The sequence below is a fragment of the Crateriforma conspicua genome (assembly GCF_007752935.1).
GTDB classification, from domain to species: Bacteria; Planctomycetota; Planctomycetia; order Pirellulales; family Pirellulaceae; genus Crateriforma; species Crateriforma conspicua.
Genome location: NZ_CP036319.1, coordinates 6,018,947 through 6,076,617, shown reverse-complemented (window position 1 = coordinate 6,076,617; position 57,671 = coordinate 6,018,947). Strand labels below are relative to the sequence as shown.

The following is a 57,671-nucleotide window of genomic DNA, read 5'->3' as shown; positions in this document are numbered from 1 at the left end:
TTCGCGGACAAAATGTTCAGCGCGTCGGCATCGAACACGCGGGGGACCTTGGTGGTTTGATTCCACAGCAAATCGACGATCCGCTGTGACCCTAAACTGGTCGACATTCCAGGTCCGCACCCGATCGCATCAAACTTGATGTCTCCGCCGGTGGCGTCGTCTTGCAGGAAATCCGCCAACTGCTGGGCCGCTTGAGCGCCGAATTGGCCGCCCTGGTCGTCCAGCGGCACCGTCATCGCGCACGGGTGAAACGCTGCCACTGTTTCCAGGCAACCGTCGGGAACCGCGGCGGTGACCAGACCGGAACCGGTGCGCAGCGTCGCCAAGGTGCTCAGTGCGATCGATCCGGCCATGCCACGCGAACCACCCACCAACAGGCATTTTCCGAAATCGCCTTTGTGAGCGTCAGTTTTGCGGGTCGGACGGGCTGGAAGCGGCGGGGCAGGGTGGTTCATCGGGTTTCAATGTGCCGAAAAAGTGCGAAAGGCCGGGCGCCGATGGGACGCAGGCGTACCTGGATCGTTCGCGATGGCGTCGCTCGATGGGTCAGCCAGACGCTTGCGTCGTGGCGTGTTGGATTCGCGAAACCACCAGCCCGGCCAAGTAGCCGCCCTTGAATCCGGCATCGACGTTCACCACGGCCACGTTCGCCGTGCAGCTGCTAAGCATGCCCATCAGCGGAGTCAGGCCGCCCAGGTTGGCACCGTATCCGACGCTGGTCGGCACCGCGAACACGGGAACCGCGACGTGCCCGGAAACGACCGACGGCAGTGCACCTTCCATGCCGGCGACCACCACCAAGGCATCCGCCTTTTGCAGCTGAGGCACCGACGCCATCAACCGGGCAGGGCCTGCGACGCCGATGTCGTCGAAACGACGAAACGGGATGCCCATCCAAAACAGTGTCTCGATGGCTTCCTCGGCGACGTGCTGATCGGTGCTGCCTGCGGTGATTACCCCGACGTGCGGGATTTGGTCGACCTGTTCGATGTCCAGCTGCTGCGCCGCAGGGCATTCCAGCTGGCCGACGCGCAACGTATGGGCCAGGGGATTGTAAAACGCATGCTCGAAACAGCGGCGAACCTGGGCCGCCGTGGTGTTATCCAATCGGGTGACCAAGGCGTGCTGCTGGGCATCCAGTTGGGTTTGGATGATCCGCGTGATCAGTTCCGCCGACTTGCCTTCGCCGAAAATCACCTCGCCGAAACCACACCGGTCACGGCGTCCCAGGTCCACGGTCGCTCCATCGATCGAACGCAAATTGTCCGCGGGGCTGGCCAAGCATTCGGGGCCGCCGGCGGCTCGAATCCAATCGGTCACTTCGTCGACGCTGGCGTTTCCCGCGGCCAATTGTTCCAGCTGGCGGATCAGATCGGCGGGCAGTGGGGTCGAATCAGACATAATCACGGTCGCTTTGGCGATGAAACGAGGGCAGGGCAGGGTGCGGGGCCGACCCGTGGCACCGATCGGATACCAGGAGGCGGGTGACGGGTGGACGCGGAAATGGAAACCGTGGCCGGTCGCAAGACCGGTCATCGATCGACATCGGCACGGACCGACGCGGTATCGAATCTATCGGTCGACAAAGGCCGCCGGAGGGGCGGTTGCCAGCGGAACGATTCGATTTTCCAATATCGTCAAATTCGTCACAAATTTTCTCAACAGAATAACGATCCATGAAAAGCTGCGTCCTCGCCTATTCCGGCGGCCTCGACACTTCGGTCATTCTCGGTTGGTTGCAAGACCAGGGCTATGAAGTGCATGCGGTCTATGTCGACCTGGGCCAACCCTGCGAGGACCGCGACGCGATCATGCAGAAGGCTCGCGATTGTGGTGCGAAATCTTCGCGGCTGATCGACGTTCGCGAAGAACTGTGTCGCGACTTCGCTTTCCCCGTGCTGGCATGGCAGGCCAAGTACGAACAGATCTATCTGCTGGGCACTTCCATCGCCCGTCCGCTGATCAGCAAGGTGTGTTTGGAAGTCGCTCGCGAAGTCGGGGCGACGGCGTTTGCCCACGGTGCCACCGGCAAGGGCAATGACCAATGTCGGTTCCAATTGGCCGCCGAAGCATTGGACCCGACGGTCAAGATCATCGCGCCATGGCGGATCAAGGAGTTCCGTGAACTGTTCCCCGGACGTACCGAATTGATCGACTACTGTGACGCGAAGAAGATTCCCGTCAAAGCGTCCGCCGCAAAGCCCTACAGCAGCGACGAAAACGTGCTGCACATCAGTTACGAAGCGGGCCAGTTGGAAGAATTGGATGTCAACGGTGTGGAGCTTGTCGATTTCGGCATGGGCGTCAGTCCACAAGAAGCACCGGATCAACCCGAGGAAGTCACGATCGGTTTCGAAGCCGGAGTCCCCACGACGCTCAACGGCAAACAAGTCAATGCACTGGAGATGGTCGAGTCGCTGAATACGATCGCCGGTCGCAACGGAGTCGGGCGGATCGACATGGTGGAAAACCGTTTCGTGGGCATGAAGAGTCGCGGCGTCTATGAATCGCCCGGCATGACCGTGCTGTACGACGCATTGATGTACATCGAGCAATTGACGATGGATCGCGATCTGATGCACCTGCGTGATCGCATGGCGCCCGAAGTCGCCGAAATGGTGTACTACGGGTTTTGGTACACACAAAAGATGGATGCATTGTTTGCGTTCATCCGTGACGCCCAAAAACACACGACCGGCGAAGTCACGTTGCAGTTGTACAAAGGCAACGTCATGGTGGCTTCGCGAACCAGCCCCAACAGCTTGTACGACGCGGAAATCGCGACCATGGAAGGCGGCGGATCTTACAACCAAGACGACGCCGAAGGCTTCTTGAACATTCAAGGACTGCCCAGTCGCGTTCAAGGCACGGTGACACCGCGAAAGTATTGATCGTGTTCGCGTTCAACGGAGGCCCCAGGCAGCGGACCGGGGCCCCGTTGAACGCTTCGTCGTCTTTGAACCGGGAAAAGTTTGTGCGCGTACTGCACGTCATCACGCGAATGATCATCGGCGGCGCGCAAGAAAACACGTTGCTGAACTGTTTGGACTTGGTTCAGCTGTATGGGGATGACGTGTTGCTGGTGACCGGACCCGCGCTGGGCCCCGAAGGCGATTTGATCAGTCAGGGACGAACCGGCGATTTGCCGGTGCGGATGATTGATTCGCTGCGACGAAACATTCATCCGTTGCGTGACGCCACCGCCGCCCGTCAATTGCGACAAGTGATTCGGCAATACAAACCGGATGTCGTTCACACCCACAGTGCCAAGGGCGGCATGCTGGGACGATGGGCGGGGTGGGCGGAAAAGGTGCCCGCCGTTGTGCACACCGTTCACGGTGCGCCATTTCACCCTTATCAGCCTGCCGCGTCGCGACGATTCTTCGCCGCGTGTGAACGCTGGGCGGCGAAGCGTTGCCACCGGTTGATCTCGGTGGCCGATGCGATGACCGATTTGATGGTCGACGCATGCGTCGCGCCACGTGAAAAGTTCATCACCATTCACAGCGGAATGAATGTGCAGCCGTTTTACGACGCTGATCAGCATCGCACGGAAATGCGGCGTCACTACGGCTTTGTCGATGAAGACATCGTCATCGGCAAGATCGCTCGACTGTTTCATTTGAAGGGCCATGCCGACCTGATCGAATCGGCCAAGGACGTTGTCGCCGCCAATGCACGGGTGAAATTCCTGTTGGTCGGAGATGGCATCTTGAAAGATTCCCTGCAGCGTCGCGTGGACGAACTCGGGCTGACGAAGCACTTTGTGTTCGCCGGATTGGTTCCACCGACCGACGTCCCACGTCAATTGAGCGCGATGGACGGCCTGGCACACACGTCGTACCGCGAAGGCCTGGCTCGAGCTTTGCCTCAAGCTTTGATCGCGGGCCGCCCGGTGGTTTCTTATGACGTCGATGGGGCCCGCGAAGTTTGCATCAGTGGCGAGACCGGATTTCTTGTTCCCCCCGGAGATATCGAAGCATTGACCCGCGCATTGATCGATTTAGCCGCCGACCCGCAGCAGCGACAAACGATGGGAAATGCCGGACGAAGCCGGTTCACCGATCAGTTCAAGCACGAAACCATGACCCGGCGGATCCGCGATCTGTACGAAGAATTACTGGCCGAATCGGGGGCCCACACCGGTTCCTGAAAGGGCAGGGCGGTGCGTCATCGACCAGGTGATTGGCGGCCAGCTTCGCGCGATCCGCAGCGTTGCCGCCATCGGCAGGGGTTCCCAGGCCGTCGAGGCCTCAGCGACAACCGCACGCCGTGCGGTTCGTGACGATTGAGGCCACCTTTCGGTCTACACCAATCTGCCGGTCGTCTACTATGATGAGAGCCCGCAAAACTTCTCTAACCCTCATCGGCCGCAAAGATTACGAATGTCAAAAACTCGCGACTTCCTGGGCCCCTATCGCCTGGCACGACTGATCCGGGCGGGCAGTACCAGCGAAGTTTGGGAAGCCATCGAGGAGCATGACCACAAGCGGTATGCGTTGAAAATTTTGAAACGCAGCATGCGGGAGAACAAAGGGGAGATCGCCGCGCTGAAGCACGAATTCAACGTCGCCAAAGATCTCAGCAGCGATCGCATCGTCAAAATGTACGAACACCGTGTCGAAAACGGGGTGCCGTTTCTGGTCATGGAATTGTTCAGCGAATTGAACATGAAGCAGGCTCTGCGACGCGGGCCAGAGTCTCTGGCGTTCATGTTGGACAAGATCATCATGCAGGCCGCCGAAGGCCTGTATTACATGCACACCAAGAATTGGATTCATCGCGATATCAAGCCGGACAATTATCTGGTCAGTCGCGAAGGCGTCACCAAGCTGATCGACTTCACGATCGCCGAGCAAAAGAAGTCCGGCATCGGCAAGTTGTTTCATCGCAGCGGCGGGACAGTGCAGGGCACTCGCAGTTACATGTCGCCGGAACAGATCCGCGGCAAGATCTGTGACGAACGCAGCGACGTCTATTCCTTCGGCTGTGTGTTGTACGAAGCGGTAACGGGAAAGCCGCCGTACACCGGCCAGACGCCGAACGACTTGCTCAGCAAACACCTCAACGCGTCCATCCCGAGTGCCGTCGCGCAGAACAACAACGTGACCAAAGAGTTTGCGGAGTTGGTCAAGAAGATGATGGCCAAGAAACCCGATCTACGACCCGAATCCATGTGGGAGTTCTTGAAGATCTTTCGATCACTGCAGATCTTCAAGAAACGTCCCAAGCCACCTGAAATCAGCGTCTTTGACGACATGCCGGGAATCCGCGGCAGCGAAGACTTGTTGATCAAAGGCAAGCCAAAGAACGAAGGTGATGAAGAATGAGCGCCGGCCCCGGTTTGGAATTTGAACAAGAGATCAACGATCTGGAAGAACGGATCGCTGCGATCGAACGCGCCACCGATCGGACCGGTGCCGATGATGACCAGTTGCGTCAATTGCGATTGGAATTGGTCCATCGCTTGAAGGAAGTCTACGGTTCGCTGGATGCATGGCAGACCGTCCAGATCGCACGGCACAAGAACCGTCCTTACACACGCGACTATTTGACCCTGGCGTTCGACGAGTTCGTTGAATTGCACGGCGACAAACACTTCGGTGATGACCGTGCGATGTTAAGCGGATTCGCGAAGCTGGATCGATTCAAGGTCATGGTCCTCGGTCACCAGAAAGGCCGCACGTACAAGGAACGTGCCGCCTGTCATTTCGGATGTGCCCACCCCGAAGGCTATCGAAAAGCCATGGTCAAAATGCGGCTGGCCGAAAAGTACCGCTTGCCGCTGATCTGTTTCATCGACACGCCCGGTGCCTATCCCGGCGTCGGTGCCGAAGAACGTGGGCAAGCTCAAGTGATTGCCGAAAGCATGTTCATGATGAGTCGGTTGAAAACGCCGGTCATCTGCATCGTCATCGGCGAAGGCGGCAGTGGCGGCGCCCTGGGGATCGGCGTCGGTGACCGTGTCGCCGTTTTGCAGCATGCTTACTACAGCGTGATCAGCCCCGAGGGTTGTGCGGGCATTTTGTGGAAAAGTCACGAACACGCGCCCAAAGCCGCCAACGCGCTGCGGTTCACCAGCAGCGATTTGGTTCGCCTGGGCGTCGTCGACGATGTCATCGAAGAACCGCTTGGCGGTGCCCATCGTGACCACCACCAAATGGCGTCGCGGCTGAAGACCTATCTGTCTCGCAAGTTGTCGGAATTGGAATCCGTTCCGGTCGATCAGTTGATCGAACAGCGGTACGAGAAGTTCCGCGCGATGGGCATCTTTGATGAGATTGCGGCGACCGCTTGATGGTCTGCGTTGTCGTTGTCTTGGGCGTGCATGGCCAGCCATCAGTCGGCTGGTCGATCCCAGGCGTTGACGCTGATGCGGCCTGAAAGCGGGGCGAATTTTAACCGCTCCGCAACGTCCGATAATGCCCCTTATGTTGTATTCGAGGTGCGGTTTTCCCCGTGTTTCAGGCGATTCGCCGATCCGCGGGTTCCTCACACTGGACCCTCGGCGATGCATGCCCCGCTAGCGTTGCCACGGCGGCACGGCGTTGTTCGGTCCCCCGTCATTCCATCCGCCGTTTTGCGGCGATGATGCGCCGCCGGGATTCGATCCGCCATGCGAAGAACCGTTCGTTCCGTAAGCCGAACCGTTGCCGGTTTGGCCTTGGTTGAACGAAGAAGACGGCTGAAAATTTTGGTACGCACGCTGTGCGTTTTGATACGTCTGCGATGCCGATTGGCGGACGTCTTGATACGCGTTTCCGGCTTGTCGATAGGCGTCTTGTGATTGGTCAATTTGGCGTCCCCAAGCGTCGACTTGCTGACGTGCCTGATCGAATCCTTGTTGAATGAACTGGTTGATCGGCGTCGCATTGGATTGGCCACCGGACCACGATGATGCCGATGCGGGGATCGCCGGTACGCCGCCGGGCGAAGATCCCGAACCCGATGCGAATCCGGAATTCCAGTTCTGCGTCGCGGGATTGTTTTCTGCCGAGTTACTCGACCACGGTGCCGACCATGGTTGGGATGGATTGGGTTGTGCCTGTTGGAACTGCTGGTCGAATTTGTCCAAAACCGGCTGAACGATTTCGTGCAATTCCGGTGGGATGATCGCTTGACTCTTGTCCAAGACGCGAGCGATGTAGCGACCGCTGTGGCTTGCGACGATGGACTCCCGGAGGCCCGGGCCCAACAGCGTGACCGCGAACAGCGTAATCAGCGTGCAGTACAAGGCACCTTTCAACAGACCGAACATGGCACCGATTTGCCGGTCAAATTCTTTCAGCCGCATGCGGTCGATCGTCCGGCTGATCATCCGGAACAACATCCAGATCACTAGCGACGTACCCACGTACAAAATCAGCATCGCAAGGAACCGATTCCACGGCGGATCGGCTTTGATGGATTCGCTAAAGGGTTCGCGAAACTGGTACGCGACGATGTAGCTGACGACGATCGATGCGATCGAAGCCAGCTGCCACGCAAAGCCTTTGATCGCGCCGAACAACGTGGCCCCGACCAAGACGACCAGCATCAGGATGTCGTAATTGTCCATTCCGCGAACGAGTTTGGGAGCAGGGCGTTTTGCTAGCAAAAAATGAAACACGACTTCGGTGTTCCATGACGCCGCGACGTTGGCCTCTGGCAAGCGACTTTCTTATACGCGATCGACCGGAGGCATCTGAAGACCAATCGCGGTGGCATTCGGCGGTGAATACTGGCTATGTAAGACGCGGGGAACTCCGCATGGCTGTTGTTGGTGATGGGAATCCAGCGATCGCCAAACTGACCGGCGTGTTGCCCGGGGCAAGGGCGACGCAATGATGCCCCGGTGCGACACACCGCGGACCGCCCTGCTCCGTCGATTCCAACCTTCACCCCTGCATTGAAACCCGACGCGTCGTGGCCGATTTCAAAACCCACATCACCGGAAGCACGCTGGTCGGCGTCGGCTATGGGTATTGGGGAATGGCGTCCCAGGGGATGTCGCTGGAATCGGCGATCATCGCAGGTGGTTTGTGCAGCGTCAGTGGGATGCTGCCCGATCTGGACAGTGATTCGGGAATCCCGCTGCGTGAAACAAGCATGTTCGCCGCGGCGATTGTGCCCGTCCTGATGATCGAACGCTTTCGCGACATGGGGTTGTCCAACGAAGCGATGGCATTGGGGGCGATGCTGGTTTACGTGACGATCCGATTCATCCTCGTGGAAGTCTTCAAACGCTACACGGTCCACCGCGGAATGTGGCATAGCATTCCGGCGGCTTTGGTTGCGGGACTTTCGGCTTATCTAGCGATGCCCTGCGCCAGCGAAGGGATCCGCGTTTACAAGTCGTTGGCCGTTTTCGTGGGCTTCATGGTGCACCTGATACTGGACGAAATTTGGAGCATCGATTTCCGACTCGGGCACTTCCGACTAAAAAAGTCGTTTGGAACCGCGCTCAAATTCTTCGGCAACAACTGGATCGCCAACGTGTCGGTGTACGCCAAGCTATTTCTGTTGGCTTATCTGGCGTGGGGCGACTACGGGATTTTGGATCGTCTGCGTCAACGCAATCGCATGCAAGAAACCGGGGCGGCCTATGAAACCTACATTGCCGATCCACAGCAGGAATTTCGGCAATGGGCCGATCGATTGCCTTGGCGATGATCCTGGCACCAATCGGAGAATCAACCTCGCTCCAAAATGAAAGTGACCGGTCCGTCATTGGTCAGTGCCACTTTCATGTCGGCCGCGAAGATGCCGGTCTCAGTCGGAACGCCCTGCCCGACCAACCGGTGAACGAAATGCTGGTACAGTTCATTCGCAATGGCGGGGTCTGCTGCGTCGGTAAATCCTGGGCGACGACCTTTTCGACAATCCCCCAGCAAGGTGAACTGACTGATCGCCAACGCCGATCCGCCGATATCCAGGATCGATTGATTCATCTTGCCGTCGCCATCATCAAAGATGCGAAGTTCGGCGCATTTTTTGGCCAGCCACTCGGCGTGTTCCGCTTGGTCCCCCTGCCCCACCCCGACAAGTATCATCAGGCCTGGGCCGCAGCGTCCCACGATCTTTCCGTCGACAGACACCGTCGCTTCGGTGACTCGCTGGATAACCAGACGCATGTTTCCGTTTCCAAATGACCAAAAAGGGCGATCACGTTCGTTGGGTTTGCGGCGACATTCATCGCGGACAAACCCCTCCAACCGTCTTCGACGACCCCGGGGAAAGATGACACTGGGGGACTGCGTCCGCAGCCAAAATGTCATCGATGGATTGCCGGGCTGAATCGCAGGCTGTTTGGGCCATGGATCTGATCCAGATGCCCCGCCTGTTTTACAATGGACCGTCGATACAAACTGACCGCAAGCCGCCTGATTCTTTGATCCGCATCGTCCATGGAATTCCTTTTCACCTGTCCGCACTGTGGGACGCGAACCGAAGTTGATCGGAAATTTAGCGGTGCGCAGGGGGCATGTGTGACATGTGGACGACCAATCACGATTCCCGATTTTGATAGCCCTGACGCATCGTCACTTCGATCAACTGCAAACGCCAACGACACGTTCCGGTGGCGAAGCACCATTGCCCGCAAGCCGCTTGCCATCTTTACCGCGGGGCTGGTCTTCCTGGGTTGCCTGGTCGCCATGCTGGTGGCGGTGGTGAGATTTGGTGGTGGAGCCGTTTCGACCATCCAGACGGCACAAAGCCGCGCGGTGTCGACTTCCAACCTAAAGCAGATTGCAAAAGCTTTGAATGCTTATGCCAATGACTATGGGCGTTATCCGCCGGCCTACACGGTCGGTCCGTCGGGGGCTCCACTGCATTCATGGAGAGTCTTGATATTGCCTTATCTCGGCGAAAATGAGCGATACGAATCCATACAGCTCGACCTGCCCTGGGACAACGCGGCCAACCGGCAGTGGACGAATGTGGTGCCCGACGTTTACAGCCATCCAAGGAATGAAGGGTTGCCGGGAACAACGCCCTATCAGGTTTTTCTAGGACCGCGAACGGTCTTTGCGCCCGGTCAGTCGATTTCGCCGAAAGATATCACCGATGGCCGTGCATCCACGTTGTTGGTCGCGGAGGTGCAGCCCGATGCTTTTACCAGAAGTTGGATGCAGCCGACCGACTTGGATTTTCGTCAGCAATGGAACCAGGGATACGGCGGCATGTCGGAAGAAATACGCGGTATGCATCCAGGTTCCATTCTGGTGACGACGGCAAACGGCCAGGTGCATCAATTGGATCTTCAGACTCCCGTTACAACCATTCAAGCGATGATCACACCTGACAGTGGTGATTCGGTGCCGGCGGGTACGCTGCGTCCGGTCGTCGCTCGATAAACCCGCTGGCGACCATTTCGGGATCGAGTGGCTTGGTGTGGCACACTGCGGCGATCGCTCGGGGTTCCAGTGGCAGTGTCGCCGATTTGCTGGTCCGAACGAGCCCTGGGGGACCGGTGACATGGGAGATGAACGCCCGCCCATCTTCAGCCGACAAAAGTTGACGCTGAATTGCCGTCGACATTTCGATCGGCGATCGTATTACAGTTAAGGTGTTCCTGCGGACGATCTGAAGCAGACAGTCCAGGACCGTCCTGGCCCGAGACATGCGGCCCCTACCCTACCCCGCCCCTTCGATCCGAGTTTCCGCCCGTGAATGGCATTTCCATTCTCTGCGGTACTCGGATCCGATCTCGACAACTGAGAAAACATGCCAAATCAAACGAGCATTGCGCGTCTATTCTTGATAGCGTTTTTCTGGATTTCTGGCGTCTGCTGGACTGGCACTGCGATGGGCAGTGAATCAGCCGACGCTGCCAAAAGGGAACCCAGCAACATCGTATTTGTGATTGCGGATGATTGTACGTTTCGAGATATCGGTTGTTATGGCGGGCAAGCGTTGACACCCAATATCGATGCGCTGGCGACGCAGGGCATGCGGATGACGCACTGCTTTCAAGCGGCCCCCATGTGTTCACCCACGCGTCACAACGTTTACACCGGTCTCTATCCGGTCAAAAGCGGGGCGTATCCGAACCATACGACGGTCGATCCGGGGACCAAGTCGGTCGTTCAGTACCTGGGCGACTTGGGGTATCGCGTCGCACAAAGCGGGAAGACACACGTAAATCCGAAGAGTGTCTTCACTTGGGAAAAGCTGAATTCAGATGCAAAGAAGAAGCGAGGCAAGAATCCCGATTTCAAACGCATCGACAATTTCTTTGTGGAGTGCAAACAGGCTGGTCAGCCGTTTTGTTTGCTCGCCTGTTCGAACGAACCCCACAGCCCGTGGGACAAGGGGGATGCGTCGCAATATCCCCCGTCGGATTTGGAACTGCCGCCCTACTTTGTCGACACGCCTGAAACACGTGACGCATTCTCGCGGTATCTTGCCGAGATTACATACTTCGATGGTCAAGTCGGCAAGTTGTTGGACCTGTTGGATAAACGGGGTTTGACCGACAATACTCTGGTCATGGTCGTCAGCGAGCAAGGCAATTCCTTCCCGTTCGCTAAATGGACCTGCTATGACACAGGGCTTCAGTCGGCTTGCGTGGTTCGTTGGCCTGGAAGAGTGAAGCCAGGTACGGTGAATCCGGCCATGATCGAGTATGTGGACTTTTTACCGACTTGGATTGAGGTCGCCGGCGGGATGCCTGACAACAATCTGGACGGCGCAAGCCTTGTGAATGTGTTTGCGGGCAAGCAGACACACAAAAATTATGTGTTTGGTGAAATGACCACGCGGGGGATTCACCATGGATCGGAATACTATGGAATCCGATCGGTTCGTTCCGGACGCTTTAAGTACATCTGGAACTTCAGTCCTGAAATGGAGTTCCAAAACGCATGCACTCGATCAAAAGAATTCAAAAGTTGGATTGAGGCTGCAGAAAACGGAAACGCACAAGCCGCCGAATTGGTTCGACGCTACACACGTCGCCCGGAATTTGAATTGTACGACATTCAAAGCGATCCGCTGGAGCAAGAAAACCTGGCACGAATGCCGCAGTACACGGCGGTGAAGGATCGATTGAAAGCGGAACTGGATCGTTGGATGGCCGCCTGTGGCGATGCCGGTCATCAGACGGAAATGAAGGCCTATGATCGCATGCCCGGTCATTCGCCCAAGGCAAATTAGTCATCCGATCGCTTTTTGGGTGTCGATTTCAAGGAAACGTATTTCATCTTGCCGAGGGATTCGTTGATGCGATTGGCTGTGATATGGATGGCTGCATTCACCGCGATTGGGGTGTCTGTGGCGGATGATGGTGGGACGCAGTTGCCACATTTGGTCGTCTATCTTTCGGATGACCACTCGCAGGCAGATTCCAGCCTTTATGGAAATTCAAATATTCCGACGCCACAGATGGAGCGTTTGGCTGATGAAGGTCTTGTGTTCACCCATGCATTTGTGGCTTCACCCGCCTGTGCGCCAAGTCGCGCCGCTCTACTGACCGGATTGATGCCTGCTCGCAACGGCGCGGAGGCCAACCATACGCAACCACGTCCCGAAATTGCGTCACTGGTCGGGAATTTGAAAGACGCCGGATACTATGTTGCTGCGTTTGGAAAAGTCGCACACGGCAAACAGGTGAAACGGTACGGGTTCGACCAAGTTCGATTGCAATCGTCCCTCCAACAGTTGAAGCCCAACGTCCGGAAATTTTTGCGGACATACGATTCGTCGAAACCGCTGTGTCTGTTTGTGGGGACGAGCAATCCTCATGTTCCTTGGACCAGCGAGACGACCTTTGACGTGGGCGATATAGAATTTCCACCGCATCATCTGGACACGCCGGCGACCCGCAAGCACCGCGCGGATTATTACCAGGAGATCAAAGAACTGGACCAGTACCTGGGCGAACTGCGATCGGATGTCGACCGGCATTTGGGATCCAATGTTTGCTTTGTGCATTCCAGTGATCATGGATCCCAATGGCCGTTTGGGAAATGGAACTTGTATGATTATGGCACCCGCGTTCCCTTGATCATGGCCTGGCCAGGCCACATTCCAAGCGGGAAGACGACCGGTGCCATGGTCAGTTGGATTGATCTGTTGCCGACGCTGATCGACCTGGTTGGTGGCCGTCTTGCGGATGATTTGGACGGACGTTCGTTTTCTAATGTCGCCTTGGGGGAAACGGATCAGCACCGAGATTGGATTTTTACCACGCACACCGGCGATGGCCGGATGAATGTCTATCCCATCCGCTCGGTGCGTTCGCGTCGTTGGAAGCTGATCCACAACCTGCATCCAGAATGGGCACATACCAATCACTCGGATCTGCTGCGCAAGCCCGGTGCAGGTGCCTACTGGAACGAATGGTCGGATCGGTTTCTGTCCGACGAACGTGCCAAAATGATCGTCAACAAATACTACATGCGGCCGGAGTGGGAGTTTTACGATTTGGAATCGGATCCCTGGGAACAGCGGAATTTGGTGAACGATCCAAGCCATGAAGCAATCATCGGTGATTTCAAACACAGACTGAACGATTGGATGCTACAACAGGGGGATCAATGCACCGTTCATGCTGATCCGCGGCCTTTGGAGAATTCTAATCAATGGCATCCACGCTCGTTTCCCGATATCGCCGACTGACGAAGGAATGGTTCTTGCCGTTCGTGGAAATGGATCGTCCTTCGTTGTGCTTTGGCGGATACCGATCGCTGTGCAGCGTCGCAAAGTTTCCGTTGGCCATCTTGGTTGGAACGCTGCTGGGCATTTGTGCGGCCACAGTGGATGCGGAAACGCCGAAATCGGTTCTGATGATTGCGGTCGACGATTTGGGCGCCGCCATTCGGTGCTACGGTGATCCGGTTGCGGTGACACCGAACATCGATCGGTTGGCGTCTCGCGGGGTCAAGTTTGATCGTGCCTATAACCAGTTGCCTCTTTGCAATCCGTCGCGTGCTTCGGTGATGACCGGATTGCGGCCTGACGCCATCAAGGTGTACGACTTGGCGCGTCATTTCCGCGAAGAATTACCCGGTGTCGTGACCCTGCCCCAAGCCTTTCAAAAGGCGGGGTACCAAACCCGACGAGTCGGGAAGATTTTTCACTATGCGGTTCCCGCTGCAATCGGCACCGATGGGTTTGATGATCCTGTGTCTTGGGATCAGGTTGTCAATCCAAAAGGTCGAGACAAGCGTGAGGAGCACCTCGTCTTCAACGCCGAACCGCATCGCAAGATCAGTGCTTCGTTGTCATGGTTGGCCGCCGATGGAACCGATGAAGAACAGACCGATGGGATGGTTGCAACGCAAGCGATTCAGTGGCTGGAAGATGTGCCAAAACGACCCCAGTTCATTGCAGCTGGGTTCTTTCGACCCCATACGCCTTACATTGCACCCAAGAAGTATTTTGATCTTTATCCACTTCAGACCATTCGGCTTCCTTGGTCACCCGAAAATGATCGTGACGATATCCCCACGCCGGCGTTTGCACACAATTGCCCCGTTCCAAACTATGGTTTGGATTCAATGACGCTGCGGAAAGCAATCCAAGCCTATTATGCGACCGTTTCATTCGTTGACGCGCAAGTGGGACGGATATTAGATGCCGTGGACGCTGCCGACTTGTGGGATGATCTTGTGATCGTGTTTTGGTCCGATCACGGATACCATCTGGGAGAACACGACGGCGTCTGGCAAAAACGAACGCTCTTTGAACAAGGGGCACGAACACCGCTGATCATGTATTCGCCCGAAGCCAAGGGAAACGGCGCCAGTTGTGATCGTATCGTTGAATTTGTTGATATCTTTCCGACCTGTCTACAAACCGCCGGTGTGCCGTTGGGTGACTTGGCCGGACGGCTGCATGGCCGTTCATTGGTGCCGTTGTTGGATCAACCGCTGATTGAAGATTGGAACGGCAGCGCGGTGACGCAGGTGTTACGCCCTGCGGATCAACGCTTGGCAACACCAGTCATGGGACGCTCGGTTCGAACCAGAAGGTATCGCTATACGGAATGGAATGGCGGAGATTCAGGTGTTGAACTGTATGACCACCATAGCGATCCGATGGAATTCCATAACTTGGCAACTCAACCGGATGAATCGGTCCGGCGCAGCGTTGAAAGACTTCGGGAACTGTTTGGGGATCGCGCTATTGCGTATCCGCCGACCAGTCCTTTTGAACCAGCAGCCCTTTGATCGGGCCGACGGAAGTCAACAATGGTTGCAGCTATCGGATGCAACGTTGTCAGGTGGACTAGCGAATTTCCATCGGTTTAGATGGCGGAAAGAAGTGAGCTGCCGTTTCGCGAAAGTCGCTCAGTTGCGTCTGTTTCCAGTCGCCATCTTCTTTCAGTTCGGTCGCCATGATGTCCGCCACTTTCTCGGCGATCGCCATTGTCGACGATGTGTTCAGGAACAGACATCGTGTGCGGCGTGCCAGAACGTCCTCCACCGTTCTGGCCATTTGATAGCGTACTGCTCGTTGGATGTCGGCAACCGTGTAGGCGAAGTCCTGATGAAGAGGCGTCGGGTCGGCACAGTCCGGTTTGATGGCATTCCCATCGATGATGGCAGTGTCGGTGGTGCGACATGGTCGCGATGGCAGATTTGCTGTTTTGATCGCTCGGTCCACCACGTCTTCCGCCATTTTCCGAACGGTTGTCCATTTGCCGCCAGTGATGGTGATTAGTCCGGAGGTGGACACCTGAATCTTGTGATCTCTTGAAAGCGATGCCGTCTTGGCGCTCGGATCGTCTTGCACCAAGGGGCGAATCCCGGTGAAGACGCTTTGGATGTCTTCGTATCCTGGTCGGCGGTTCAGATAATCCGATGCCGTCTCCAGAATAAAATCGATTTCCTGATCCTGCGCCGACGGTTCGACGATCGCTTTGTCAATCGCCGTGTCGGTGGTTCCGACCAAAACATGATCGTGCCAGGGGATCATGAACAATACACGCCCGTCGCTGGTCTTGGGCACCATCAGTGCCGATGATCCCGGCAGGAAATCTTTGGGCAAGACAATGTGGACGCCTTGGCTGGCGGCGACCAAGGGTGAACTGTCCGGCGCATCGACCGCTCGTAGCTGGTCGCAGAAGGGGCCGGTCGCATTGACCACTGCCCTGCCCCGAATATCCAACGATTGATGCGATTCCGTATCGGTCACGTGGACACCAGCGATCGCCCCCGAAGCCGACTTTTCAAAGTCGAACGCGTTGGCATAGTTCAGCAAGCATGCATCGTGCTGTGCCGCGGTCAGCGCCATGTCCGTCAACAACTGTGTGTCATCAAACTGGCCGTCTTGGTATTGGACGCCGCCGCCGGTTCCGTGATTGGCCAACGTAGGCAGGTGTTCGACGACGGACTTGGCGTCAAGCATTTTTGAACCCGCGAAACCTGCGCCGGTCGCCAGCACGTCATACAGCTTCAGCCCGGACCAGTAATACCATCGGGCAAGTTTTGAATCACAGGGAATGATGAACGACAGCGGATGAACCGTGTGTGGTGCGTTCTTCCGCAACAACGATCGTTCACGCAGTGCATCGCGGACGAGGGTTAGGTTGCCCTGCTGGAGATATCGCACGCCACCGTGAACCAGCTTCGTACTTCGGCTGGAGGTGCCTTTGCCGAAGTCGTCTCGTTCCACCAGCACGACATCCAAGCCTCGCGTTGACGCATCCAACGCGATGCCGACACCCGTTGCCCCGCCTCCGATGACAACCAAGTCCCAGGGGTCAGAACGACTTTGGATTCGTTCAATCGATGCGTGCCGGTCCAGTGGTTTGGGGGAGATATTCGTGGGCATCAAGCTTTATCCCAGTGGCGAGATCTGGAAACGGCGTCGCGCCAACGTCCGCGACGGTGAATGACCTCATCGGACGACATCGTCGGATGAAACGTTCTGTCGACGGTCCAGATGGTTTCGATTTCGGCGGTGTCTTTCCAAAACCCGGTTGCGAGACCCGCAAGGTAGGCGGCGCCCATCGCGGTTGTTTCCACCGACTTGGGGCGAACAACCGGAACGCCCAGGATGTCCGCTTGAAACTGCATCAACAGATCGTTCGCAGCCGCGCCACCATCGACACGCAACTCGGTCGGATCGATGCCGGAATCTTCCTTCATTGCGTCCAAGACGTCGGCAACTTGAAAGGCAATGCCCTCCAAGGTCGCGCGAGCCAAATGGGCACGGGTCGTCCCCCGAGTGATTCCAATCAAAGTGCCGCGTGCGTGTGCATCCCAGTGTGGTGCCCCTAATCCGGCCAGTGCCGGAACCAAATAGACATCATCGGTGTCATCGACCTGAGCAGCCAAAGCTTCGACATCAGACGATTGTTCGATGATGCCCAATCCGTCGCGAAGCCACTGCACCGCTGCACCGGCGACAAAGATGCTGCCTTCCAGCGCGTAGGAGGGCGATTCGTCCAAGCGACATGCCGCCGTGGTCAACAGCTTGGATTCGGAAAGCATCGGATGATTGCCGATGTTCATCAGCATGAAGCAACCGGTCCCATAGGTGTTTTTTGCCATACCATGTCGTGAACAATTTTGTCCCATCAAAGCGGCTTGTTGATCGCCCGCGATTCCGGCGATTCGAATCGGGGAACCGAACAAGTCGGGGATCGTTTCACCATGGATCGCGGACGACAAAACAACGTCGGGTAAAACGCTGGCCGGGATGTCGAATAGCTGCAGCAGTTCGTCGTCCCATCGCTGATCCGACAGATTCCATAACATGGTTCGTGACGCGTTGGTGACGTCGGTGATGTGGTGTTGCCCCCCGGTCAGGTTCCAGATCAGCCAACTGTCGACGGTCCCGAACGCGACCTTTCCGGAATCGGCTAGCCGCCGAGCGTCGGGTGTGTGGTCCAGCAGCCACCGCAACTTGGTGGCACAAAAGTAGGGATCAATCACCAATCCCGTCTTGTTTCGTACACGTTCGCTGTGCCCTGCCCCGACCAAACGTTCGCATTGCTCGGCGGTGCGGCGATCCTGCCACACGATTGCCGGCGCTAGAGGCTGTCCGGTGTCGCGATTCCAGATGATGGTTGTTTCACGCTGGTTGGTGATGCCGATTCCCGACACAGCGTCCGCTGAAATCTGCTGTTCCTGAAGCAACTGTTGTGCGACGTCGCGTTGGGTTTGCCAGATTTGCAACGCATCGTGTTCGACCCAGCCCGGCTTGGGATAATGCTGGGTGAACTCTTGCTGTTTCATTCCAACGACGGATCCGTCGTGATGGATCAGCAGGGCGCGGCTGCTGGTGGTGCCTTGGTCAAGTGCCAGGATCATAGGTCAGCGGTCGTGCGAAAAGGACTTGGTGGGTGGGCTTAATCCAAAGGGGCCCATGAATGGGGATGCCAAGATTTTATCGCAACGGCCCACGGTTCGCTGTCGTGGACAAGGTCACGCGCACCAGACGATAGGGATTTGATCGCGATTCGCCGGCATGAAGAATCGTCTTTGCAAACGTTCGAAAGTGCGATTGTGTTTGGGGGTATCAAGACAACGGTTGTCGCATGAAAAAAGCCGCCGATGAAAACACCGGCGGCTGTTCGAGCTAGAGCATCAGATGACGATCTAGGCGGCGAATTCAGTCTTGCGGACACCCAGTTGCGTTTGCAACCGGTTGACAATGGAGGTGTGCATTTGGCTGACGCGTGACTCGGAAAGATCCAACGTCGCGCCGATTTCCTTCATCGTCAATTCTTCGTAGTAGTAAAGAATGATGATCAAGCGTTCGTTTCGATTCAGGCCTTTGGTCACCAGACGCATCAGGTCGTTCTTCTGGACACGACGCGTCGGGTCTTCACCCTTCTTGTCTTCCAGAATGTCGATTTCACGAACGTCCTTGTAACTGTCCGTTTCGTACCACTTCTTGTTCAGCGAAACGACGCCGACCGCGTTGGCATCGGACTGCATCTTCTCGACTTCTTTGACGTCCAATTCCATGTGCTCGGCAAGTTCTTGGACGGTCGGGGCACGCCCCAACTTTGTTTCCAGGGTCTTGCGAGCGACGCCCAGTTTGCTGGCTTTGCTGCGAACCAAACGCGGGACCCAGTCCATCGTTCGCAGTTCATCCAGCATGGCGCCACGAATCCGTGGCACGCAATAGGTTTCGAATTTGACACCGCGGTCCAGGTCGTACGCGTCGATGGCGTCCATCAACCCGAAGATGCCCGCGCTGATCAAGTCGTCCAGATCGACGCCATCGGGCAAGCGTTGCCAGATACGTTCGCCGTTGTATTTGACCAGCGGCATGTACCGTTCGACCAGCTTGTTGCGAAGCGGTTCGTAGTTGGGAGCGTCTTTCGACGTCTCCTTCAACGTGGCCCATACTTGTAGGATCTCGTCATCGGCTGTGACTGTCGCTGCCATTCAATCCTCCGTGAAATCATTTGGCCGTCGCGGCATCCTGCCGGCGACGCGTTTGGCCACGTTTAGTCTGTATTTTTGGATTTCGTTGTCGACGTTTCGATTTCCGCGATGCTCTGGCGATACCAGTCCACTCGGTGGCGAAACATCTGTTCGACGTTGTGACAGATCAGGTGATCCGTGATCCATCCGGCAAAGGCGCCGATGATCGCGAACACCACCAGCACGGTCACGGATTCCAAAACCACTTGGCTGACCAATTCGCGGTGGATTGCACCGCGAATGATGACCATCGCCATGGCGAGGGAACCGAGTGAGACGGCGTAGGTTCTGATCAACGGCCCATCCACGTGAACGGGTCAAATCGAAACAATAAATTCCTGTCGGAACGATCTGGCAAGATTTTGAAAATCAGACTCAAGCTGAATTTCTCTTGTGCGGGCCGCTCCATTTTTCTGTATCGGTTGGCGGGTGGCTTTGACTTGATCGGATTGATCGAAAAACCTTTAACAATCCGTTTCTCAGGCGGCTTCCAAGTGCTGTCGTGAAACCGCAGAGGGAAACATTTGCTGTGCCAAAGCATCCGCGTCGGCAATGCCGATGTCGTCGGGTACTTGCTGACCATGTGTGACGTAGCTCAGCGGCAATGAGCGCCCGTTTCCGCGGTCGCTTGTGGCCGACTGTTCGAGCGCGGCCAGTACCGTTGCGCTGTGCGGTGTTTCGTCCATCTTGGTCAAGATCATCGCGTCGGGACGTGCCGGTGAAAAACCGTTCAACGTCGTCAAAATGGAATCCAAACCGCTGGTGGCACTCAGCACCAAGTGAATCTCATCAGGCTTTGCGGCATCCAGATAGGACACCAGTTGTTCGATTCTCGCGTCGCTGCGAGGGCTGCGGCCTGCGGTGTCGATCAAGACCAAGTCGACGTCTCCCAATCGTTCCAAAGCCGCTTGCATATCGCCGGGGTCTTCGACGACCTCCATGGGCAGATCCATGATTTGCGAATACGCCTTCAGTTGTTGAACAGCGGCGATGCGATAGGTGTCGATGGTCAGCAAGCCGACCTGACGACGGGCTTCGATTCGGAAGCCAGCGGCCAGCTTGGCGATCGTTGTCGTTTTGCCGACGCCGGTGGGGCCGACCAGAGCCACCACGTGACGGTGCCCCGGACGTGTGCGAATGGGGCCGGCGATCTTGATGTTACGGGCGACGGTTTGCTGTAGCGGTTCGGCCCAGGTCAGCGGGCTGGAATGGTCACCCAGCGTTGCCTGGAAACTGGCGGTCGAACTGATCCAACGTGCAGCGATCGAATGCGGAACACCTAATTGAAGCAATTCCGAACGATAGACTTCCAATGACGCGGGCAGGTCGTCGCTGCTGTCGGTGCGAAGGCGGATTGACACGTCGGACGACGGGTCCCTGGCGTCGATTCCGGTCGGTTCCAGAGCCATCGGATCAGCGGGCGACGCGGTCGTTGACACCGGAATTTCGCTTGCCGGAAATTCATCACTCATGCCCGCGGTGACTTCGACGTGGGTTCGCCCCAACCATCCCAGCCAGCCGTCACGAACCTGACGTGTATGCAGCACCGACGCGGTCGGGCCCATCTGTCGCCGGATTTCCGCCAGGGCGGCTTGCAGGTTGGCGGCTCGGAAGGTGCGAATGTGCATGGTGTCAAACGTGGAAGTGATTATCGTTTTGGACCGTCGGTCGACGAAGGCAAACGGACGACGATTGCGTCGGATTCAGGGAGTACTGTTGGTGGGGATCAGGCCTTGCCGGGAGCTTGGTCGCTGACGACCCCGTGTGATTCGATTTGGGTGTCTTGGGTGATTTCGTTGAAGGAAAGAATTCGCAAACGCGGAATGGTCACCGCCGTAAGTTGCCGAAGCCCAGGTCGAATTCTTGGACTTACCAAAACGACCGGGTGGTGACCCAGACCTATCAGTCTCTTAACCGCTTCTTGCAATCGGCTGCAAGTGAGGTCCACGGCTTCAGGGCTCATCCGGACAAAAAGTCCTCGCTCGTTGTGTTCCACGCCGGCCGCAATGCGATCTTCCATTTCCGGATCCAAGGTGACGACGTGCAAACGGCCTGATGCGTCGCGATAACGGGAACTGATGGTCCGTGCCAGTCGGTGACGCACGTATTCACAAAGCAGCGTCGGATCTTTGGTCTTGCCCGCGAAATCCCCCAGGGTTTCCAGGATCAAGCTCAGCTGGCGAATCGGCACGTCTTCACGCAACAGCTGTTGCAAGACCTGCTGAACTTCACTGACCTTCATCACCCCTGGGATCAGCTCGTCCACGACGGCCGGAGCGACTTCCTTCAATTCGTCGATCAGATGCTTGGTGGAATCGCGGGACAACAATTCGTCGGCGTGCCGCTTGGCGATCTCCTGCAGATGTGTTGCCAGGACCGCACCGGGTTCGACCAGCGTGTATCCAAAGATCGCCGCCTGTTCCCGCCGCATCGGGTCGATCCAAACCGCGGGTTCCCCGAACGTGGGATCGCGAGTCACTTCGCCTTCGATGGTACCGGTGGTCTGGCCGCTGTCGATTGCCAGCAAGTGGTCGGGAAGCAGCGACGCGGTGGCCATGGAATTGCCCGCGATTCGAATTTGGTATTCCATTTGTCCCAACGCCATGTCGTCGCGAACGCGCACCTTGGGCAGAATCACCCCGATGTCGCCGGCGATGGAGTGACGAATGCCGGTGATGCGTTGCATCAAATCACCGCCACGCGACGGATCGGCCAAAGGCAACAATCCAAGCCCGATGGCGACTTCCATCGGATCGACGGTTAGGAAATCTTCTGGACGTTTCTCTGGTGGCGGTGTGGCCTTTTCCGCCTCCATTTCCGCCTGCTTCGCTTCGGCTGCTTGATGGGAGTGCCGGTTCATGACGACAGCCAATCCGATGCAACCGAAACCAAGCGTGGCCATGGGCAAGGCGGGCAAATTGGTCACGATCATCAGGCACAAAAACGCACCGGCGACCATCAAGGCTTTGGGATTGCCAAACAGTTGTTGCAGGAATTGTTCCGGCAGACTGCTCTTGGCGGCACTTCGCGTCACCAACAGGCCGGCAGCCAGGGAGATCAACAGCGCCGGGACTTGGCTGACCAACCCGTCGCCGATCGTCAACTTGGTGAACAATTCCGCGGCTTGGCCAAAGGACATGCCCGCCCGCATCGTGCCGATGTAAAGTCCGCCGACGACATTGACCAAGGTGATGACGATGCCGGCAATCGCATCGCCCCGGACGAATTTGCTGGCACCGTCCATCGCACCATAAAAGTCCGCCTGTGCGTTGATCTCTTGGCGTCGACGTTGGGCTTCTTTTTCGTCGATCAGTCCGGCATTCATGTCGGCATCGATCGCCATTTGCCGACCCGGCATTCCGTCCAAGGCGAATCTGGCGGCGACTTCACTGATCCGGGTCGCCCCTTTGGTGATCACGATGAATTGAATCAGGACGATGATCACAAAGATGATCAATCCGATTTCCAGTCGGTCGCCCGCCACGAATTCGCCAAAGCTTTGGATCACACCTCCGGCGGCGTTCATTTGGTTCTTTTCGGCACCACTAAGGATCAAACGTGTCGTAGCGACGTTCAGCACCAGCCGAGCCAGCGTGGTAGCCAGAAGCAACGACGGAAAGATGCTGAATTCCAGCGGTGTCGCCACATAGACGGTCGTCAGCAACACGATCACGCCGATCGTGATATTCCCCGCCAACAGCAGGTCCATCAACATCGGTGGTAACGGGACCAGAATGACCACCAGACAGGCGATGATGCCCAGCGGCAGAATCAAGTCGCGATAACGCATCAAGCGTTGCATGGGCGATCCTTCGCACCGTATCAAACGTCTCCGCGGCACCCAGCCTCAGGTGCGGTCGCGGCAAAGATGGGAAACTAGCGAACCTTCATCGCCAGGGTCCAGACGGAATTCTATTTCGACCCGTACTCCGCAGCATGTTTCACGCTGCCGGCGACAAGGAGATGCCAAGCATATTTCCAGTTTCTCGGGCGTTCTGTATCGATCGCTGCTTGGGCGAAAACGGATCAGTTGTCCCGTGAAACTTTCTCGGTCCCAACGGTGAACCATCCGACCGAAGCGAGTCCGATCATGGTCAGCAGGACACTGAACAGCAGAAGGTTCGACAACAAGGCAATGGACGCAAAGATCAGGACGCCCATGGCCGCGGCATGACGCGGCGGCAGAAGCCAAATGAACAGTCCGCCCAGCGTTTCCACCACCACGGCTTTGCGACTGTACCAGGTGGCGATGTCGCGAACCGTTTCGGTGTCAAAGTTGGCCCGCAACCAGTTGAAAACCCAGTAGTCGCGGTCGAAGAAATAGATTTCATAGAACACTTGGCCGGACCAATATTCGTCCGTCCATTTTCCCACCGCGCCGCCCAGCAATATCATCGACACGATCAGCCGGCTGAGCCATGCCGCGCGTCGGATCAAGACCTGTTCATGGGCCGGGCGTTGGTCAGCGGTCATCTCGTCCAGTTTCACCAGATTGGATGACAACCAGAATGCCCAAAGGCTGGTCCACCAAGCCGTCGCAAACGTCATGTCATTGTGGCTGCCCTGGTGCCAAACCAAGACGGTCATGCAGGCAAAACCGATCAGGCATCCGGTCCGACGGACCTTCGCGGTGGGCGTCACTACCGCAAAAGCGAGCGCGGAGATGCCGCCAAAAAATGCGATCCTGAGTGTCGTGATGGACTGCAACCAAGCAGGGAAAAAGTCATCCGCCAACGGCCAAGTGGAATACACGTAGTCCGCCGCTAGGAAAAACGACCACTTCCAAAACAACGCTGCCAGCATCAACACGACGACGAAGCGAAAGGCGGCCAATGGTCGTGACATCGACCAAGATTCCGCGGCTTCGGTGTCGATCCAATCGATGGTGTCCAAGGACGTCGACAAAGACGTTGGGGATGAATGCATGGATTACAGCCCTCGTGCCGGTGACTGCACGAGATCGTCATCCACCCGTCGCAGATGCATGGTGATGTCGGCATCGGTGTCGACTTGATAGACCGTTCGCAAGCGATGCCCGCGATAACTGGATTCCAGTTCGATCTGACAGTCCTGTCGATCTTTCAAATTTCGATAGCGACCGTTGGCAAAGGTGACCGAACGCAATGGGAAATGGTTGATCGTTGCTTCTTCGGATACCTGCCGTTTTCCGTCTTGCTGACGAATGATGGCGTATCGGTTGCGAAAGCTGTACATCGCGGGAATGGGCTGTTGCATCGCCCACAACGCAAACGATTGAGTCCGCAGGTGGAAGCGATCCATCGTTGCCCGAGTCACCGCGGGGACGAACGGGAACAGTGCCAGCCATAGTGTGATCGCGGCGATCAAGCCCACGATTGCCGCAAGCAGCGGATCATCGCGAAAACCGAAACGAGGCGGTTCCTCGGTCAAGACAGGTGGTGCACGCATCAGTGGCATTCCAGATTCAATTTCCTCGGTCGGTTTCGACCGGGGTGTGCGAATGCCGCGATTGGTAGATGTCGGATTCGCGTTAACAGAGAACGCTACGTTACGCAAAGCGTGCGTCAGCCAGCTGGTTGCACCGGAGACCCCCTTTTGACCAGGAATTCTTTGCGTTTCTTGCGGAATGGTCCGGTTGTACGTGCATGAAAGCGAAATTTTCGAGGGCCTGGACGCGAATTCAAACCCTCGAAAGCCAATTTTCCGCCAGACGCATGCCGTCTGGTCTAAAGCAAATCTGCTGTGAAAGTCTGGGGCGGCTTTTTGCCGGCGGGATCGTCGACCTTGATCTGAATTTGCTCTGCCCCGGCGTCAGCAGTGCTTCGATTCGTTTCAACGGCTTGTGGGATTTGAACCGTCACCGTCTGTTGCGGTGTGCGTGAAACCAATTCATAGCGATCGTCCATCACCCGATAATCGAAACTTGCAAATTCAGGATCGCTACCCTGAGCAACCCGATAGACGGTCAAGAATTCTGATGGCCGACCGGCCGTCGATTGTTCGGCGGGAACGTCGGCTGATAAATGCCATTCACGCAACTGAATTCTCGGACGTGGATTGGGATCGTATTGATTCGTTTGGTTGAACTTCAATCCCTCGGGAACCAAGAAGTTCACTTGACAGTGGACATCATCCTGGTGGACCAGAATCTGGTGCTGGTTTTCAATGTCAAATTTGTCGACGGCGTGAAGCCAGTAGGTCAACGTGGATGCTTCGGTCGGGACCAGACGGTCGTACACCACCACGGTTTCCGGCTTCACAAAGATGACGGCTCTGGTGAACCGCTCCAATGCGGATTGCGAGTCATTCGCGTGTGCACGATAGCAGTCGCCTGCTTCACCGACGACGACATCGACGTTGGGGGACTGGACGAAGTCGACGATCTTCGCTTGCGCCTGTGCAGAACGTTTCAGCTGTCCGGTGCCATTGACCGTGATGTTGTTGACAGATCGAGTGCTCCACATCCAGTTCTTGTGATGATCGCTGGCGTACATGTCCCGTTTTCCGGATCGAATCAGCAAGCGTTTCCCGTAAGCCCAAAGCAAGAACGAGTTGTTTGCTTCGTAGCCATGGGATTGCGTGCCGAACGGGCTGGACTTGAACGTGACTTGGACATTGTTCTTCGCGTCGATCAAGTTCGTGTTTAGCATTGCCTGGCCGGTGCCGGCGAAGCAACGAGATTCGGGCAAGTCGATCGGTGGGGATGCCTGCAGATTGCCCATCGCTCCACGAATGAATTGAACGTAGTCCGTTTCGGGTTCATGGTCGGGGTGTTGTTGGACGTACCAGCCCCAGTGGGGATTCCCCGACTGGGATGCCAAGACATGCATCAGGTCGACGACCTTGGATGATGATGCGTTGGCGTTCAAGTCGCCGAAACCACCGCCCACTTTCCCCGGAGGCAATAGATAGATCGGATAGTAGCCGATCTGACTGAAGTAAGGTTTTTGATAGGCATCGATCCGAAGCGCGCTTTTCATGATGTCGGCCCACCAAGTGAAACGGCTGATGTAGCTGTTCCAATACGTGACCCCTTCATGCCAACCGCCGTCGTCATCACTCCACACGGGATAGTTGCTGAAGAAGACGTTGGCGGCAAACCAAGTCCATTGGTCGGCGTCATCGATCTCCCCATGAAATGCAATTCCGACTTCGCCCAGGAAATGCCATGCACGGTTGCTGTGACTGGCGTAGGGGCTCCACAGGTGCCGGGGGCACAGATGTTCGTACATTTCCTGTCCCCGGATTTGCATCACTTCTTGGCACTTTCGCCGTTCGGCATCTGATAGCCGTGAATGGATGAATGTGTAGGCGCGCGAAAAGTAATACGCGTAGGGCATTCCTGCTTCATCGTTGTATCGATAGCCCGTCGCACCTTGTGGATCCCACTGAGCGCAATCCATCAAGATCCGTTTTGCCAGATCGCCATAGGCTTCGTTACCAGAAAGCCGATAGGTGAACGCCAGGGTCGTGGCCGAACGCAGGGCGGCAATGGTGCGCTGGCGGTTGCCCCACCAGAGTTCTCGCCATTGTTCGCCGCGCGGTGTGATGTCATCGCCATACTTGCGGGGTTCTTCCGTCGATGGAGGAGACTTCAGCAAACGATCGCATTGCCGGCATAGCTCTGCGTACTGTTCGGCCATCGGACCGTCGGCAAGCTCTCTCAAACGGTCCACGTCGTCGGGGCGAATGAACAATCGAGGGTGTTCGTCCGGAATGCGGTCCAGCAGATCGCCGCGCGAAGGCATGGGCATTTCTGGCAAACCGCTTTTGACCGTAAACCGTCGGGCTTGGCTCCAATTCGTTTTTCGGTCGCTGGCGTCGATTCCGCGATAACGCCAGAAGTAGGTTCCCGGTGAAAACGTGGACGACGGCGTATGTACCGACAAATCCAAGTCATCGGCCTGGTACGTGTCGGCAACTGGAAAATTCGGGTCAATCGAACACTGAAGTTGCCAGCGATTGATTTCTGTTTGAGGTCGCCAATGAAAACTGGGTGGATTCAACGACACGGCTGTATCGTGATCAGGACGATAGCCCCAATCCGATTCGGTCGCCGGTGACTGATCCAAGGGGCGTTCGGTCGCACCGCAATTGGAGGTGTCGAACAAAAGCACATCAAACGAAATGGACACCAATAGCGCAATGGCAAGCGATGGCAGCGGGCGGAGGGACATGGAAGCTTTTGGGGTGGGCAGGCGGGCGGGACACCAAATCATCATCGACTGGCGTTGCCACCATCGTACCGTCCGGCTTCGTTGAAGGTTTGCCTTCACACGCATCGAAGGGGTGATGGCCGCGGTGTCACATTGTCGCATCGGGCCCATTTGACTGATGAGGATTGGTCATTGCGGCTGAGTGCAAACCGAAGTCAGTCGCGTCAGAAGTCACGGTTGTACGGCGCGGCGACGTTCAGAAGTGGACCTGGAGGTCCACTTCTTGTGGGGTGCACGCATCCCGATTCCCGAAGGACGCTACTGAACGTTCGGTCGTCATGATTGGCCTGAGTCACGATGCTGTTTTGTGATGTCACGGTCTGAATGTGCGGCGTTTTCAATCAAAGGTGTCTGCTGCGGTGGGTGCCGCAATGAACTTCAAGTCACGATGAATGCCCCACGCTTTTCTTTTCGTCCTGATTGTGTTTGTGGACTGCTGGTTTTGTCTTGCCTGGCCAGTGTTGGGATGGCAGAGACGGTCGAAGTATTGCAAGACCCAGCGAGGATCGGGCAGCAAACCGATCCCACTTTTGATCAGGCTTGGGAAGCTTTGGTTCAACCCGAGGTCGCGTCCGATTTGCAAGTGCCCTGCCCTGACGAAAGTGAGCCAGGCGATCTTGCTTGTGATGCGGATCCGGGTTGGCTGGATTTGGATGCGGGGTACGACCACGGCTTTTACTTGGGGACTGCTGACGGCAACTTCAAGCTCCGAATGCTTGGGCTTTTGCAAACGCGATACTATTCCAACTGGCGCGACATTGATGCATCGGTCGGGGACCGATTGGAAGCTGGTTTCGTGCTGGAACGAGCTTCGTTGATCTTCACCGGCAACGTCTTGAACCCACAATTGCAGTATTGGTTTGTTCTGAACGGCGAACGGTCATCGGGGACGCGATTTGTTGAAGAGGCACGCATCAGTTACGCGTTCTCTGACGCGTTGTTGATGCAGATCGGTCGGCTTCGTAACCCAGCTTTCTTGCGGGAATTGGATATCAGCTATACCCGTCAATTGGGAATTGATCGATCTTACTACCATTCGGTGTTTTCAACGGGAGTCTTGGAAGGCATTACATTGACCGGCCAGACGCCTCAGTTCCGACTGATCGGGTTCTTGAGCGATGGTAGACATTCGGGATCTGTCAGTCGCACGAAGGACTTTTTCCAAGATCAAACCGACTTTGCATTGACGGTAGGCGGTGATTGGAAGCTGTTCGGGGAATGGGCTCAATACGGTGACTTTGCATCGTGGGCGGACGAAGGCCCTGCGTTGTTCGCCGGGTTATCGATGCATTACGAGCATGGTGAAACGCACGACGTATTGGGGGTCGACGAAGATTTCATCAGTTGGACGGCGGACCTGACCTACGAAAACGCGGGTTTCATGGCATTCGTCAGTACGGTCGGACGTCATGCCCAACAATCCAGGGGCAATGTTGATCAAACCGGCGTGATGATGATGTCCAGCTATCAAGTCGTTCCGGAGAAGTTCGAACCGTATGTGCGCTATGAGTACGTGGATTTCGATGGCGTGATCAACACGGGGGCATTGGCCCTGCCCGTCTCGGACAGTTCTCTGAATGTCCTCTCATTGGGGATCAATTGGTACTTCGCACGGCATGCCTGCAAATGGACCACCGAGGTGCTGCACTCATTCGATCCGGTTCCGTTCACCTCAGCGAATACCGGATTGTTGGCTGACCAGGCGGGCCGAGATGGCCAGACCGTTCTGGGAACCCAGTTACAACTGTTCTTCTAAGAAGTTGCCGGGCGCGGATGTCGCACCGGAAATTCGTGTTTTGGTCGGCATATTCGACAGATTCAGATCAACCACGGCGGGGCGTCAGGTTTGTACCCAACTGGTTGCTTGTGTCGTTTGACATCTCCGACTAGTGTCGGAATGACCTCATTCGCCGCACCAGACCGGCCCATCGTTGCGTTCCGTTCCGCCCACACGTCAGGGGCAGACAGACGGTTCTTTGGTGGACCGTCTTTGGCGGATGACGCGGCCATCTATCCCTTGAAGCGAAGGGGATCACCGAAATTGCAGGGAGGGAATCAAAGCAGTGTGATGCCCCAATGCCCTCCTCCTGTCATCACTTTCGGATCCGTCATGCGTTTACAACGACTTGCAACTTTGGCATTCGCCAGTGCTTGTTTGATTTTTTCGGCACAGGCCAGCGTGTCTGCGGACCAAGTCATTTGGTCGTCGCATCCAGCGATCGTCAATCCACAGGGCGCTGTGACGTACACGGCTTCCTCGCCGACGGGATCACCGGTGGTGGTCTATGAAGCTCCGGTGATCCTTCATTCGGCTGAACCGGTTCATCGATCGATCCCTGTCTATCGATCGTATCCCGCGGTACAGCGACCATCGACGGGGCACCGTCGCGTGTATCATCGCCGTGGTTTGGCGGGATACGAATACCAAACACAGCGTGCCCGTGCGCGAACTGCAGCAGGATACAATTCGCTGTTCGCCTTTTAAGAACGCATCGATCGACGCGATCGAATCAGACGCGGAAGGTTGAAAGGGTCTGCAGCAACTGAGCCGAGAACTCTTTCAGGTCGTCGCTGCTGTGATCCACTTTTTCACTGCATCCAGACAAGTCACCCGTTGATTCGCTGACGGCAGCGATGTCGCCGGAGATGCTGGTGGACGCGGTGGAGACCTCGTTGATGCTCTGGTTGATCTCGTCCATTCCGTGAGCGGCTTGGCCGATATTCAACGCGATCTCTTGAGCGGCTTTGGATTGTTCGCCGACCGCGGCGGTGATGGATGCGACGATCGCATTGACGTTTTCGATGACGGCGGTGATCGCTTCGATATCGGTCACGGCGTTGTTGGTATTGGTTTGAACGTCCGTGATTTTTTCGCGAATATCAAGCGTCGCGTCAGCGGTTTGTTTTGCCAAGTCTTTGATCTCGCTGGCCACGACGGCGAAGCCTTTTCCTGCTTCGCCTGATCGAGCGGCTTCGATGGTCGCGTTAAGCGACAGCAGATTGATTTGTTCGGAAATCTCGGTGATCACTTCGGTCACTTCGTCGATGGCATCGGCACGAGATCCCAGATGATGGATCCGCTGCCACGTGGACTTGGTTTGATCAACCGCTCGCATTGATACATCGGTCGCTTCGGAGGTGCTTTCGGCGATGGATCCGATGGTCGCCGTCATTTCTTCCGCGGCGGTTGCCACGGTGGCGATGTTGTTGCGTGACTGTTCCACGGCCGATGCGATACGTGAAATGTTCTGGCTCATTTCCTGTGTCGATGAATTCACATCGTTCGTACGTCGGTTGCTGTTTTTCGCGTGCGACGCAAGGTCATCGGCGACGCCTGAAAGGCTGCGTGCCTCTTGGTCCAAACGTGTGACGTTGTTGACGATGGTCGAAACGACTTGGTGTAATTTGTCCATGAATCGGTTGAACCAACCGGCCAATTCACCGAATTCATCTTGCGAATGTATCTCGATTCGCTTGGTCAAGTCGCCTTCGCCATCGGCGATGTCATGCAGGCTTTGGGTGACCACCTTGATCGAACGCAATAGCCCCCATGCCACCCACAGGCTGGTCGCCAGAATGGCGATGAAGATCAGGGTCGAAATCAGACGCATCGACCAAGCGTTGCTAGAAAGAGATTGTTCCAATTGTGCGCGGATCACCGCTTGTTGTTCATCGATGTTGTCCAGATAGACACCGGCACCCAGCCACATGGTGGTGCCCGGAATCAATTCCGCATAACCCAGCTTGGCCGTCGGTCCGTGTCCCGGCTTGTCCCAGACATATTGGACAAACCCGCCACCCTGATTGGCGGCCTCGTTTAGATCGACCACGAGAGGGACGCCATTGACATCGGTCATGTCCGACAGGTCGGTGCCCTGCAACGAATGGTTGGTCGGGAGGGCAACGTTCGTCGTCCCATCGTAGACGTAGTAGTATCCCGATCGGTCGTCTTCGAAACGAATGCCGTCGATCAAACGACGAATTTCGGCGATCCGTTCGTCTTGGGTGTTAAGGCCACGAATGTGTTCACCCAACGCTTCGGCAAGCGTATGGCTGGCGACCTGCAGTTTTTCTTTCTGGTCGTGCAGCATCCGCTCGGTGCTAAGCCGCAGTCCGATTTCTGCAGCGTTTCGGCCATTCTGTTCGCCGAAGTATGACATTTCGGCAAACAACGCCATGATCAAACAGGCGACAAGCAGCAGACGACTGCGTACGGAGATGCGGTTGAGCATTTTCGCTGGGCTCGGGTTCGGGTGTGGTAGTGGACAACCAAACCTAGGTCACCAGCGGCATGAAATGGTGCGACAGGGTGACGCACCGGCGACGGCTATAAACCGGGGCAAAGGCCATCGCCCACAATGCAACGACGGCTAGGACAGAAGGGCACGTGGTGCCCGCGTTAGCCGTTGATCAGTTTCAGAAGTGTTTCGCGGACCTGTTGTGGATTCGCATTGGGATTCACCTTTTTCGCTTGCCCGATCAGTCGACCGACCGCCTGTTGTTTGCCACCGCGAACGTCTTGGACCACTTGCGGATTGTCATCCAACAGTTTCTGGCAAAGCGATTCGATTTCGCCGCTGTCGACCGCTTCGATTCCCAGTGCGGTGCAGGCCGAATCGACATCCGTATCGTTTTCGATCAGATAAGCGAAGACATCGCGCGCGCGGTTGTTGTCCAGATCACCCGACCGCACGCGGCCCAACAAATCTCCCAATCGCTTGGCAGGAATCGGGAACTGTTCGATCGACGTTTCCTGTTCCTTCAACGTACGCAATACATCTTGCTGGATCCACGAACTGGCGCGTTTGGGGTCGCCGCTGACATCGGCGACGGATTCAAAGTACCCCAGGATGGCGGCACCTTGATTGACGATGACGTCCGCGTCGTAGGCAGACAGACCGTGTTGGGTCTGCAAGCGGTCACGAGCCTGGGCGGGAGTTTCTTGGATCGTGTCGCGAACTTGATCGATGAACGATTGGGGCAGTCGTACGGGCAACAAATCGGGATCGGGGAAGTATCGATAGTCGGCCGATTCTTCTTTTTCTCGCTGGGCAAACGTTTGTTCGCGTGAATCATCCCATCCGCGTGTCGTCTTGGGGGCGTCCTTGATCGTTTGACCGGTTTCTTCCCAGTGTGCGTACTGGCGTTCCGCTTCGTAATCCAACGCTCGTTCGACGGCGCGGAAGCTGTTCATGTTTTTGACTTCAACGATCGGCGTGGCGATCTTTTTGCCATCCACATCCAGATGCAAGTTGATGTTCGCATCGACACGCAAACTGCCTTCTTGCATTTCGCAGTCGGACACTTCCAAGTGTGTCAACAGAAGCTTCAGTTCGGTCAGATAGTTTTTGGCTTCGGCGCTGCTGCGCAGATCGGGTTGGCTGACGATTTCCAAAAGCGGTGTTCCACATCGGTTCAAGTCGATGCGTGAATCGTTCCGACCAGAGGTTTCGTCGTGTTGGCTCTTGCCGGCGTCTTCCTCCAGGTGTGCACGGATCAGCCCAATGCGTCGCGTGTCGCCTTCGGATGCGGGATCGTCGATGTCCAAGAAGCCGTCAGCGCAAATGGGAAGATCGTATTGGCTGATTTGATATCCCTTGGGCAGGTCGGGATAGAAATACTGTTTGCGGTCCCATTTGGTCATCGGCGGGATGTTGCAGTTCAAGGCCAGTCCGGCTTTGACCGCCAATGTGATTGCTTGGCGATTCATGACCGGAAGCGCACCAGGCATGCCCAGGCAGACCGGACAGACTTGGCTGTTGGGTGGCGCACCAAATCGAGTGCTACAACCGCAGAACAGTTTGCTGTCGGTCTTCAGTTGAACGTGGACTTCCAGCCCGATGATGGTTTCGTATTGCGGCATGTCGTTGCAGCGGCCAGGAAGGAGGAATGTCGATGAAGAAGAAAGCGAATCGGATCAAATTCAAAAAACGATTCGGCCGTTGGGGGAAATCAGTGCCCATGCTGGTCCACGCACAGGCGGTATCTTCCGTGAACGGTGCACCGCTATGGTTTGCCCGGTCGCAATTGATGGAATTGGGTTTGGCTTTGGAACGCGGCTGCCGCGAATAGCAAGCGAGATTCTTCCAACGCCGGGGCCTGTAACTGCACGCCGATCGGCAGCCCCGAATCATCAAGGCCCGCCGGAATTGAAATCGCGGGGATCCCGGCCAGGTTGGCGCCGACGGTGTACAAATCACAAAGGTACATTTGGATCGGATCGTCAAGCTTGTCGCCCAGGGCGAAAGCGGACGTCGGTGCCGTCGGACCGAGCAGCAGATCGGCCTGCTGGAACGCCGCGTCGTAGTCGCCGCGGATCAACCGCCGGACTTTCAAGGCTTTGTTGTAATAGGCGTCGTAGTAACCGGTCGAAAGCGCGTAAGTGCCGATCATGATTCGCCGTTTGACTTCGCTGCCGAAACCTTCTTGGCGGCTATGGCGATACATCGACAGCAGAGGGCCGTCGGCGGGATCGATGTCGGCATCCGATCGATGCCCGTAATGGGCGCCGTCGTAACGGGACAGATTACTGCTGGCTTCGCAGGGAGCGATCACGTAATAAGTCGGCACCCAGTATTGGCTGTGGGGCAATTGGACGTCGACGATTTCCGCACCCAAGTCGGTGAAGACTTGCATGGCTTCGGTCACCGATTTTTGAACCGATTCGTCCAGGCCGTCTTGTTCCAATCCATCACGCAGCACCCCAATTTTGATGCCACGCAAATCGGACGACTGGATCGCTTTGCTGTATTCGGGCACCGGCGTGTCCAGCGATGTGGAATCGCGTGGTTCATAGCCGGCGATGGTTTCCAGCAGCAAGGCGACGTCTTCGGCGGACCAAGCCATGGGGCCGATTTGATCCAGGCTGCTGGCGAATGCGACCAAGCCGTAACGGCTGACTCGGCCGTAAGTCGGTTTCAGCCCCGTGATGCCACAGTGTGACGCAGGTTGGCGAATGGATCCTCCGGTGTCGCTTCCCAAACTGGCGGGAACTTGGCCGGCGGCAATCGTGGCGGCAGATCCGCCGCTGCTGCCGCCGGGAATGCGATCGTGATTCCATGGGTTGCGGGTCGGGCCGTAGACGCTGGTTTCGTTGCTGGCGCCCATGGCGAATTCGTCCATGTTGGTTTTGCCGATCAAGACCGCATCGGCATCACGCAGCTTTCGGATCACCGTTGCGTCGTAGGGCGGCACGAAGTCACGCAGCATCCTTGATGCGCAAGTGGTCGGCATATCCGTCGTACAGATCAGGTCTTTGATGGCGATCGGCACACCGGCCAGCGCGCCAAGCGATTGGCCGGCCGCGCGGCGACGGTCGACGTCGTCGGCGGTCGCCAAGGCCGTTTCGGCGGCCACATGAGTGACGGCGTTGATTTTTGGGTCCGTCTGGGCGATGGCTTCCAACGATTGTTCGGTGATTTGCCGCGCCGAAGCGTCGCCGGACGCCAGGGCGTTCAGGATGGCGGAAACGGAATCAAGCATGGACAACGGTGGGCTTGCGAAAGTGTCGTCGGTGTCAGCGGTGCCGCGTGAAATCGAACGGAAATCCGCGAGATCGGCTGACAAACCGTCAGAGTATCCAACATCCGATTCGATTCGACCATCCGGGCTGATTTGCCCGCTGTCGACCCCTTTGGACCAGCGGACATCGCCACCGCTGCGATGAATTTTTGATGAACCGTCACCCTCGCACCTCTCCAAAGTCTTGGCACCATGGTTCGTGACGCACCATACTTCTCGACCTGGACGAATCCATCCAAATGGCCGATCCGGATGGCGGAGGCGAAATCAAGGGGGCCGAATCGTTCCGATGGATCAGGATGCTATGTCCGATTCGACGCCCACAAGATCCGTCGATCTGGCCGAAATTAACCGTCTGGCCGAACACTTTCACCCCGACCAGATCGGCAAGATTCGTCTTGGTACTCCTGCCGTGGCTTGCTGCTATGTCCTCATCTGCAAAACCGATCGGTACTCCGGCGCGGGTGGCGTCGGCGGATTCGCCACACGACCCGACACGATTGCGTGATGGCGATCGCCCAAAGAACTCAACATCCGATCGAAAATCCAGTAGTGACCGAGCGAGCGATGCGGGGGCATCCAATCGCGCCGGCGATCAAGCGAATCATGCCGCCGGAGAGAAGCCCGCCGCGATGGACCAGCCGAATCAATCGGCTGCGATGGTGACGGCATACTCATTGATCGGCGCGACCATGTTCGTGTTGGCCCTGGGGCCGTTCGGGTTGGGCAAGCTTGGTTTCTTGGTCGCAACGCCTTGGGCGCTGCTGACATTGGACGCACGACGCATCACGCCACTGGGATACTTGGCGGTGTATTTGAGCGGACTATTAATGTGGTTGATGTTGCTGTTGCTCGAAGGCAGCACGGCAACGGTCAACTGGACCATGGGGTTCGGACAGATCGTCTACTTGGCCACTGCCCTGCCCTTGTTCATCGGAATCGGCCGCGCCGGTCGATCGGTTTGGATGGCACCTTCGTATCTGTGGCTTCCGGTGGCTTGGTCCGCCGTCGAGTATCTGCGTGCGAACCTGTTCGGTGGATTTGGATTGGGACAGTTAGCGCACGCGGTCACTGACAGTCCGCAGTTGTTGCAATTGACCGACTTGTTGGGCAGCGTCGGACTCAGCGCGTTGATGATCGGATGTGGTGCCAGTGTTGCCGAGGTGATTTGGATCACGCGACGATTGAGACGCCTGGAGCGTCATATTCCGATGCCAGAGGTGGCGACGACCGCCGATGAAGTGACGGCCACGTCGCTGGCACCATCAAGCCAGGGAAAGTCTGTGGATTTATCGCGACCCATGATGGTTCGAAGACGCGAATCGGCGTTCACGTCCATGCAAGCCGCCATTCGACGGAACCGGGATCGCGCACGCGACCACCATCTGGCAATGGCGGCTTTGGCAATTCTGTTCACCGCCGGCATGCTGTACTTCGCCCGCTATTACGGTTTTCAACGCGTACAAGAAACACGCAACTGGAAGTTGTTTGAAACCAGCTTGTATCCGTTGTCGGTCATCGGTGGATCCGATAGCCAACAGATATTGCGTCGCGAATTTGAATCGCGAGCCGCCAAAGATGTCACTCTGCGACGCATGGCCATCGCCCGATACCATCGACCATTGCTGCTGACCGCGTTGGATGCGCCGCCACTGATTCGGATGGATGCGGCATCCTTGGGCATGATCGATGCCGACGGAGATTTGGAACTGCCCGGCGCACCCCAGGATGATGATTTGGTGCCGATCGAGTTGCCCGGTGCCCCCGCGTTGGTGATTTATCGACAAAGCAACGATGAAAGGGATGATGCCGCACTGAACGTCGTTGAGTATGCCGGTTCCGCGTCAGGCGATGACGATGCGAATTCGGATCGGCTGATCGACCAGGCTACAACCATTGCGTCCAGCACAAAGGCCGATGGTCCCTGGGTGGTTGAGATGAATCTTAGCGATGGCGGGCGTCAGCTGGACTCGTTGGATCCGGCAGCCACCGCCGTTGTTCCGACATCGCTGTGGCGTCCACGATGCCAGGCCGTGTCGGCCAGTGACCCTGCTGGGGCCATGCCGCTGCGGTTGGCTTGTTGCGTGACGTCGTCCAGCAACATCGAAATCGCACTGCGTGAAATACTATCGGATGCACCGGAGGGATCAGCGTCGGTCGATTTGGCGGTGATCGTGATGCCGACACGTCTGACCAATGCAACTCGCTGGCCAAGATTAATGACGCGTGCTGTGTTGGCTGCTGCGGTCGCAAATCGCTGTCCATTGGTCGGATTGGTGCCGGATGAATCCATGGTCGTCGCCAATTGTGATGGCAAGCTTTTCTGCAGCTCCATCGGATCAAAATCTTTGACACCGTCGGTGTTTGAAAACTGGTTTGACGAGGGGTTCGGTGAAGCGGTGGAGCAACGTGGCGACGTGGTCGAAGTTCGGGCGATGATCGATCCCCGAGAAAGCTTCTATGTCCGCTCGGCCGGCTGGTTTCCTTTCACCTGTTTGTTGTTGTCGGCCGCAACTGTCGTGGCGACACGTTTTCGCGGCAAGCGAAGCCGGAACCAGGTTTCGACGACACAGGAGAGCGGTCCTGCGTTGGAAGATCACGGCGCAGTCGGTCGACCGGTCTCGGGGCAACCCGACGCGGGCCGCAAGGATGGTCCTCGTGAAAAGATGAACCAGCAAGAGATGGGCGTTGCCGATGTGGGGACGCCATCCCCTGAATCCGGCAACGGCGAATCGAACGGTCAACGAACCGTACGGCCGCCAATACGGTCGCGGGGAAGATTGCGAAAGCCGTTGTCGCCCCGGCAACCTCCTTCACCGGGATCGAACGAATGAGCCTCAGTGAGTATTTTGAATTTTCGCTGCCGGTCGATGGACGGCAGACCGTCGTGGTACGCCGGCGATTGGATCCGACCGATCCGGTGGGGCTTGCCGATGACTTGATTTTCAAGCTGGATCAAGGACGCGGGGCTGACGACGCCGTCGCCGGATCACCCGAAGTCATTTTAGATCTGCATCGCTCTGATTCGGTTTCAACTCGCGGTATCGGCATGCTGTTCCACCTGCACCAGGTGCTTGTCGCCGGCGGCAGACGCTTTCGTATTCTCGACGCGCCATCGCCGCTGATGCGAATGATTCGGTTATTGAATCTACAGGACGTTTTCGACGTTCAACAGCATCACGGCACGACGTCACAGTGGGTTGATATGCAGGATCTGGAAAATATCGACACCGCGCCGTCGGCCCAAAACGAAAACTCGCATGCAGTCACCGAATCGACTGTCGAACCAACGTCTCGTGGCCCCGCGATCTCCACCTACCCATCAGATGCCCCAGTCCAGGGTGATGCAGATGCCGGGGCGACGGCCGTAGGCCCGGATTCGCAGGATCCGAATGAGAGACAGTCTGTTGCATCGGAGCCCAGGTTTCAGGAAACCAAATGAGTACGATTCCCGACGACCTTGAAATCGATTTCCGCGAAGAAGCCGACTTGCAGGCTTTTGATCCCGAAGCCGCGGCACGCGAATTGGTGACGTATGCGGTGTCCGTCGATGCGACGGATGTTTTTCTGACCGATGAATCGACCAGCGTTGTCGTGCGTCTGCGTCGAATGGGGCAATTGGAGACGGTCCAGCGACTTTCTCACGCCGCCGGTCGACGGTTGCAAAACCACTTTCGTGCCGTCAGCGGCGCTTACGTCACCGATCAAATGAAACCGGTGGAAGGTCGCGAATTGTTGGAGTTGGATGACGGACGCATGGTCGATGTCCGTATCAACGCCCTGCCCAGCATCTACGGTTATGACTTGGCCCTGCGTATTTTCGGAAGCAACGAATCGATACTTTCGATTGACCAGTTGGGAATCTTCGCCAGCGAGGCGGATCAAATGCGTCAGCTGCTTGACTGTGGCAGCGGGCTGGTGCTGGTTTCCGGACCCACGGGAAGCGGAAAGACTCATTCGCTGTATTCGTTTTTGAAATACCTTCAAAAGGCGGATCGCAAGATCCATACGATCGAAGACCCGATCGAACACGTGATGAATGGAATCGTCCAATCCCAAGTGAACGTACGCGGCGGGATCGATTTTGCGCAATTGTTGGCTGCGATCCTGCGGCATTCTCCGGACGTCATCATGATCGGAGAAATTCGCGATGCTCGCGCGGCGGAGGTTGCCGTGCGGGCGGCCGGCAGTGGTCACTTGGTATTGGCCAGCGTTCATGCTCGCACCGCGGTCGGTGCGGTGCATTCGATGATGTCCCATGGCGTTCTGCCACACTTTTTGGCCAGCAGTCTGGTTGGCGTGGTCGCGCAACGACTGGTCCGGCGATTGTGTCCCCATTGTCGGCAACGCATTTCGATGTCGGATTGCGACGATTTTCTATCCGACCTGCGTCCACGCTTGCCCGACGACATGCCACGCAATTTGTGGTTGCCGGTCGGATGTGATCGTTGTGTGGACGGATACGACCGTCTGGTTTGTCTGCCGGAGATCATTCGGGTGACCCCGCCAATGCGTGATGCGATCCAGCACGGGGCCGACGAGCAGGAGCTGGCACGAATAGGTCACCAAGCAGGCAGCCTTTCGTTGGAGACGGCGGGGCGATTGCGTTTGGCGACAGGGTGGACCACCGCCGAAGAACTGATTCGCGTGTTGCCCGAAGACGACCACGCCCGTGCGTCTGGTCGCCAGCTTCAAGAAGCCTAGGTTCATAGCGTCCGTTGGCCGGTCGGTGACGCGATCATTATCGGGACGTGGACGTGTTTGCCATGTTTAGCGACGCGCTGGGCAGTGCGATCGGCAACTGAATGGTCGCCACGCATCCCGCCGCACCACCGGCCAAATGGATTCGTCCCTGGTGCAGTTGCACGATTCGGTAGGCCCGGCAAAGGCCAAGCCCCAATCCACGCCCCGCTTCCCGGCCGGAAAAATAGGGATCAAACGCGTGCCGTCGTGCCTGGGGTGACAGTCCCGGTCCGCTGTCGGCGACGTGAATTTTGATCCAGCGGTGATGATCGGCCGGATCATCGTCGTTGGGGCGGTCGCCGTTGACTTGGGTGGAAACGATCACGGTTCCATGGCGACCGATCGCTTCGATTGCATTCTGAATCAATGCCGCGAGTGTTTCACGCAGCATGTCCGCATCGAATTTCACCGGGGGAAGTGAAGACGGAAGGTCGGAACGAATTTGAATCGCCTGTTCATCTGCGTGATCCATCCAATCGCCGATGGCAACTTGGACCACGGGTGTCACATCACCCACGGAAAATTCGGGCTGTGGCGGATTCGCATAGAACATTAAATCCGCGATCATCTCGTGAGCCCGATAGGCTTGATCGACAATCCGTTGCAGCGACGCCCGACGCTGTGGATCCGCTTCGTCACGCTGCAACTGTTGGGCACGCGTGGAGATGTTCGTCAGAGGGTTGTTGATCTCATGGCTCAGCCCGTACGCAAGTTCCTTCAGCGAAGCCAGCTTCACTTGTTCCAGTTGGAATTCGAATTCGGATTCCAATGCCAACTGCTGTTTCCGTTGGCGTGCAAGTCGTTGCAGCGGAGTCACCGTCGGCGGCGCGCTGCCTTGGCCGCGTGGCATGTCGTCCTGTTCCGCTGGATCGTCCCAGCAAAGCCAAGTTCGTTTCCAGTCTTGAGAGACCTGGGTTCCGAAAACCTCCAGCCACAGATCCGCTTGGTCGATCCAGTGGTGTCGTGGCAGTGTGGCGAAATAGCTTTGCAGTTCGCCCCATCGTGCTCGCGTCGTGGGTGTGACTTCGGGCGCAGCGAGAAACGCGTCACCATCGGAAAACAGATCAATCGTGTGTGACGACAACCAACAGGCCAGTTCAGTGGTTGTGACACGGCGACGCGAAACGTCTTCATTCGTCTTGGCATCTGGCGTCCAAGACTGGTCCTGCGCTGCCATGTTGCCCCGCTGGCGATCTGTTTCGAACGTCTTGCCTGTTTCAGACATGGCACCCGATGCGGTCATGGCCAACGCTGTGAAAATCATCAGCGGTGGATCGTCGTTTATCTGTTCGGCCAGTCGATCGACTGCCGATCCAACCGAACGTGCCGGAGCGTCCCCGCCGGACATCAGCATGATGTGCATCAACACATCTGCAGCACCCGCGGATAGCGGCAACCACCAGCGTTGACCGGCAATGCGGAGACACGGCAGCAGTCGCATGAACAGTCCGCTTGCCGTGTGGGTGGGGGAAAGGTGGGGACAACGCAATCAGGATCGCGGACCAGATCAGCCGGGAACGTTGCGATCCATTTCAAGCAAGTCGCATGATCGAGCGACCAAGTCGTCGATTGCGAACGGCTTTTGCATGAAGTCGTTGGCGCCGGCGGCTTTCAGTGCGTCAACCTTGCTGTGCTCGACCATTCCGGAGATGCACAGAATTTTGACGGTGTCCATCGATGGATCGCTACGGACGCGTTGGCAAACTTCTTTGCCGTTGATGTCCGGAAGCATCACATCCAGGACCACCAAGTCCGGACGAAATTCCTTCACGCCCATGCCGGCGTCGAAACCGTTATTGGCCGTGCGAATGTCGAACCGACCGTCACGTTCGAAACCGTCGCGGATCAATTCCACGAGATCCTCGTCGTCGTCGACAATCAGCAGCTTTTTCTTGCCGCTCTCCAGGGCATCGGTCGGGATGCCGTTGTCTTTCATGAACAGGTACAGCTGCTCCCGAGGGATCCGCCGGAACTTACTGCCGGGGACACGGAATCCTTTCAGAGAACCATTGTCGAAACAACGAATGATCGTCTGTTGGCTGACCTTGCAAATTTTGGCCGCTTCACCCGTTGTGAAGACCGTTTTAGTGGTCATGTCAGAAATCATCCTCCCTGCATGACAGATAACACGAAACACATCAAAGCAATCGGTCGACGTCGCCCTTTCCCAGGCCACGCCAGCATCACTGCGTTCACCGACAGGCCCTCTTTAGCAAACCTGCCGCTTTGACGCACGGTCACTTTCCAGTCCATTTTGCGTGAATGCCGCAGCGTGCAAGAAACCCCTGAATCGTCTTGGGTCCCGAAACTGACGCAGGCCGCAAATCTTGTCCTGGTTGCCAGGCTTTCCTGGCTTGCGAATTCTAACGAAACCGACCTCGGGGTCAATGTGAATTCATCTTCCCGTTCATCGCCCGACGGTGGGGCGAAGGGACGCATCGGACCAGCGGCCGGATCCCTCGTTTTTTCCGCGATAGGACCGCGCGAACGTTTTTTGACATTTCTTGGTGCAAAAAAGCCGGGGATGCTTGACAACGCACGCCGAAAGTTTCAGTATCTCAGTTGAGATCGATTCTCAATAAACGTAATCAGCGAGGTGACCGCGTGACGACTTTGGATCAGCTTTGCCCCGGCGAAAAGGCCACGATCGTGCGTATTGCAGGCGTGGACGGGATCGCCTCGCGACTGCGTGAAATGGGGTTTGTGCCCGGCCAGCCGATTCAGTTTCTACGTGCCGCACCCTTGGGGGATCCCCTGAAGTGCAGCGTCCAGGGCAGCCGGATTGCTCTGCGTTGCGGTGAGGCGCAACGCGTCTATCTCGAACCCGCTTCGGCTTCTTAATCAGTCTCCGTTGGTCGGGCGTTTCGATTCGGTAACAGGCGGATCCGTTTCGACGACGTTCTCTTGGCGACACGCCTGTGGAGGTGCACCGACGTGGCGTCGGTCGATCAATTTCAACCGCCCGCCGGTTCGACGACTGATGCGATTCGCGTCGCCTTGGTCGGGAATCCCAATACCGGCAAAAGCACTCTGTTCAATGCCTTGGCGGGAATGCGTGTCCGCACCGGCAACTACCCGGGCGTGACAATTACGAAAAAGGTGGGGCGAATGACGCTGGGCGATTGCCCGGTGGATTTGATCGACCTGCCCGGGACCTACAGTTTGGCCCCGCGGTCGCCCGATGAAATGGTTGCGGTGGAGGTGTTGTCGGGAGACCTGCAATCGGAGCCTCCGGTCGATGTCATCGTTTGTGTTTTGAATGCAACGCTGCTGCAACGCAGTCTGTTCTTGGTCAGCCAAGTTCTGGAACTGGGCCGACCGACGTTGGTGGTGTTGAACATGTCCGACACCGCCCAGTCCCGTGGGCTGCGGATCGATGCCCAACGTTTGGAGCGAAATTTGGGCTGTCCCGTCGTCAGTACCAGCGCCAGTAAGCGTGGCGGTATCGACGAACTGCGACAACGTCTGGCCGATCTGGTCATGTCTGTCGGCCAAAGCGATGCCGGCAGTGATTCAGCATCGCAGCGACGTGACGATTGGGCGTTGCCGGAGAGCTTCTATCAGATCTGTGATCAGTTCCGCAGCCACCTGATTCAGTCGGCGTGTGTTCCCGTTCAGTCGGGCAAGTCGACCGATGACTTGCCCGCGAACACGGCCGAGTTGCCGGATGATTATTTGCTGCAGCGAGCCCTGTTGGATCGTGGCGGCGCCGCGGAAAAGCGACTGGTCCGAAAACTGGGCGCGGCGATACTTCCCGTGCTGAATGAAACACGTGACCAGTTGCGTTCAGATTTCGACGATGTGGTCGATATGGAATGCAGCAGTCGCTACACCTGGGCCGGGCGAAAACTGGACGGCGTCCTTTCGCAAGGCAGCGGCAGCGGCGGCTTGACCGACACGCTGGACGGCATCCTGACGCACCGTGTCTTGGGCTTGGCCATTTTTGCCGGGCTGATGTTATTGGTGTTTCAGTCGATCTATTCGCTTGCCGGCTATCCGATGGATTGGATCGATGCCGCCACAGGATGGGCCAGCGACTTGGTCACCGACGCCATGCAGCCGGGAATCCTGCGCAGCCTGATCACCGACGGTGTGATCGCCGGTGTGGGCGGTGTCGTGATCTTCGTGCCCCAGATTGCGTTGCTGTTCTTCTTTTTGGCGGTTTTGGAAGACTGTGGCTACATGGCGCGTGCGGCGTTCTTGGTCGATCGCATCATGCGGTTGTTCGGGCTGAGCGGAAAATCATTCCTGCCACTGATGAGCTCCTTCGCTTGTGCGGTTCCCGGGGTGATGGCGACTCGAGTCATTGAGAATCGTCGTGACCGTTTCGCGACGATGATGATCGCGCCGCTGATGAGCTGTAGTGCACGTTTGCCGGTTTACCTGTTGTTGATCGGTGCGTTCATCCCATCGATCACGATCCTGGGTTTTCTGGGTTTGCCGGCACTGGTTTTGATGTCGATGTACGCGGTCGGCGTGTTGGTGGCGATTCCCGTTTCGTTGATTTTGAAGCACACGATGTTGCGCGGGGAAGCCGCGCCGTTTGTGTTGGAGTTGCCCGAATATCAATGGCCTGATCCGACGGTCGTGTTCGCCAAGGTGTGGGAAGCCAGTCGGGAATTCTTGGTCCGCGCCGGGACACTGATCTTGGCTGCATCGATCTTGATCTGGTTCGCCGCATATTGGCCGGGGGATCACACGCGGCAGTATGAGTTGCAGGCGGAATTGGCTCAGATCGATCAACAGCTTGATGCATCGGAGTCGTCACCCGCCGAACCGTTGCTGCAGCGTCGCGATGAGGTATCGGAAGAATTGAAGGTGATCTCGTCGGATCTATTGGAATCCAGCTTGCTGGGCCGCGTCGGTCATGCGATCGAGCCCGCCGTTCGGCCGTTGGGCTGGGATTGGAAAATCGGCGTCGGCGCGCTGGCCAGCTTCCCGGCCCGCGAAGTCATCATCAGCACACTGGGCACCATCTATTCACTTGGCGGGGATGTTGATGAAGAAGACGAAGGCCTGATCGGTGCGATCCGTGCCGCGACCTGGCCCGACGGATCACCCGTCTACACCATACCCACGGTGCTTTCGGTGATGGTGTTCTTTGCCTTGTGTGCACAGTGTGTCAGCACCCTGTTGGTCATCCGTCGTGAAACCAATTCGTGGCGATGGCCGGTGTTTAGCTTTACGTACATGACCGTCGTGGCATACATCGGAGCGATGTTGACCTATCAAGTCGGTTCTTTGTGGACGGCGGGATGATGGGCGATGCATCTTGGCCCCAAACGATCGCGGCGTTGGTGATCGTGATCACGGCTTTGGCGTTTGTGGTTCGACGCATGATGCGAAACCTCCGTGCCGCATCCAGCGGTTCAGGAATCCAGGGCTGTTACAACTGCGCGAAATCAAAACCGTCTTCGATAGGACCGAAGCAAGTCCCGTTGGTTTCACTGGGAACGCCGTCTCGTCGTGACGCACCGGAAAACGATGCGTCGGAACATTCCGCCCAGGGCGGCGATCCCAAGCAGGGCTAAGACCGGTTTTCCAGATGCGCCAACACCAACGCCAAGTCGGCGGGGGTGATGCCGCTGATTCGTTTGGCTTGGTCCAGACTGATCGGGCGAACGCGGTTCAGTTTTTCTTTGGCTTCGATTCGCAACGCGTCGATCGACAAATAGTCGAAGGAAGCAGGGATTTTCTTGTCCGCATGACGGCGTTGTTTTTCAACGTCCGCTTTTTGGCGGGTGATGTAGCCTTCGTATTTGATGTCGTACAGACATTGCTGGGCGGCTTCATCGTCGATCGCGGAAAGCTCCGGTGCAATGCCGCGCATCACATCCCAGTCGACCTCGCTGCGTCGCAGGTAGACATCACCGGGGGTCCCTTCGACGCGGATCTTTTTCAGCAAGTCCATCGCGTGTTCGATTTGTTTCTTCTTTTCATCAAACCGCTGTCGACGTGATGAATCGATCAAGCCAAGTTCGTCGGCGATGGGTGTCAGACGCCGATCCGCGTTGTCCTGACGCAACAACAGCCGAAATTCCGCGCGGCTGGTGAACATGCGATACGGTTCGTCGGTGCCGGCGGTGACCAGGTCGTCGACCAAAACACCGATGTAAGCTTGATCGCGGCTGGGGACCCACGTCGATCGGCCGGCGACCAACCGTGCGGCGTTTAGCCCTGCGATCAAACCTTGTCCGGCGGCTTCTTCATAACCTGTCGTACCGTTGATCTGGCCGGCAAAGAACAGCCCCGCGACGGTCTTGGTTTCCAGGTGTGGCCACAATTGTGTTGGTGGACAGAAGTCGTATTCCACCGCATAGCCGTACCGCATGATCTGGGCCTTTTCACAGCCCGCGATCAGCGGAAACATCTGGTCTTGGACGTCGCGTGGCAGGCTGGTCGAAATGCCGTTGACGTAGACTTCGTGCGTCTGTCGCCCCTCGGGTTCCAAAAACAATTGGTGTTCCGACTTGTCGGCGAAGCGGACGATTTTGTCTTCGATCGACGGACAATAACGCGGGCCTCGTGATTCGATTCGACCGCTATACATCGGTGCGCGGTCTAGGTTGTCGCGAATCAGTTGGTGGACGTTCTCGTTGGTGTACGTCAAGTGACAGGGCATTTGCTGGACGTCCAGCTTGCCTGTCATGAACGAAAAAGGTTTCGGGATCGCATCACCGGGTTGAACGTCCAGGGCGGCGAAGTCGATGGTTTTGGCATTCAAACGTGGAGGGGTCCCGGTTTTGAAGCGATCGATTTCAAAACCCAGTCGACCAAGCGCGCCGCTGATGCCTTGCGTGGTACCCTCCCCTGCCCTGCCCCCGGCGGTGGTCGACATCCCGGTGTGCATGATCGCTTGCAGGAACGTGCCGGTCGTCAGCACCACGGTCGGCGCCAGGTATTCCGCATCGCCGCGGACTTTGACGCCCACAACACGATGGCGGACGCCACGTTCGATGGCATCGGGATCGGTCTCTTCGACCGTGATCAGATCGTCTACGGTTTCCTGGCGTAGATCCAAGCCGGTTTGGGATTCGATGGCCAGTTTGATGTGTTGTTGATAGCCCCGTTTGTCGGCTTGGGCCCGCGGGCTGTGCATCGCGGGGCCTTTGCGGACGTTCAACAGTCGAAACTGGATGCCCGTCGCGTCGATGGCTTGGCCCATCAGCCCGCCCAGCGCGTCGACTTCGCGGACGATCTGTCCCTTGGCCACACCGCCGATCGCGGGATTGCACGACATCTGGCCGACCGTATCCAGGTTGGTCGTCAGCAAGGCGGTTCGCGCCCCCAAACGTGCCGCCGCCGCCGCGGCTTCGGTTCCCGCATGGCCGGCGCCGATGACAATGACGTCGTAGTGGTAGCGGACGTTGGACATGGGCAAACTTCAGTCGAAATCGTCAGAAACGTGGAAAAATTGGGTCGGGGGCGGCGTGGATTCCGGCTCGTGAACGAATTGGCTCAAGAGCTGCCTGGACGTCACCCGAATTTCGATACTGTGACCGCGCCTTTTCGTGAAGGCCTGAAACCTGTCGTCGCCAGAATCGAATCGAGACCGATGATGATGCCCGGCCGTCCAGAATGGCGCCACGATTCATGGATCGTAGCCGCAAGTGTGCGGTGGGTCAGCCGGCTGCGCCGCCCCCGGTCCCGTGCGTTTGGAATCCGCGATGGGTCACAGTCTTTCGCCAAATGTCGAATGTTCAAGTCCCAATGCAAGATTGACCCGCCCGTGGCAATGGTCTTATCGAATGCGAAACCTGCTGGAAAGATGCACGCCGATGTCGTGGTTGGTGACCTGAACGTCGGCCGGTGGTCGGTTGCGGCTCGAATGCTCGTCCGTTGTTTGGTAGCGGCGGTCGCATTGGCTGGCGGCGTCGCGGTCGCGCAAACGCCCGGATCAGACGACGCTGTATTGCCCGCAAGCACGGCGGCCACGGTGATGCCAGGCAGCGGCAGATCGCCGGATCCGGCCGGTGCGGTCGAAGCCGCGGTGGTGGGACAACGTAGTTTTTCGTTGCCTGTGCAGGTTCGCCAAGACCAGCCGGCGCCCGCGGAAGTTCAGTTGTACGTGGCGTCGGTGTCAGACGATGACACGCCGCAACCGTCGGCCCTGCAGTGGCAAATGCTTGGCCGGCAAGCGTTTCCGGCCGAAGCGTTCGACGTCACCAGCCCCAGCGACGGACGTTATTTCTTTGCCATTCGAACGTTGGATTCCGATGGCCGCCTGTCGCCACCGGGACAGTTGCGGCCGGACGTCCAGGTCCTGGTGGACACCACCGGCCCGGTCATTGAGCTCAGCGCGGAGGCGACCGAAGACGGCCAAGTTCGCGCTGATGTTCGCATCGATGACGCCTCGGCGATTCAGGGCGTCCTGATTCAATACCTCATTGACGGTGCGCCCGCATGGCAAAAAGTGGACCAGACGCTGGGACGCGGCACCAGCCAGTTTCAATTTCCCGTGTCGGGTGATTGGCGGGGAATGACGCTTCGCGTTTCAGCGATGGATTCGCTCGGGCACAAGACCCACGTCAGTGATGTCATTCGTCGACCGAGATTGGCCCAGCGGCCGGGTACCCGATTGGCCGAAAGCAGCCAGACGACTGATGCGCTGGTGGCATCGGACGTCTCCAGCCACTCCAATCCGCCGGTTCGTTCGGTCGGCGTGCCGATCACCCGGCGAATCCACGCCGTGCCGATCGGCGGATCGAACGCTGCTGTGCCGCGAAACACGGGCGATTCAGGGGCATTTTCTGGCGATTCGGCCGCGTTGCCGCCACCGGCGACTCCCGAGGAAATCACCCAGTCACGGTTGCTGAATGGTCCCAGCCTGGGAGCGTTGGCCCCGGCCATCCCAGAATCGGCCAAGCCCGCGTCCGAAGATTTGGAAGGCCCCGGCCAGTCCGCGCTCCGGCGCTGGCAAGCTGCCGGCGGTGTGGATCGCCAGTGGGATCCGGCACAAGTGATGCAGAAACCGCGTAGCGTCCAAGAAGCCATGCGTCCGATCGGAACAGCGCCGGTGGATCAGAAAAGCACACCGGATCAAACGTATCAGTCCGCTAGGGTGGATTCGAATCCTGCTCCGGTGCAAGGGGGTGTGACCAATGAAGCGGATGCCAGCTTCGTGCCCTTCGCATCAACCCCCGTGGATGCCCCGGTGCGCTACAGCGATTCACCGCGATTCAGTCTGGACTATGAACTGGAAGCGGTTGGCAGCAACGGTATCAAAGCGGTGGAACTTTGGGGCAGCATCGATGGCGGACAGTCCTGGGAAAAGTGGGGTGAAGATCCCGACCTTGCCAGTCCCTTTGACGTTGAAACCAAGGGGGAAGGTTTGTTCGGCTTCCGCATCGTTGTCGTCGCGTCCAGCGGGCTGAGCAGCCCGACACCGCTGGCCGGTGAATCCGCGGACATCAATGTCGTTGTCGACACGACTTCGCCGACGACTCGCATTGGTGGTGCCCGTTATGGCGATGGCGATTCGACCGGATGTTTGATCATCCAATATGACGCCGGTGACGAACACCTTTCGGCGCGGCCGGTGACCCTGTCTTTTGCGCCGAAGGCCGAAGGACCTTGGACGACGATCGCTGCCGGATTGCGACCGGACGGCCCCTATGTTTGGCCGGCCGATCCAGGCTTACCGCCCCAATTGTACTTGCGTGTGACGGCAACGGATTTGGCGGGGAACGTAACGTCCTATGCCCTGCCCGACCCGATCGACACCCAAGGCTTGGCACCTCGGGCACGCATTCGTGGTTTCCGCACGCTTGGCGGGGTCACGCCGATCAACCGCCGCGAACAGACCGCGGGTCGATTGCCAAGCGCATCGTTCAAGTGAGATTCCGGCACCTGTGACCGATGTTCGGTCCGACCCGCGGGTCATCGATTGGAATATCGCTGGCGTCGGTGGAAGTTGTTGCGGTGATAGGCCGAACGAATGTCGGCAAGTTCTTCCTCCGCTGAATGTCGGACCCAGTCCTCGGTCGCCGCGTGGATGAATCCCTTCGAAATCTGTTGAAACAGCAGCAGCATCAGCAACGCCACTGCGACGATGACTGGAAACGCCATCAACAGCCACGATTTTTGCCGGCTGGCGTCCGTGGAGGAATCCCCTTGGGAAATTCGCCAGTGGGTGTAGCTTTGACTGACGTTATGCGGGCCGGTGCTTAGATTGGTCTTCCACTGGGCGGGATCCCAACCAGATTCCATGGGAATCCGAGCGGCCAGTTCCAAAGGCATGAAAAAGCGATCAGCCGCGATCAACAGTGTTGAAAGCGACACCGCGAAGAACATCAGCAACATCGACAGACCGCTGAAAAGCCCAAGAATCGAATTCGTGGACGGCGTCCGCGATGTGACTTGCTCGGTCGGTTCGTCATGCCGCGACCAAGACGCGCCCGATCGGGAACGGCGAATGCCACAAACCATCGCGCCGCAAAACAAGGTTACCAAGGCGAGGTATACCAGCAGGACAGCCATTGTTTCCCCCAGGGTTTTGCCGAACGCTTTGATTGTAGCTAATGCCGGGGGGTGGGCAACTGGCTAGGGGCGACGGAAGTCCAATACGGACAGACGTTCCCATCACCGAAAAAGTCGCTATCGTGCCGGGATGATTCGCCGCTACCGTGCACTCTCGGGCGTCGCTTGGTGTGTGTCGAGTCCCCGATGTAAGTCCCAAACGCGAGGTCTTCATGCCTGTTCGGCACGCATTTGAATGGTTACCCGAGAACGAATCATCCGGTGGCGAGCAAGAGCTTCCTGACGTCGTCGTCGTCTCGGGCGGCGATGCAACGTTGCGGTCTTGGGTGATCGGTGGACTGTCGCGTGAAGGAGATCGCACGCAGTTTGACGGCGAGGCGGTGCGATGGAATGACTTGCGCGACGATCTGCAAACCGCATCGTTGTTCGACATGGGCGAAAAGCGAACGATCGTGGTCCGTGACGCGGATAAGTTTTTGTCCGCACACCGCGGCGAACTGGAGGCGTATGTCGCGCGGCCGTCCTCTGCGAATCGTTTCGTCTTGGAACTGGGATCGCTTGCCAGTAACACGCGGATTTACAAGGCGGTGGTGAAGGATCATCTGTTGGTCGTCTGTTCCAGTTCACCCGACAAGAAACTGGGGGTGACCGCTGCGGGGCGTCGCAAGTTTCTGACCGGCTACATCGCGCGTCGCCACGGGTGCAAGCTGGCCGCCGGAGCGGCGGATCGTCTGATCGAAATGCTGGGCGAAGAAATCGGCATGTTGGAAACCGAGATCGCCAAGCTGGCTGTTTATCAGGATCCCGGCGACACGATCGATGAAGCGTTGGTTGAAAAGATTGTGGCCGGCTGGCAGGGCCAAACCATCTGGCAAATCACCGACGCAATTGCGGCTGGTGATGCGGCCGAAGCGTTGCGTCAACTGGACAAGTTGATCAGTGGCGGACAACGACCGATTGCATTGTTGCCCCAGATCGCATGGTGGCTGCGGCGGTTGGGCATGGCGACATCGGTGGTGTTGCACCGCGAAAAGGAAGGCCGCGTATGGCGGTTGGAAGACGCGATTTCGGCGGCGGGGATTCACCGACCGGGCGACATTCAACGTGCAAAGAAGCAGCTGAAGTCGTTAGGCCGTGAACGAGCCAATCGGTTGCTGCCTTGGTTGTTGGATGCCGACCTGCGTTTGAAGGGGACCCACAGCCAAGAAGGTCGTGATCGAATGTTATTGGAACAGTTTGTTCTGCGACTGGCCAAGGTTTGATTTGCTGGCCTGAGACGGCCCAGGATCAACGCCATTACATCCGTGTGCTGGTGCCTTTGGTCAATGCCATGAAGGCCGATTCCAAGTCCAGTTCTTCTTCGGTAAAGCGTTTCAGGTCGACTCCGTTTTCAATCAACAAACGCGGCAGATCCGCGTAGTCGGTAACATCGCGTTTCAGCACCACACGCATCATGTCGTCGCCGGTTTCGATGCCTTGGATCTTGTCATGGTGCTCCAGCAATTCGCCGATTCGTGACATCTGATCACGGGCCGATGGTTGGATTTCCAGAACCGTGTGTTCGCGGACCATTCGAATCACTTCGTCCTTGGTCGCGTTTTGTTTCATTTCGCCCTTGTCGATGATACCGACCTTGTTACACACATCGGCAAGTTCGGGCAGAATGTGGCTGCTGACGATGATCGTTTTTCCCAACTGGCCCAGTTTGCGAAGCAGGTTCCGCATTTCGATCCGAGCCCGCGGATCCAGGCCGCTCAATGGTTCATCCAGCAACAAGACCTGGGGGTCATGCAACAGCGTCCGTGCCAGACCCAACCGCTGGGTTTGGCCTCGGGACAGCGTGTTGGCATAGGCGTCACGTTTAAAATCCAGGTCGACGATGTCCAACATCTCGTCGACACGTTTGCGGCGATCCGTTCCCTTGATGCGATACGACGCGGCGAAGAATTCCAGGTATTCGACGACCGTCATGTCGTCATAGACGCCGAAAAAGTCGGGCATGTAACCGACCAGTCGACGTATTTCCTTGGGCTGGGTGTGAACGCTGTGGTCACACACGTAGGCCTCACCCCAACTGGGTTCCAACAGCGTTGCGATGATCCGCATCGTTGTCGTTTTGCCGGCGCCATTGGGGCCGATGAAACCAAACAAGTCGCCGGGAGCCAAATTCAAGTCGATGCTGTGGATGGCGAACGCGTCGCCATATTTCTTCGTCAGGTCAACGGTCTTGATCACGATGATGGGCCGATCGGATGGCGGTGTGATGAGGGACGGGATTCGGATTGGCGATTCGGTTGCCCGTTGGCTCGCCCGGACGATGGATACCGAGGCGGTTGATCTATTGGGATTGAACGGGGATCACGACGCGGACCATGGAAATGCCGCGTTGCGGTTCGGGAACCGAGTCGGATTTGTTGGTCTTCGTTGCCGAAGTCATCGCAGGGGTCCAGGAAACGTCGGTCATCGAATCGGCAAGTCGGGCGATCAACACGCAGCGGTCATCCACCAGCCATCGGCTGGCATCCAACTGGCCCAGCGGACCGTGCGTCAGTCCGGTGTAGCGTGATCCGCCGACTACGTCGTGGAACATCAACATTTCGGTGACTCGTGGCAGATTACCGAAGTCCGAACCATCCCACGGTTGGGCGTCGCTGTTGCTTTCCAACGTCTTTTGACGTGTCAGATGCCAACGGAAATTCTCTTGGCGCAATTCATCCAGGCGTTCGATCCGGCCGCCCGCGGGCAATCGCGTCGGCAACCGATAGGCCCAATTGCGATACACCAACATCCCGTCCAACAGGTCGACCGGTAATGGATTGGCCAGATCACCCTGCAGCAAATCGCTGCCTTTGCGACGACGCACCGTGATCGGTTCGTCATCGGTAGCAATGTCAAACGTGTATCCGGCACCAAACGATTTGCTGCTGCGTGGTGCGATGCCAACGCTTTCCAGTTCCGAACGCATGGGACGCGATACAGAATCGTCCGGCGGCGATGATGCGATCCGAATTTGATTTGTGTACGGGGGCAACCCGGTGTCCGATTCGATTTGGATGCCGCCGAATTCTCGTCCGGCTTGTCCCCAAGGCCGACACAGAAAACGACCGATGTCGGGCGTTGTTTGTTTCAGCGCATCGGAGGCGTTGACGTCGATGTCAAAGATGCCGCCGTCGTGGCTGTACAGCACGCTCCAAGACATGCCACGTCCGGAACGCGTTGCCAAATCAATGTCAGTGATTTCCAAGTGGTTCCACGCTTCGCCCGAATTCGTATTTCCGACATCAACGCCGGACGCCGACGTGCTTGAATCGGGATCGCGATCGGTGTTCGCCGAATTTGCCGGGGGAACCTGTCTCGCTTGGTACACAAGGACCACCGAAAACAGGATCGCGACCAAAGGCATCGTCACCCAGCCCAGCAGTGGACGTCCCACCAAGCGATTGATGACCAGGTAATCGATGGGACCGATCAACAGGATCAGCCCCATGAGGATCAGCGAGAGGACCGAGAAACCGAAGGATCGTTTCACACTGAATTGATCCAAGGTTGAACGCGCCTGGCCGGCCAGATCACTGAAACCCGCGACTTGATTGTTGTTGGTTTCGCTGGTCGAATCGTCCAGGATCTGTGGCATCAATCGCTTGATCAGATCCAGTCGATCGGGCCATTGCTGGAACATGGAGGTGTCCAGGTCTGCGGCGATCACCGTGACATGCCCAAAACCGGAAAAGTACTCCACGGCCATTCGCGCGGCCACGCGTCGGCTGGTACGACCGGTGATCAACGCGAACCCGCCGCCGCCGGGAATCCGAATGCCATCGAAAGCGTCCAGCGGACTCTGACTGTTGGTGAAGGTTTCCAAGGCCGCGGGGTTCAGGGTCACGTTGTCGGCGTCGACCAAGGCTTGTGGCAGTAAGCGATTTAGCCAGGGCGCGGCTTTGATGATGTCTTTGGATCGTTCACCCAGGCAAAGGAACAGGTTGCCGCCTTCGGTCCGCACCCATTGGACGATGGCGTTCTGTTGGGATTCGGACAACTGGGTCAAAACCTCCACACCGCTGGCGTTGATCATCAGCAGGTCGACGCCCGACCATCCGAGTGATCGATCGGGTAGATCATTGGCATCTTGGATGGAACAAACCGCCAGTTGGGCTTCGCGGTTCAACAGTTCATTGGCACCAATCGTGTCGACGTCCAGTGGATCGCCGATGGCAACTACCCAAGGCATCGATTCGGGAACAAGCGACGGTTCTTTCGCGGGCGCCCCCAGGTAGGGAAATCGCGTGGTGGCCGACGGTGTTGTTTCATCGTTGACGAATAGGTCCAGCGGTGCCGCTTCGCCGGTCGGGATGACATAACCCCAGTGTGGTTGTGTCGCGTCGGCCACGCGGTAGCGAACCGGTACGCCGTCGGCATCGGGGGTCTGCAGCGTCCACGAATCATTCGCTGCACCGCCGCCGGAAACGGTCATCCGGTCCCACGCCAATCGGACCGCCGTCCAGCGGCCCAGGCGATAGCGACCTTGAATGCCCACCGACAAGGGACCAGCCGAATCCGCCGCCGTGGCGGGCATTGAACCGGAACTCTGGTCCAAATCGGAAGACTCGGGATCGGAAACATCGGCCATCGCAAGGCTGGTCCAGCAAGCCAAGCACACGACCGCGATCAGCAGTCGACCGGTCACGGCTTTTCTCCTTGGGGACATTCGCAGACCAGCCGGCGACATCCGGGGCATCCACGGCCATATTTTTGGGTCAGTGCGGCCGTCAGATCCACGTCGGCCACGTTGGCGATCGTGACCAGCCAGGCGATCACGTCGGCGAATTCTTCGGCCAAGTTCTCGCGGTCATCGCCACGCAGTGCCGCAGCCAGTTCCCCGACTTCTTCCATCAACCACATGAAGGTGCCATCGACGCCCCGTTGAACGTCTTTTTCGAAGTACATTTCACGGATGTGACGCTGCAAATCGGCGAACGTCAGAGATTCGCCGCGGGTGGAATCGGACGGGGACGTCGATGAGCTCATAAAACCAGTCGTATCGGAAAAGCCGCATGGGGATACGAATTGTCGCGGGGCGGCCCTGAATTGACGGAACAAATGTTCGGCACGCTGCGACATCGCTGTGCGAAAGTGTAATCGCCCGCCGAGTTCCAACCGAGGCGGGGATGCGAGATGCGCGGGGGAACGGAGGCGGGAAATATCGGGATGAACACCTTGCGGGGCCGAAGGGAAGGATTCGTGTGAAGTCGTTGCTACGGTCAGACCTGGTTTTCGACAGGCGTCGGTTTGGCCGATCCCCCATCCCAACGGTGGATACATTGGTTAGAACGGTTTGGTTTCGTAAAATCTGCCGCTCCGACTCCATCGGCACGAAAATCTCTCACCCGATCGGTCTCCGTTGCCCCCCACCGATTCCCCCACGTCGCTGCCGTCAGCTGACGCACCGACGACGACCACGACTTCTGACCAGGCGAAACCGCCGAGCCAGGAATTCCATCGCTATCCGTTCTATTCCCCTCGTTTTTGGCATGGGATGCGACCGGGCGGATGGCTGGGTTTGCTGCGCGGTGGAAAATTCCGGCTCTCCCCGTCACGTTGGCCGATGGCGATCAGCGTTTCGCTGGCGACGCCGGTCAACACGATTCTTGCCGGTGTGGAATCCGCTTTCTTTGCCAAGAAGGTTCGCGAAGCCGAATTTCAATCGGCACCCGTCTTCATCATCGGGCACTGGCGCAGCGGAACCACCTTGCTGCACGAATTGCTGGTCCGCGACGAACGGTTCAGCAGTCCTTCGACGTTCCAGTGCTTTGCGCCCAGCCACTTTCTGGTTTCCGAATGGTTCTTTCGAAAGTTTTTCAAATGGTTGCTGCCCGGTAAACGTCCGATGGACAACATGGCGGCCGGATGGGACCGTCCCCAGGAAGACGAATTCGCGTTGATGAACTTGGGCTTGCCGTCGCCGTATCGACGCATCGCGTTTCCCAATGAACCCCCAGTCGATCTGGACTATTTGACGTTTTGGAACGTCGACGATGCGGCCCGGCACCAGTGGCTGGAAACGTTGCGTCGGTTCTTGCTGCGTGTTTCGGTGGCGACCCAACGACCGTTGATCGTCAAAAGTCCCACGCACACCGGACGGCTTGCGATGCTGGCTCGCCAGTTTCCCGATGCCAAGTTCATTCACCTGACGCGTGATCCCCGCAGTCTGTTTCCTTCCACCTGTCGGTTGTGGCGCAGTTTGGATGAAGCCCAAGCCCTGCAGTCGCCCAACGGCGACGAACCCGCGATGCAGGAGTATGTGCTGGATTGTTTTCAGCGGATGTACGAAGCGTATTTTGACGCGTGCGAACAAGTGCCTTCGCAGCGTCTGATCGAAATGCGTTACGAGGATCTGGTGGCCGATCCCGTCGAATCGTTGCGGCACATCTACGACACATTGCGTCTGGCCGATTTTGATTCGGTCGAAGAAGACTTTTGCCGATGGGCCGAGACGGAACACCGCGGCTATCAAACCAATCGGCACCGTCTGGATGCCGCGACCGAAAAGGTCTTGCTGGATCGTTGGGGCGAATACTTTCGACGATACGGCTACGATCGGCCCGAACATGAATCGCACAATGTGGAAACAACTTGAGATGGTGATGGGAATGCAGATGATCGCGAACCGACCCGCGTCCCACCGGCATGTATTGCTTGTCGTGATAGTGTTGTTCGGTGTTGCCATCGGATGTCGCCGGGACACCGCAACGGTCGAAAAGCCCGCGGAAGATTCGGCCGCTTCGCAATCCGATGCCGAACCGACGGTTTACGCGCCCCAGGCATACGAGGCCACCGCGGACGAATTGCTGGCCGCCTGCCTGACACCGGAGGAAGCATCCGAAGGCTGGATCCGATTGTTCGACGGCCACACGTTGTTCGGCTGGGACATCGCTGGCAACGCCAACTGGCGAATCGAAGACGGAACGTTGGTCGCCGATCAGGGCGAAGTCAGCCTGCTTTGTACATCCATTCCTTGGGCCGATTACGAACTGTCGGTGCAGTTCAAAGCGACGCCCACGACCAACAGTGGCGTGTTTTTACGGACACCTTTGGAAGTGGATGATCCGGGCAGCGATTGCTACGAGGTCAACATCGCGCCGGACGACAATCCGTTTCCAACGGCAAGCGTCGTGCAACGCCAAAAGGTCGACGTCCAGCAGAAGTTTGACACGTGGCGCACGATGAACATGGTGCTGCGTGGCGATCAACTGACGGTCCGTTTGGACGGCGAAGTGGTGTGTGAATACACCGATCCCGAGCCGTTGGCTGCCGGACGCATCGGGCTGCAGAAGAACAGCGGGCGAATCGAATTCCGCGACGTCAA

General features: G+C 57.4%; 44 protein-coding genes (2 of these 44 running past the window's edge). 21 read left to right on the top strand and 23 right to left on the bottom strand.

The window, feature by feature from the left end; translation table 11 throughout:
* Window positions 1–455, bottom strand: the beginning of a protein-coding gene (locus Mal65_RS22275) for an NAD(P)H-hydrate dehydratase (protein WP_145302823.1). It extends 463 nt beyond the left edge of the window; 455 of the gene's 918 nt are visible here — the first part of the coding sequence; it begins with the start codon at window positions 453–455; its stop codon lies off the left edge, out of view.
* Window positions 456–546: 91 nt separating this feature from the next.
* Window positions 547–1,401 (bottom strand): nickel pincer cofactor biosynthesis protein LarB, encoded by an 855-nt coding sequence (gene larB / locus Mal65_RS22270; RefSeq protein WP_145302820.1) that lies wholly within the window; start codon window positions 1,399–1,401, stop codon window positions 547–549.
* A gap of 275 nt (window positions 1,402–1,676) precedes the next feature.
* Between larB and Mal65_RS22265 the strand changes: the two genes are divergently transcribed.
* The 4 genes from Mal65_RS22265 (at window position 1,677) to Mal65_RS22250 (ending at window position 6,298) form a co-directional block, all read left to right on the top strand.
* Window positions 1,677–2,891 (top strand): argininosuccinate synthase, encoded by a 1,215-nt coding sequence (locus tag Mal65_RS22265; RefSeq protein WP_145302817.1) that lies wholly within the window; start codon window positions 1,677–1,679, stop codon window positions 2,889–2,891.
* Window positions 2,892–2,974: 83 nt separating this feature from the next.
* Complete coding sequence (locus Mal65_RS22260) at window positions 2,975–4,153, top strand: glycosyltransferase family 4 protein (protein ID WP_145302814.1); 1,179 nt, start codon at window positions 2,975–2,977, stop codon at window positions 4,151–4,153.
* Between the two features lie 232 nt (window positions 4,154–4,385).
* Window positions 4,386–5,330, top strand: a complete 945-nt coding sequence (locus Mal65_RS22255) for a serine/threonine-protein kinase (protein WP_145302811.1) — start codon at window positions 4,386–4,388, stop codon at window positions 5,328–5,330.
* Complete coding sequence (locus Mal65_RS22250) at window positions 5,327–6,298, top strand: acetyl-CoA carboxylase carboxyltransferase subunit alpha (protein WP_145302808.1); 972 nt, start codon at window positions 5,327–5,329, stop codon at window positions 6,296–6,298. The genes Mal65_RS22255 and Mal65_RS22250 overlap by 4 nt, the downstream gene beginning before the upstream one ends.
* Before the next feature lie 225 nt (window positions 6,299–6,523).
* On the opposite strand, the gene Mal65_RS22245 is transcribed toward Mal65_RS22250, so the two are convergent.
* Window positions 6,524–7,651, bottom strand: a complete 1,128-nt coding sequence (locus tag Mal65_RS22245; protein ID WP_231131214.1) for a CvpA family protein — start codon at window positions 7,649–7,651, stop codon at window positions 6,524–6,526.
* 254 nt (window positions 7,652–7,905) lie between these two features.
* Here Mal65_RS22245 and Mal65_RS22240 point away from each other — a divergent pair, with 254 nt between their 5' ends.
* The gene (locus Mal65_RS22240) at window positions 7,906–8,652 is read left to right on the top strand and encodes a metal-dependent hydrolase (protein ID WP_145302805.1); all 747 of its coding nucleotides are present in this window, start codon (window positions 7,906–7,908) and stop codon (window positions 8,650–8,652) included.
* A 20-nt stretch (window positions 8,653–8,672) separates the two neighbouring features.
* Here the strand turns inward: Mal65_RS22240 and dtd are convergent, their stop codons facing one another.
* Complete coding sequence (gene dtd, locus Mal65_RS22235; RefSeq protein ID WP_145302802.1) at window positions 8,673–9,113, bottom strand: D-aminoacyl-tRNA deacylase; 441 nt, start codon at window positions 9,111–9,113, stop codon at window positions 8,673–8,675.
* Window positions 9,114–9,467: 354 nt separating this feature from the next.
* Between dtd and Mal65_RS22230 the strand changes: the two genes are divergently transcribed.
* From Mal65_RS22230 to Mal65_RS22215, 4 genes are all read left to right on the top strand, one after another.
* Window positions 9,468–10,337 carry a DUF1559 family PulG-like putative transporter gene (locus Mal65_RS22230; protein WP_165701458.1) on the top strand — a complete coding sequence of 290 codons (870 nt, stop codon included), beginning with the start codon at window positions 9,468–9,470 and terminating at the stop codon, window positions 10,335–10,337.
* A gap of 451 nt (window positions 10,338–10,788) precedes the next feature.
* A complete protein-coding gene (locus tag Mal65_RS22225) occupies window positions 10,789–12,138 on the top strand; it encodes a sulfatase family protein (protein ID WP_145302796.1) in 1,350 nt (449 codons plus the stop codon).
* A gap of 66 nt (window positions 12,139–12,204) precedes the next feature.
* Entirely contained in the window at window positions 12,205–13,602 is a 1,398-nt protein-coding gene (locus Mal65_RS22220; protein ID WP_145302793.1) for a sulfatase family protein, read from the top strand.
* Window positions 13,566–15,155 carry a sulfatase gene (locus Mal65_RS22215; protein WP_231131213.1) on the top strand — a complete coding sequence of 530 codons (1,590 nt, stop codon included), beginning with the start codon at window positions 13,566–13,568 and terminating at the stop codon, window positions 15,153–15,155. Before Mal65_RS22220 ends, Mal65_RS22215 begins: the two co-directional genes overlap by 37 nt.
* A 58-nt stretch (window positions 15,156–15,213) precedes the next feature.
* On the opposite strand, the gene Mal65_RS22210 is transcribed toward Mal65_RS22215, so the two are convergent.
* The 9 genes from Mal65_RS22210 to Mal65_RS22170 all read right to left on the bottom strand — a co-directional run bounded on the left by Mal65_RS22210 (window position 15,214) and on the right by Mal65_RS22170 (window position 27,526).
* The gene (locus tag Mal65_RS22210; protein ID WP_145302790.1) at window positions 15,214–16,761 is read right to left on the bottom strand and encodes a glycerol-3-phosphate dehydrogenase/oxidase; all 1,548 of its coding nucleotides are present in this window, start codon (window positions 16,759–16,761) and stop codon (window positions 15,214–15,216) included.
* The gene (glpK, locus tag Mal65_RS22205; protein ID WP_145302787.1) at window positions 16,761–18,245 is read right to left on the bottom strand and encodes a glycerol kinase GlpK; all 1,485 of its coding nucleotides are present in this window, start codon (window positions 18,243–18,245) and stop codon (window positions 16,761–16,763) included. Before glpK ends, Mal65_RS22210 begins: the two co-directional genes overlap by 1 nt.
* A 288-nt stretch (window positions 18,246–18,533) precedes the next feature.
* Window positions 18,534–19,331, bottom strand: a complete 798-nt coding sequence (locus Mal65_RS22200; RefSeq protein WP_145302784.1) for a FliA/WhiG family RNA polymerase sigma factor — start codon at window positions 19,329–19,331, stop codon at window positions 18,534–18,536.
* A gap of 62 nt (window positions 19,332–19,393) precedes the next feature.
* Entirely contained in the window at window positions 19,394–19,627 is a 234-nt protein-coding gene (locus Mal65_RS22195) for a hypothetical protein (RefSeq protein ID WP_146410893.1), read from the bottom strand.
* Window positions 19,628–19,849: 222 nt separating this feature from the next.
* Window positions 19,850–20,998: a flagellar biosynthesis protein FlhF gene (locus Mal65_RS22190; protein WP_145302778.1), complete on the bottom strand. Its 1,149-nt coding sequence runs from the start codon at window positions 20,996–20,998 to the stop codon at window positions 19,850–19,852.
* 98 nt (window positions 20,999–21,096) lie between these two features.
* Window positions 21,097–23,160, bottom strand: coding sequence for a flagellar biosynthesis protein FlhA (flhA, locus tag Mal65_RS22185; protein ID WP_145305123.1), 2,064 nt, complete (start codon window positions 23,158–23,160; stop codon window positions 21,097–21,099).
* A 236-nt stretch (window positions 23,161–23,396) separates the two neighbouring features.
* Window positions 23,397–24,296: a hypothetical protein gene (locus Mal65_RS22180; RefSeq protein WP_145302775.1), complete on the bottom strand. Its 900-nt coding sequence runs from the start codon at window positions 24,294–24,296 to the stop codon at window positions 23,397–23,399.
* 3 nt (window positions 24,297–24,299) lie between these two features.
* Window positions 24,300–24,797, bottom strand: coding sequence for a hypothetical protein (locus Mal65_RS22175; RefSeq protein WP_145302773.1), 498 nt, complete (start codon window positions 24,795–24,797; stop codon window positions 24,300–24,302).
* A 278-nt stretch (window positions 24,798–25,075) separates the two neighbouring features.
* Window positions 25,076–27,526: a DUF4962 domain-containing protein gene (locus Mal65_RS22170; protein WP_165701457.1), complete on the bottom strand. Its 2,451-nt coding sequence runs from the start codon at window positions 27,524–27,526 to the stop codon at window positions 25,076–25,078.
* Between the two features lie 427 nt (window positions 27,527–27,953).
* On the opposite strand from Mal65_RS22170, the gene Mal65_RS22165 reads away from it, so the two are divergent.
* Both Mal65_RS22165 and Mal65_RS22160 read left to right on the top strand, forming a co-directional pair.
* Window positions 27,954–29,321, top strand: coding sequence for a putative porin (locus tag Mal65_RS22165; protein ID WP_145302767.1), 1,368 nt, complete (start codon window positions 27,954–27,956; stop codon window positions 29,319–29,321).
* Between the two features lie 354 nt (window positions 29,322–29,675).
* Window positions 29,676–30,050 carry a hypothetical protein gene (locus Mal65_RS22160; protein ID WP_145302764.1) on the top strand — a complete coding sequence of 125 codons (375 nt, stop codon included), beginning with the start codon at window positions 29,676–29,678 and terminating at the stop codon, window positions 30,048–30,050.
* Between the two features lie 25 nt (window positions 30,051–30,075).
* Here the strand turns inward: Mal65_RS22160 and Mal65_RS22155 are convergent, their stop codons facing one another.
* From Mal65_RS22155 to gatA, 3 genes are all read right to left on the bottom strand, one after another.
* Window positions 30,076–31,797 (bottom strand): methyl-accepting chemotaxis protein, encoded by a 1,722-nt coding sequence (locus Mal65_RS22155; RefSeq protein WP_145302761.1) that lies wholly within the window; start codon window positions 31,795–31,797, stop codon window positions 30,076–30,078.
* Window positions 31,798–31,964: 167 nt separating this feature from the next.
* The gene (gene gatB, locus Mal65_RS22150) at window positions 31,965–33,428 is read right to left on the bottom strand and encodes an Asp-tRNA(Asn)/Glu-tRNA(Gln) amidotransferase subunit GatB (RefSeq protein WP_145302758.1); all 1,464 of its coding nucleotides are present in this window, start codon (window positions 33,426–33,428) and stop codon (window positions 31,965–31,967) included.
* Window positions 33,429–33,571: 143 nt separating this feature from the next.
* Window positions 33,572–35,047, bottom strand: coding sequence for an Asp-tRNA(Asn)/Glu-tRNA(Gln) amidotransferase subunit GatA (gatA, locus tag Mal65_RS22145; RefSeq protein WP_145302755.1), 1,476 nt, complete (start codon window positions 35,045–35,047; stop codon window positions 33,572–33,574).
* A gap of 464 nt (window positions 35,048–35,511) precedes the next feature.
* On the opposite strand from gatA, the gene Mal65_RS22140 reads away from it, so the two are divergent.
* Genes Mal65_RS22140 through Mal65_RS22130 form a run of 3 tightly spaced genes read left to right on the top strand, consistent with a single transcriptional unit; the run spans window position 35,512 to window position 39,790 of the window.
* The gene (locus Mal65_RS22140; RefSeq protein WP_145302753.1) at window positions 35,512–37,920 is read left to right on the top strand and encodes a hypothetical protein; all 2,409 of its coding nucleotides are present in this window, start codon (window positions 35,512–35,514) and stop codon (window positions 37,918–37,920) included.
* Window positions 37,917–38,528 (top strand): STAS domain-containing protein, encoded by a 612-nt coding sequence (locus Mal65_RS22135; RefSeq protein ID WP_145302750.1) that lies wholly within the window; start codon window positions 37,917–37,919, stop codon window positions 38,526–38,528. Before Mal65_RS22140 ends, Mal65_RS22135 begins: the two co-directional genes overlap by 4 nt.
* Window positions 38,525–39,790 (top strand): GspE/PulE family protein, encoded by a 1,266-nt coding sequence (locus Mal65_RS22130; protein ID WP_145302747.1) that lies wholly within the window; start codon window positions 38,525–38,527, stop codon window positions 39,788–39,790. The genes Mal65_RS22135 and Mal65_RS22130 overlap by 4 nt, the downstream gene beginning before the upstream one ends.
* Before the next feature lie 37 nt (window positions 39,791–39,827).
* Here the strand turns inward: Mal65_RS22130 and Mal65_RS22125 are convergent, their stop codons facing one another.
* Complete coding sequence (locus Mal65_RS22125; RefSeq protein ID WP_145302744.1) at window positions 39,828–41,270, bottom strand: sensor histidine kinase; 1,443 nt, start codon at window positions 41,268–41,270, stop codon at window positions 39,828–39,830.
* A 66-nt stretch (window positions 41,271–41,336) separates the two neighbouring features.
* Window positions 41,337–41,924 carry a response regulator gene (locus Mal65_RS22120; protein ID WP_174820194.1) on the bottom strand — a complete coding sequence of 196 codons (588 nt, stop codon included), beginning with the start codon at window positions 41,922–41,924 and terminating at the stop codon, window positions 41,337–41,339.
* Window positions 41,925–42,433: 509 nt separating this feature from the next.
* On the opposite strand from Mal65_RS22120, the gene Mal65_RS22115 reads away from it, so the two are divergent.
* From Mal65_RS22115 to Mal65_RS22105, 3 genes are all read left to right on the top strand, one after another.
* Window positions 42,434–42,670 (top strand): FeoA family protein, encoded by a 237-nt coding sequence (locus tag Mal65_RS22115; RefSeq protein WP_165701455.1) that lies wholly within the window; start codon window positions 42,434–42,436, stop codon window positions 42,668–42,670.
* Between the two features lie 93 nt (window positions 42,671–42,763).
* Window positions 42,764–45,088: a ferrous iron transport protein B gene (gene feoB / locus Mal65_RS22110; RefSeq protein ID WP_231131211.1), complete on the top strand. Its 2,325-nt coding sequence runs from the start codon at window positions 42,764–42,766 to the stop codon at window positions 45,086–45,088.
* On the top strand, window positions 45,085–45,360 hold the full coding sequence (locus Mal65_RS22105) for a FeoB-associated Cys-rich membrane protein (protein ID WP_145302735.1): 276 nt from the start codon (window positions 45,085–45,087) through the stop codon (window positions 45,358–45,360). The genes feoB and Mal65_RS22105 overlap by 4 nt, the downstream gene beginning before the upstream one ends.
* Here the strand turns inward: Mal65_RS22105 and mnmG are convergent.
* Window positions 45,357–47,204, bottom strand: a complete 1,848-nt coding sequence (gene mnmG / locus Mal65_RS22100) for a tRNA uridine-5-carboxymethylaminomethyl(34) synthesis enzyme MnmG (protein WP_145302732.1) — start codon at window positions 47,202–47,204, stop codon at window positions 45,357–45,359. The two genes, Mal65_RS22105 and mnmG, sit on opposite strands and share 4 nt — an antisense overlap.
* A gap of 393 nt (window positions 47,205–47,597) precedes the next feature.
* Here mnmG and Mal65_RS22095 point away from each other — a divergent pair, with 393 nt between their 5' ends.
* On the top strand, window positions 47,598–49,667 hold the full coding sequence (locus Mal65_RS22095) for a hypothetical protein (RefSeq protein WP_145302730.1): 2,070 nt from the start codon (window positions 47,598–47,600) through the stop codon (window positions 49,665–49,667).
* Window positions 49,668–49,708: 41 nt separating this feature from the next.
* Here the strand turns inward: Mal65_RS22095 and Mal65_RS22090 are convergent, their stop codons facing one another.
* Window positions 49,709–50,308 (bottom strand): hypothetical protein, encoded by a 600-nt coding sequence (locus Mal65_RS22090; RefSeq protein ID WP_145302727.1) that lies wholly within the window; start codon window positions 50,306–50,308, stop codon window positions 49,709–49,711.
* 212 nt (window positions 50,309–50,520) lie between these two features.
* Here Mal65_RS22090 and holA point away from each other — a divergent pair, with 212 nt between their 5' ends.
* Complete coding sequence (gene holA, locus Mal65_RS22085) at window positions 50,521–51,570, top strand: DNA polymerase III subunit delta (RefSeq protein WP_145302724.1); 1,050 nt, start codon at window positions 50,521–50,523, stop codon at window positions 51,568–51,570.
* Window positions 51,571–51,604: 34 nt separating this feature from the next.
* Here holA and Mal65_RS22080 read toward each other — a convergent pair whose 3' ends face one another.
* From Mal65_RS22080 to Mal65_RS22070, 3 genes are all read right to left on the bottom strand, one after another.
* The gene (locus tag Mal65_RS22080) at window positions 51,605–52,543 is read right to left on the bottom strand and encodes an ABC transporter ATP-binding protein (RefSeq protein ID WP_145302721.1); all 939 of its coding nucleotides are present in this window, start codon (window positions 52,541–52,543) and stop codon (window positions 51,605–51,607) included.
* A gap of 103 nt (window positions 52,544–52,646) precedes the next feature.
* On the bottom strand, window positions 52,647–54,992 hold the full coding sequence (locus Mal65_RS22075) for a hypothetical protein (protein WP_145302719.1): 2,346 nt from the start codon (window positions 54,990–54,992) through the stop codon (window positions 52,647–52,649).
* Complete coding sequence (locus Mal65_RS22070; RefSeq protein WP_145302716.1) at window positions 54,989–55,333, bottom strand: MazG nucleotide pyrophosphohydrolase domain-containing protein; 345 nt, start codon at window positions 55,331–55,333, stop codon at window positions 54,989–54,991. The genes Mal65_RS22075 and Mal65_RS22070 overlap by 4 nt, the downstream gene beginning before the upstream one ends.
* A 373-nt stretch (window positions 55,334–55,706) precedes the next feature.
* Here Mal65_RS22070 and Mal65_RS22065 point away from each other — a divergent pair, with 373 nt between their 5' ends.
* A complete protein-coding gene (locus Mal65_RS22065; protein WP_196784375.1) occupies window positions 55,707–56,942 on the top strand; it encodes a sulfotransferase family protein in 1,236 nt (411 codons plus the stop codon).
* Window positions 56,914–57,671 carry the 5' portion of a 3-keto-disaccharide hydrolase gene (locus tag Mal65_RS22060; RefSeq protein WP_196784374.1) on the top strand. It continues 580 nt past the right edge of the window, so the window shows 758 of its 1,338 coding nt (coding positions 1–758); it begins with the start codon at window positions 56,914–56,916; the stop codon falls past the right edge of the window. The genes Mal65_RS22065 and Mal65_RS22060 overlap by 29 nt, the downstream gene beginning before the upstream one ends.

What these genes read in the sequence shown, in the direction of transcription:
- larB (WP_145302820.1), bottom strand. Translation starts at nt 1,401, where the DNA reads ATGTCTGATTCGACCCCACTGCCCGCCGATCTGATCCGCCAGCTGGAA.
- Mal65_RS22265 (WP_145302817.1), top strand. Translation starts at nt 1,677, where the DNA reads ATGAAAAGCTGCGTCCTCGCCTATTCCGGCGGCCTCGACACTTCGGTC.
- Mal65_RS22255 (WP_145302811.1), top strand. Translation starts at nt 4,386, where the DNA reads ATGTCAAAAACTCGCGACTTCCTGGGCCCCTATCGCCTGGCACGACTG.
- Mal65_RS22250 (WP_145302808.1), top strand. Translation starts at nt 5,327, where the DNA reads ATGAGCGCCGGCCCCGGTTTGGAATTTGAACAAGAGATCAACGATCTG.
- dtd (WP_145302802.1), bottom strand. Translation starts at nt 9,113, where the DNA reads ATGCGTCTGGTTATCCAGCGAGTCACCGAAGCGACGGTGTCTGTCGAC.
- Mal65_RS22225 (WP_145302796.1), top strand. Translation starts at nt 10,789, where the DNA reads ATGGGCAGTGAATCAGCCGACGCTGCCAAAAGGGAACCCAGCAACATC.
- Mal65_RS22220 (WP_145302793.1), top strand. Translation starts at nt 12,205, where the DNA reads ATGCGATTGGCTGTGATATGGATGGCTGCATTCACCGCGATTGGGGTG.
- Mal65_RS22215 (WP_231131213.1), top strand. Translation starts at nt 13,566, where the DNA reads ATGGCATCCACGCTCGTTTCCCGATATCGCCGACTGACGAAGGAATGG.
- Mal65_RS22210 (WP_145302790.1), bottom strand. Translation starts at nt 16,761, where the DNA reads ATGCCCACGAATATCTCCCCCAAACCACTGGACCGGCACGCATCGATT.
- glpK (WP_145302787.1), bottom strand. Translation starts at nt 18,245, where the DNA reads ATGATCCTGGCACTTGACCAAGGCACCACCAGCAGCCGCGCCCTGCTG.
- Mal65_RS22200 (WP_145302784.1), bottom strand. Translation starts at nt 19,331, where the DNA reads ATGGCAGCGACAGTCACAGCCGATGACGAGATCCTACAAGTATGGGCC.
- Mal65_RS22195 (WP_146410893.1), bottom strand. Translation starts at nt 19,627, where the DNA reads ATGGCGATGGTCATCATTCGCGGTGCAATCCACCGCGAATTGGTCAGC.
- Mal65_RS22190 (WP_145302778.1), bottom strand. Translation starts at nt 20,998, where the DNA reads ATGCACATTCGCACCTTCCGAGCCGCCAACCTGCAAGCCGCCCTGGCG.
- flhA (WP_145305123.1), bottom strand. Translation starts at nt 23,160, where the DNA reads ATGCGTTATCGCGACTTGATTCTGCCGCTGGGCATCATCGCCTGTCTG.
- Mal65_RS22180 (WP_145302775.1), bottom strand. Translation starts at nt 24,296, where the DNA reads ATGCATTCATCCCCAACGTCTTTGTCGACGTCCTTGGACACCATCGAT.
- Mal65_RS22175 (WP_145302773.1), bottom strand. Translation starts at nt 24,797, where the DNA reads ATGCGTGCACCACCTGTCTTGACCGAGGAACCGCCTCGTTTCGGTTTT.
- Mal65_RS22170 (WP_165701457.1), bottom strand. Translation starts at nt 27,526, where the DNA reads ATGTCCCTCCGCCCGCTGCCATCGCTTGCCATTGCGCTATTGGTGTCC.
- Mal65_RS22165 (WP_145302767.1), top strand. Translation starts at nt 27,954, where the DNA reads ATGAATGCCCCACGCTTTTCTTTTCGTCCTGATTGTGTTTGTGGACTG.
- Mal65_RS22160 (WP_145302764.1), top strand. Translation starts at nt 29,676, where the DNA reads ATGCGTTTACAACGACTTGCAACTTTGGCATTCGCCAGTGCTTGTTTG.
- Mal65_RS22155 (WP_145302761.1), bottom strand. Translation starts at nt 31,797, where the DNA reads ATGCTCAACCGCATCTCCGTACGCAGTCGTCTGCTGCTTGTCGCCTGT.
- gatB (WP_145302758.1), bottom strand. Translation starts at nt 33,428, where the DNA reads ATGCCGCAATACGAAACCATCATCGGGCTGGAAGTCCACGTTCAACTG.
- gatA (WP_145302755.1), bottom strand. Translation starts at nt 35,047, where the DNA reads ATGCTTGATTCCGTTTCCGCCATCCTGAACGCCCTGGCGTCCGGCGAC.
- Mal65_RS22140 (WP_145302753.1), top strand. Translation starts at nt 35,512, where the DNA reads ATGTCCTCATCTGCAAAACCGATCGGTACTCCGGCGCGGGTGGCGTCG.
- Mal65_RS22135 (WP_145302750.1), top strand. Translation starts at nt 37,917, where the DNA reads ATGAGCCTCAGTGAGTATTTTGAATTTTCGCTGCCGGTCGATGGACGG.
- Mal65_RS22130 (WP_145302747.1), top strand. Translation starts at nt 38,525, where the DNA reads ATGAGTACGATTCCCGACGACCTTGAAATCGATTTCCGCGAAGAAGCC.
- Mal65_RS22125 (WP_145302744.1), bottom strand. Translation starts at nt 41,270, where the DNA reads ATGCGACTGCTGCCGTGTCTCCGCATTGCCGGTCAACGCTGGTGGTTG.
- Mal65_RS22120 (WP_174820194.1), bottom strand. Translation starts at nt 41,924, where the DNA reads ATGACCACTAAAACGGTCTTCACAACGGGTGAAGCGGCCAAAATTTGC.
- Mal65_RS22105 (WP_145302735.1), top strand. Translation starts at nt 45,085, where the DNA reads ATGATGGGCGATGCATCTTGGCCCCAAACGATCGCGGCGTTGGTGATC.
- mnmG (WP_145302732.1), bottom strand. Translation starts at nt 47,204, where the DNA reads ATGTCCAACGTCCGCTACCACTACGACGTCATTGTCATCGGCGCCGGC.
- Mal65_RS22095 (WP_145302730.1), top strand. Translation starts at nt 47,598, where the DNA reads ATGCACGCCGATGTCGTGGTTGGTGACCTGAACGTCGGCCGGTGGTCG.
- Mal65_RS22090 (WP_145302727.1), bottom strand. Translation starts at nt 50,308, where the DNA reads ATGGCTGTCCTGCTGGTATACCTCGCCTTGGTAACCTTGTTTTGCGGC.
- holA (WP_145302724.1), top strand. Translation starts at nt 50,521, where the DNA reads ATGCCTGTTCGGCACGCATTTGAATGGTTACCCGAGAACGAATCATCC.
- Mal65_RS22070 (WP_145302716.1), bottom strand. Translation starts at nt 55,333, where the DNA reads ATGAGCTCATCGACGTCCCCGTCCGATTCCACCCGCGGCGAATCTCTG.